Source organism: Pseudomonas sp. 5.2, from assembly GCF_059025405.1.
Genome location: NZ_JBYBHH010000017.1, coordinates 57,672 through 115,342 on the forward strand (window position 1 = coordinate 57,672; position 57,671 = coordinate 115,342).

The window sequence follows — 57,671 nt, forward strand, 5'->3', positions numbered from 1 at the left end:
GTTCGGCGCCCATCACGCGCTGCGCAAAAGCGCCTGAGGAGCGGCCATGAATGCACCGGTAAACACGGCACCACGCCCTGCCCTGGCCATCGCCCGCGAGTTGGCTGGGCAGTTCGCCCAGACCGCCGTCGAGCGTGACGAGCGCGGCGGTACGCCCAAGGCTGAGCGCGACGCGCTGCGTGGCAGCGGCCTGTTGTCGCTGACTATCCCACAGGCGTTCGGTGGCCAAGGCGCGAGCTGGTTCGATACTTTCGAAGTGGTGCGCGAGTTCGCCCGGGTCGACAGCTCCATTGCCCACGTCTTCGGTTTCCATCACCTGATGCTGGCCACCGTGCGCCTGTTTTCGCGCCCAGACCAATGGCAGCCGTGGTTCGAGCAGACTGCACGCAAGCAGTGGTTTTGGGGTAACGCCCTCAACCCGCTGGACACACGCACCGTGGTCAAGCACTTCGACGGTTGGTGCGAATTCTCTGGCAAGAAGAGCTTCTGCTCCGGTGCCAGCGACTCGGAAATGCTGATCGCCTCCGCCGTGGACGAACGCGCGGGCGGCAAACTGCTGATCGCCGCGATCCCCAGTGGCCGTACCGGTATCAGCCTGCACAGCGACTGGCACAACATCGGCCAGCGCCAGACCGACAGCGGCAGCGCCACGTTTGAACGGGTGCGGGTCGAGCACACTGAACTGCTGCTCGACCCAGGGCCGTTGAGCACGCCCTTCGCCGCCTTGCGCCCGCTGATCGCGCAGCTGCATTTCGCCAACCTGTTCCTGGGTATCGCCGAAGGCGCGTACGAAGAAGCCCGCCAGTACACCCTCAAGGAAAGCCGGCCGTGGTTCCGCTCAAACGCCACCACCACTGCCGAAGACCCTTATGTGCTGCGCCATTACGGCGAGTTCTGGGTCGGCCTGGAAAGCGTCCGTTTGCTGATCGAACGCGCTGCCCGCCAGCTCGATAGCGCCTGGGCCAAGGAGCATGCCTTAAGCGCAGAGGAGCGCGGCGACCTGGCCCTCGCCATCGGCACTGCCAAGGTTGCCGCCAGCCGCCATGGCCTGGACATCTGCAACCGGCTGTTCGAGGTCACCGGTGCCCGCGCTACCCACGCCTCGCTGCGCTTCGACCGCCACTGGCGCAACCTGAGGACACAGACCCTGCACGACCCCGTGGACTACCGCATCCATGAGTTGGGCGAGTGGGCCCTCAACGGCAAGCGCCCTGCCCCCTCCTTCTATTCCTGAGGATTGCCCATGCAACTGCTGACCCTCCCCCCGTCCCCGACACTGGCCACCTCAATCAGGGCGACCGCACAGGTTTTCGAAGACCCCAGGTCACAGGCGCTGCTCGCCCACCTGCAACAGGTCGCGCCGAGTGAGGCGAGCGTGCTGATCACCGGCGAAACCGGCACGGGCAAGGAGCTGGTCGCACGCCATATTCATAACCTCAGCGGCCGCCGTAACGGCCCATTCGTCGCGGTCAATTGCGGGGCGTTTTCCGAGTCGCTGGTGGAGGCCGAACTGTTTGGCCATGAAAAAGGCGCCTTCACCGGCGCCCTGGCGGCCAAGGCCGGCTGGTTCGAGGAGGCTGACGGCGGCACGCTGTTTCTCGATGAGATTGGCGACCTGCCCTTGCCGATCCAGGTCAAGCTGCTGCGGGTGTTGCAGGAGCGCGAAGTGGTGCGGCTGGGTTCACGCAAAAGCATCCCGATCAATGTGCGTGTACTGGCGGCGACCAACGTGCAGCTGGAGAAGGCCATCAATGCCGGGCATTTTCGCGAAGACTTGTATTACCGGCTGAACGTGGTGACCTTGCAGTTGCACCCGCTGCGTGACCGGCCAGGTGACATCCTGCCATTGGCGCGGCATTTCATTCGTAGCTACAGCGACCGGCTGGGCTACGGGCCGGTGGAACTGAGCCCGACGGCCCAGGCCAAGCTGGTTGACTATGCGTGGCCGGGCAATATCCGTGAGTTGGAAAACGTTATTCACCACAGCTTGTTGACCTGTGCTGACTGGGTGATCCAGGCGCAGGATTTGCGGCTGTCCAACCTGCGTATCGAACGGCAGGAGGAGCCTGCCAGCAATGCAGTGGAGGAACTGCTGCAGCGGGCGTTTAGCCAATTGTACGAGGAGCAGCCTGGGGGGCTGTACGAGAAGGTCGAAAATGCCCTGCTGCGCTCGGCGTACCGTTTTTGCCATTACAACCAGGTGCATACCGCGCAGTTGCTGGGGCTGTCGCGCAACATCACCCGGACCCGGCTGATCGCGATTGGCGAGTTGGTGGTGAACAAAAGGCGGGGGCAGGAGCAGCAGGTTATGGATAACCGGGTGGTGCGGTTGTCGATTTGAAATGTGCAGTGCCTGTACCGGCCTCTTCGCGGGCAAGCCCGCTCCTACAGGTATTCCACTGCTTTCAAGGCCAGTGAAGATCCTGTGGGAGCGGGTTTACCCGCGAAGAGGCCGGTACGGGCCACTCAAATGCTAGGTGCGGTCACCGCCATGATCATCGCCGACATCATGATCGGCCCCATCATCGGCGCCATGCCCTACACCGTGGGCCTCGCCAACACTGTGATTCGCGTCATGATTCGCTTCGTGGTTGGCCTCATGATTGGCCTCATGGTTGGCACCATCATCGGCGCCATTGCGTCCACTTTCACCACGGCCTGAGCTGGCATGCCCGCCGCCATCGCCGCTGTGTCCGCTCCCACTGCCGCCGTGGCCTCCACCGCCGCCACTGCCGCCACCATGACCACCTCCACCGCCGCCGCCACCGCCGCCGCTACCACCCCCACCGCCGCCATGACCACCGCCGCCACCGCCGCCACCATGGCCGCCGCCACCTCCACCACCGCCATCCTTCGCATACGCGCTGGACGCACCGCCAATGGAGTCAGGCACCAACACGGCCGACGCTGACAAAACCGCGCCGATTGCCAAAGCCAACAAGCATTTTTTGAGCATGTAGAGCCTCCGCTTGGAGTAGCACGGGGGTTGCACATGACACCCCGTGAGTTCCGGCCCCCCCATGGGGCGACCTGCAAACCAGTGCGGCCTTCCATCTGCAGCGGGTGAGCGAGATCCATCAGGGCCAACTGGCCAGTTGTTGCAGAATGTGTCTTACGTCCTGAGCGTAGTCATGCGCTAGCGCTTGTCACGACCAGTCATCCGAATGGCGCTTGAACAGGCGCTGTCCGCGGCATCAGGTCATAGGGGTGTTTCCAGCCTGGCGTGCCCTTGATCCGCGCTTTCCAGGCCTCGATATGAACGAATTCGTCCAGCGCGATACCCGTGTCTTCAGGCATGAACACATACCCCGCCAACGACAAGTCGGCGATGGTCAAGCGCCCGCCGACCATGAACGGCGTCTTCGCCAAATGTGCATCAACGATGCGATAGGCCGCCGTGGCGCGATCACGCAAGAACTTGGTCACATCGGTTTCGCCCATCTGTTTCAGGCAGTAGATAAACCGCAGCGCCGCGTAGTAGCTGGTGAACTTGTGGTTGTCGAACAGCATCCAGCGCCAGATCTCGCGCTTTTCGTCCTCATCGCGTGGGCCAAACTGGCCGGTCTGCTCAGCGAGGTATTCCAGGATCAAGGCCGATTGGGTGAACGACTTGCCCGCGTGTTCGAGCACCGGCACCTCGCCCTGCTCGTTCACTTCATCGCGCCAGGCCTGCTCGCGGGTCTGGCCGTTGAAAAAGTCGACGAACACCGGCTGCCAAGGCTGGCCGGTGAGTTCAAGCATGAGGGCGGCTTTGTAGGCATTGCCGGATTCGGCGAAGCAGTGGAGCGTGTATTCGGACATGGCAGACCTTCAGTTTCCTTTGAATGATCGTTAAGTGCCGGGGCTTTTGCACGGGCCAGTCACCGGCAAACCGAGCAAATCACGCAGGGCTTGCCGCGGTCAATTCAAAACCTCCCACGACCCGTCATTCCCGTTATATGCCCCCTGCCCGGGCCATGCGACAGTGAAGAAAACAACACGGATAAAACCCATGTACAGAAACACCTCTACCCCCGCGGATGACAACGGTTGCGGCTGGTTCCACCTCAGCTCCATGCGCCAGCCACGTGCCGCGCACCGGGGGCGGAGCGAAGCGCGCTGGGTGGTGCTCGGTGCTGGCTTCACCGGCCTTGCCGCCGCGCGGCAGCTGGCGCTGCATCACCCGGATGACGAGGTGATCCTGCTCGAAGCCCAGGAAGTCGGCTTTGGCGCCTCGGGCCGCAACTCGGGCTTTGCCATCGACCTGCCCCATGACATCGGCGCACCGGACTACATCGGTGAACTGGCCACGGCGCGGATGAACCTCAAGCTCAACCTGCGCGCGCAGTCGATACTGCACACGCTGATCCAGCAGCATGGCATCGACTGCCAGGTCCGCCCGGACGGCAAGTACCAGGCGGCGGTCGAAGACAAGGGGTTGGCGGTGCTCGAAGCGTACCGCAGCGGCCTGGAGAAACTCGGCCAGCCCTACCAGATGATCGATGCCCGTGATCTGCCCGAGCACTTCGGCACCGCGTTCTACCGCAAAGCGTTGTACACCCCAGGTACCCAGCTACTGCAGCCGGCCGCCTTGGCCAAAGGCCTGGCAGACAGCCTGCCCAGCAACGTGACGCTGTACGAACACACCACCATCACCCGCATCGAACAGGGCACGCGCATCACCCTCGCGCATGCCCATGGCGAGATCGTTGCCGAGCAGTTGCTGCTGACCAACAACGCCTTCGCCTCGTACTTCGGCTTCCTGCCGGGGCGGCTGCTGCCGATTTTCACCTACGCCAGCATGACCCGGCCCCTGAACGAAGACGAACAAGCACGCCTGGGTGGCAAGGCGACCTGGGGCATCATCCCCGCCGACCCGTTCGGCACCACCCTGCGACGCACCCCGGACCAGCGCCTGCTGGTGCGCAACAGCTTCAGTTTCAACGCCGATGGGCGCGCCAACCAGCGCCACCTGCAACGCGCCGGGCGACAGCACCGGGCGTCGTTCGAGCGGCGCTTCCCGATGCTCGCGGGTACGCCGTTCGAATTCACCTGGGGCGGTTCGATGTGCCTGTCGCGCAACCACCAATCGCACTTCGGCACGCTGGCACCCAATGTCCATGCGGCGCTGTGCTGCAACGGCCTGGGAATTACCCGGGGCACTGCCACCGGGACCCTGTTGGCCGACTGGCTGAGTGGCGAGCGTGACGAGCTGATCGACTTCCTGCTGGGCTCGGCCGGGCCCAACCGCAACCCGCCGGAGCCGCTGCTGAGCCTGGGCGTCAACCTGAACCTGCACTGGGGCCAGCGCCGCGCCGGCCTGGAAAGCTGACAAGGAGGCATCATGCATAGCCTGGGCATCCTCGGGGTCGGCGAGCTGACCGAAAAAGTCGTTATCGGCCTGCGCCGCGGTGGTTTCGACGGCGCGATCCTGCTGTCGCCACGCAACGCCCAGCGCGCCGAAACACTGGCCCACACACACGGTTGCCAGGTACTGCCGAACAATCAGGCGGTAGTCGACCAGGCCGAGGTGCTGATGCTGGGCGTGCGCCCGGAATCACTGGCACACCTGGCCGGCGAGGTACGCCTGCACCCCGGGCAACGCCTGCTGTCGTTGGCGGCAGGTGTGAACCTGCAACAGCTGCAAGCCGCCTTCCCCGCCGCTCACTGCGTGCGCGTGATGCTGTCTTATGCCGCGCAACACAACCAGTCCACGGTAGTCGTCTACCCCCCGGATGCCCCCACTGAGCAATGCCTCGCCGCGCTGGGCAACCTGGTGGTATTGCAAGATGAAGCCGCATTCGAGCTGGCCACGGTGGCCGCGTGCATGAATGGCTGGTTCTACTTCCTTTTGCACGACCTGCAGCAGTGGCTGGCTGACAAAGGCCTGCCCGCAACCGAAGCACGCGCCTTGGTGCTGGGCAACCTGCACGACTGTGTGAGCAGTGCCCAGCGCCAGCCCGAACACACGCTCAAGGCCCTGGGGCAAGCGATCGCCACGCCGGGCACCTTTACCGCCGATGGGCTGGCCGTGTTGATGCATCAACCGGTAAGTGCCAGCTGGGGCGCGGCCTGCGAAGTGGTGCTGGATGCGCTGTTGACTCGGTCGCGGTAGGCGCAGCCTTGTGCTGCGAAGAGGCCGGTAACAACGCCGTAAATCTTGGCTGATGTCGCCGGCCTCTTCGCAGCACAAGGCTGCGCCTACAGTGCCATTCACACTTCGCAATGCCATCCCACGACCCGTCCGAACCGTTATAGGGAACCCCTGCAACCCGGTGCCATAGTGCCGCCACGCAAGTGCGTCAAATAACAACAAGAGGTAAGTCCAATGTCTGTCCCCAAACGCTCCGTCGAAGATGCGCCACTCAATGCGTTCCATCGCAAACTGACGGTCTATTCCGCCGGTGGCCCGTTCCTCGACGGCTATGTGCTGAGCATCATCGGCGTGGCCATGCTGCAGATCACCCAGGCCCTGCAACTGTCGGCCTTCTGGGAGGGGCTGATTGCAGCTTCGGCGCTGATCGGGGTGTTCCTCGGCGGCTTCCTGGGTGGCTGGTTCACCGACAAATACGGGCGCAAGGTGCTGTACCTGGTCGACCTCATCGCCATTGTCGGTTTTTCGGTGGCGCAGTTCTGGGTCGAGTCGGCCTGGGCATTGTTCGCCTGGCGGTTGTTGATTGGTATCGCGGTCGGCGCCGACTACCCGATCGCTACCTCGCTGCTGGCCGAGTTCCTGCCACGCAAGCAACGCGGGCCGCTGCTGGCGGCAATGGTACTGATGTGGTTCGCCGGGGCCGCCGTGGCCTATGTGGTCGGTGAACTGTTGCTGCGCGTCGGCGGCGATGACGGCTGGCGCTGGGTATTGGCCAGTGCGTTGGTCCCGGGTGCGTTGTTCCTGATTGCCCGTAGCGGTACGCCAGAATCGCCACGTTGGCTGCTGAGCAAGGGCCGCACTGCCGAGGCGGATGCCGTGATCAAACGCGTCTATGGCCCGGATTACTCCATCGCCGACCTGCCCGAACACGTCAGCGGCAAACCGGTGTCGGTGTGGTCGCTGTTCCACTCCGGCTACGGCAAGCGCATGGCCTTCGTCACCCTGTTCTGGACCTGCGCCATCGTCCCGCTGTTCGCCATTTACGCGTTCGCCCCAAAGGTGCTGCAGGCGCTGAAGCTCACCGGCGACTGGGCCGCCTACGGCTCGATCGCCATCACCCTGCTGTTCACCCTGGGCTGCCTGCTGGCAACCAAGCTGATCAACCGCCTGGGGCGGCGCAAGATGCTGATCCACAGCTTCCTCTGGTCGGGCATGTCGCTGGTGCTGCTGGGCGTGTTCCCCGACGCATCGCCCACCACCGTGCTGGTGCTGTTTGGCGCCTACGCGGTGTTGATCGGCGGCGCTCAGGTGCTGGAATACGTCTACCCCAACGAGTTGTTCCCCACCGAGATCCGCGCGTCTGCCGTTGGCCTGGCCACTTCGCTGTCGCGTATCGGCGCGGCCGTGGGCACCTACCTGGTGCCTATTTCCCTGGCCACCTATGGCATTGCCAACACCATGTTCGCCGCCGCGTTGATCTCACTGTTCGGTGCACTGATCTCGTGGTGGCTGGCCCCAGAGACCAGCAAGCTCGACCTGCAGCAAGCCGCCGCGTTGGGCGGGGCCGCCCCTGCACCGTCACCGTCCTACAAAAACGTTGCCCGAAAAGCCTGAAGGAGCCACATCATGAGCCAAGTGCTTACCGTTGTCCGCAATGCCGCTGCCTCGCCCCTGGGTGTACCAGCCCCTGCCCGTCTGCCGATCGGCGAACCGATCGCCCACGCCGCCAGCGCCCAGGACCAGACCGATGAAGCGGTGGGCGCCAGCATCGGCATCTGGGAAAGCAGCCCCGGGGTGTTCCGCCGTTTCCTGAAAAACCGCGAGTTCAGCCATATCGTCAGCGGCAGCTGCACCTTTACCCCCGACGGTGGCGAGCCGGTCGAGCTGCGGGCGGGCGATGCGGTGCTGTTCCCGGAGAACTGCGAAGGCGTGTGGGAGATCCACGAGACCCTGCGCAAGACCTACGTACTGTTCTGAGGAGCGCGCTGATGATCGAACGTATCAACCCCGGCAAACGGGCCAGCCAGATGGTACTGGTAGATGGCCGCCTGGAAACCTCCGGGATCGTCGCCCTTGCACCGGGCGATATCGCTGCGCAGACGCGGTGCGTGCTGGCGCAGCTGGAGCAGTGGCTGGAGCAGGTTGGCGCAGGTAAGGGCAACCTCACCCGCGTGCAGATCTGGCTGGCTGACATGGAAGAGTTTGCGGCGATGAATGAGGTGTATGACGCCTGGGTCGGGCAGCAACCACCGGTGCGGGCGTGTGTGGGGGCTGCGCTGGCGGCGCCTGAGTATCGGATCGAAATTCAGGCTTTTGGTCAGCTTTGATAGCGCCGGGGCCGCTTTGCGGCCCATTCGCAGGCAAGCCAGCGCCTACACGGGTAGCGCTGGAGATGGCTACACAGCTACAGCTCCGGGTCCAAGCCTACTTTGTCCCCATGCCAGTCAAACCGCTCCACTTCATGCCGCCGTTTGCGGAAGCTGTAAGGCGTCTCGCCGTACTGCTTGCGGAACCACAAGATGAAGTGCGACGCATCGGAAAAGCCACACGCCAAGGCAATGGTGGTGATGTTCTGGCTGGTATTCACCAGCAAGCGCCGGGCGTGGTCCAGGCGCAGCTTGCGCCAGTAGTTGGCCGGTGGCTCTTGTGTGTTGGCGACGAATTCGCGGTGCAACTGCCGCGGGTGCGTGCCCACTGCCTCGGCCACGGCCTTGAGGGTCATCGAGGCATCCAGGTTGGCGCGCATGAAGGCAATGGCCCGTTGCACACGGTCGTTCTGGTAAACGCTTTCGCTGGCGGCCTTGTCCTCTTGCGCGTCGGCTCGCTCATCCACCAGCAGGTACTCCAAACCCTTCTGCGCCCGCACCGCACCGCAGTGCCGGCGAATCAGGTTGGCCGCCAGGTCGATGGCCGTGCCGCCCGGGCAGGTGATAATGCCGCGGTCATCCACATAGCTTTTGTCGATCACGGCGGTGGACAGCGGGAAGCGCTCCTTGAACTCATCGCGCAAGGTAAAATGCAACGCGCACCGCCGGCCATCGAGCAGGCCGGCCTTGCCCAGCACGAACGAACCTGAACACAGGGCGATGATCGGGATATTGGCGGCATACACCTCACGCAGCGCATCGAGTAGCCAGTCTGGTGGGTTACGCGTTTCGCCCAACAGCCCGCCCGCCAGCACGATGTAGTCGTACTGGGCAAACAGGTTGAGCGGTTTGGTCGGCGAAATGGGCATGCCGCAACTGGCGGTGATCGGCTGGTCGTCCAGGGTCATCCAGTCCCATTGGCAATACACTTGCTGGCTGCGGAACGACTTGTCGGCGGCGAAGCGCAGCGAGTCGACCAGGCCAGCGACCGGGACCAGGGTGAACTGGTTGAGGAGCACGAAGCCGACCCGCAGTTCAGGCTTGATCTGCGAGGCGGCTTCGGGGGGCTGTGGTTGTTGTTGATCTTGTAGGGCGACCATGGACGCTGCTCACATGACATCCGAAGTGGGTGTCATTCTAGGCGTCTTCAGGCGTCCGCCATATCATATTTAGCGCCAAGAATAGTAGATTTCCGACATGAAATAGCTCATCAGCTACAATATACGCAACTGCTGCCAGTCCCTTTTCTCTCGGTAATTGACGCCCTGCGCCTTAGGATTGGCACCCAACACACTGTTGTCATCTTTGAGCTGAACCGCGAGGAGGCGCTTGGTCCCTTTGAAATCGAACTCATAAATCGGTCGGCCGACTTTGCCTGGTTTGACACCTTGCATGCCGACGATGCTACCGTGGATCAAGGCCGTCATCACCACATTGACGATGGGTTTTCTTCCAACAAAGCCCATGCGCGCGAAGTCGGCTCTGTGCTCGGTGGTAATATGGCTTAAACCCTGTGTTGTTGTACCCTCGTCCAAGAAAACAACCTGTCGTTTACCTGTATCGGGGTTTATCCTTTGGCCTATTGCCGCAACGCTGCTCATATTCAATTGTCTATCCCGAGGAATCTCCGACTTCAGACGATCAAATAGTTCGCTGCCGTTAAGACCGAACTCACTCTCGAAATTGACTTCCTTTGCCGTACTCTCCTTCTTTTTTTCCGCCTTTTTTTCCTTTTTTTCCTTACGAGTAGGTACGGATTCCCATTCCTCCTTGGCCGGACTATCTGCAGTAGGTAGCTCTGGGCCGGAAGATAAGGCCACCGCGCCAGCACCGTCACGGCTCGGCCCTGCTGAAGATGAGGTTGACGCGACCGGTTCACTTACAGCTCCATCACTGCCGTTCGCAACCGGCGTGCCTTGTGCTCCGGAACTGTTCCCCCCGCCCTTTTTCTTGCCCCCTCGCAACCCCAGCTCATCAACCAATGTCATCGGGTTGTTACGCACCATCGCGTACAAGTTCAAACCATCCACCGTGCCTGCCGGGTCCGCGCTCAACCACCGCCCCAGCCAAGGCTGGTAATAGCGATACCCGTAGTAGTACAGCCCCGTCGCATCACGCTCCTTGCCCGAATAACGAACGAACTTGTAGCGCCCCTGCACTTCGCTGCGAGCGGCCCATACCGCAGTGCCGCCGTACGGGTAGTACTCCTCTCGGCTGATCACCGCACCACTGCCATCGACCTCCAGGCAACCGCTGCCCAGCTGGTCGGCGTAGCTGTAACGCAATTGCGCGTCGGCAAATTCTGGCGGTTTACCTGAAGCCCAGTGCAAGGCCCGCACCTGGGCGTGCCCAGCTTCGCCCACCAGCACCACCTGCAGCTGCTCGGTCAGCGTGCCGCCCTGAGTTGTACTGCGCAGCTCCAGGCCTGGCAGATACTGCGCACGTTGCGTGCGCATGTGGGTCGCGGTCTTTTGGGTACTGACCTTGAGCACCCGTTGGTTGCCGATGTCATAACGGTAACTTTCGCCATCGTCCTCCGCCCCTTCGCGCATGACCTGGGTAACGGCGTGCAACTCACCGCGCGGTGTCCAGCTCAGTTGCTGCCCCGGCAACAACGCCTTTTGCTGGCCACTGGCATTGAACAACGCCTCGACGGCGGCCGGGTCCTGGGTGAGCGTGCTGTCCACCGCCCGGTTGCTGCGGTCACTGACAGTGATATCGGTGGTGTAGCTATGGTTTGTGGCAGGCGCGCTGTGGCGGATGCGGGTCAGGTTGCCCGCCATGTCGTAGGTATAGGTACGGTTGTAACGGCTGTAGGTGACGTTATCGAGGGTCGCCATATCCGGCAGGTTGGCGCCCTGCTGGCCGGCATTGGCCATCTCGCGCCCGGTGGCGCTGGCCAGCTGGTACAGGCTGTCATAGACATAGGTGCTTAGCGGTTCGACTTTCTGATTGCGCCAGAAGCGGGTTTCTTCGGCGTCGTTGCGCACACTCAGCACATTGCCCACCGGGTCGTAGGCGTAGCGCAGGTCTTGCAGCACCTTGGCCCCTTGCGCGTGCCCTGTCGGGCGCTCGGTACGGACTTCGGCCAGCCGCTGGGTGCGCGGTTCGTAGCAGTAATGGGTGACCAAGCCGTTACCGTGCTCCTCGCGCAGCTTTTGCCCAGCCGCCGAATAGCTCAGGGCTTTGAGAATGACCTGCTCAGGGCCGCCCTTGAGCGTCAGCCAACGCTGCGTGAGCAGGCCCGCCACGTCGTAAGCCTGGCGACGCAGATGGCCTGCGGCATCACGCGTAGTCAAGGGTGCACCGGTCGCATCCACCGTGGTCAGCGTGGTGCTGGCTTCGCTTTCCGGCTGCAGTTGGGCCTCCCAATCAGCAGGCTGCTCACTTTGCCAATCCGCCCCTACCTGCGGGTTATCGGCATCCGCCAGCAAGCGTTGCGTGGTCTCTAGCGGGACGCCGGTCAAGCCAACGCCATGGGTCTGCAGCAAACCGGCGGTGTGGTAGTGCTGGCTTGCCTGGCCCGCCAAATTGTGGGCTTTTTCTGCGGCGCTGTTGCCGGCATAGACCAGCCGCTCCAGCCGACACGCCACGTCGCCGTTGACCTGTTCGCTGATCCCCAGTAGGCGCCCTGGCAGGTTGGCGTTCTCGTAATGCCAGATGCGGGTGACCGCCTCACTGCGCAGGTGCTCGCCGTGTTCATCGAGCGCGATTCGCGACACCGCCAGCAACGGGCGCCCTGCTGCATCGCTCAGGTTGATCGACACGCCGGCGTCGGCGCTTTGGGTGCAAACCGGGGTGCCGGCCAGGTCGGTCAGCCAGGCAAAGTTACCCCGGCCGCTGGCGTGCAGGCGCGGGTCGCTGCTGTGGGTCATGGAGCCCTTGGCGTCATGCTGCTGACGCGTAATCCGAGGTAGCGTCAGCGTCGGCGTGTCTGGGTGGCGGTGGTAGTGGATAGTCCGGGCCACCAGGCCGCGGTTGTCCACGACCGTGACGGTAGGGGTATTGCGGTGGACAGCGTTGTCCGAAAGAGCAGGCATCGCGTGCCTCCTGTTCTTGAAATCTGCATGGGGTTGAGTGGATGGCGCGCGCCAGGTAGCGCGCGCCATCAAGGTCGCGCTCAGGCCGTGTCGTTCTCGTCCTGCGCCACCGTGAACCAGGGGTAGTACTCGGTACGCCGCTCCCAGCCCGCGGCGGTGAGGACGCGGTAAACGCGCCCCATGGCGTCATACAGCTGGGTATCGGCATACAGCCCGGGGTGGCCGCTGTCATCGCTTACAGGGCGCCAGTCATCAAGGTAGTACGGCAACCAGGTGCGCACGGGCTGGCCTTTGTTGTCGTACTCGGTCTTGCCGGTTACCGCCCAGCGTCGCGCTGCCGGCTGCACGAGCGCAGCACCGTTGGCATCGCGCTCAAGGCTGCCTGCGGCGGTACGCACCCACGCATCGCCAGGCGCACTCAGCACAGCGGTCTGCAACAGGCGGCCGGCGCCATCGCTGTGCGCCACGTTTACGCGCAGCTGCTGCGCAGGGTCGCCGTCGTAGCGGTCGGTCTGCAGGCTGATGATGTGCGGTGGCTGGCGGCTTTCGCCGTCGTCCACAGCGGCCAGGCCATTGGCCTTGAGCAGGCGACGCAGCGCCAGCTCGCCCATACGGGTAGCCAGAGGGCGCCCTTGGCTGTCACGTGCCAAGGGCATCCAGCTGTTGTTCACTACCCGATGCGCCGTGGCCACGGGTACCTCGCCTCCTTCGAGTGCCAGGATGCCCTCGACCGTTGCCGGCAGCGTGAATGCCTTGCCGCTGCTATAGCCGGCCAACTGGCCCTGTTCCGTGCCGTGGAAGCGGGTTTGTGTCACTCGCCCCAAGGCATCGAGGCTGACCTGGTGCTGGTTGTCGTTGGCATCGGTCATGGTTACGGGTGTGAGGAAACGCCAGTCATGCTCGAAGCCGGTTTCCAGGCCAGCGGCGTCGGTTATCTTCAGCACTTGCAGGGCGTGTGGGCTCCAGTCAACACGCTGCTCGCCAAGCAGCTCGCTGGCACGCAGCGTGGCCAGTCGATAAAACAGAGGCGCCCCCTGGTGCTTGATCAGGTCGTGGCGGCTGACATACACCTGCTTGCCGTCCTCGGCCAAGGCGATGAGGTGATAGCCGCCGTTGGCCTGCCACTGTGCCAGCTCGTGCGGCAAAAGCGTTGTCTCGAGCGCAGCCAAGGTGGCGTGTTCGAGCATGGCGGTTTCGCGGTAGGCCACCAGCGCCTGGCGGATTGGCGCCGCGGTCAGTTGCCCCTGGGCATCGCACCATTGCTTGCGCTGGTAGCCCGACAGCGTGGCAGCGTCCAGGCCCTCCAACGGGCTGCCGGGTGCCAGCAGATTTTCCACGCTGAAGCCGCCCTGCGGCAGCGCGTGCGCTGGCAGCGCCAGCACATCGGTACGGGTCGCTTCAATCAGCCCGGACACGTAATCATGGCCGTCCTCCAGGTTGCGTACCCGATGGCGCGCGTGCTCAAGCCAGGCCATGTCCTGCTGAGGGTCGCGGGCATCGTCCAGCAAACCGGCTGGCAGCGAGGCTGGATAAGGCGATGGGGAGACTGCAACCCGGCGCGGGTAATGCACCTGCACCTGCTGCAGGACATGGCCGTACTTGTCTTGGCCAATCACCAGTGCCTGCGTGATAACCGGGTCTTGGACAATGCGCTCGGTGGTGAAGGCCAGGCTCTCTATTGCCGTTACCAAGGCCGCAGGCCGGTCGGCGTGCGCGGTCTCGTAAACCCGCACTTGCCAGCGCTGACGGGTGATGCTGTACGGCACCCCAGCGTGTTCAGTGCCGTCAAGGCCGTAGGTTTCACTGCGCACTTGCGCCCCTTTCAAGGCACAAAGCAGCCAACGCCGGGCTGCACCTTGCGGCGAGTAAGGCACATCGCAGTCACCTTCAAGGCGAGTGAAGCGCACCGGTTGCAAGGGAAAGTCCGCCTCTGCGCTGCGCTGCCCATCAAGGCCCTGTGGCGCGATGCTGTCCAGGTCTTCGATGCCACTGAGGAACCAATGGCGTATTTGCGCCGGCGGCGAACGCTCGGCGGCCGTGCCCTGGGCGTCGCTCAGGGTGTCGGTCTGGATCAACTGCCTGAAACCGCGAAACTCGCGCTCGACTGGGTCCCAGACCGGGCTCTGATAGCGCATGCCACTGACAGTACGCAGGCCACTGATGTCGTCCACAAGGGTCACCTGGGCCAAGGTGTGAACCGGGAACGGCAAGCGACTGATCGCCGCCTTGCCCTCCCCTTGCAGGGCACGCTTTTCATCCAGCCAGCTCTGCGCCGAACTGCGGTAATCGAAAAGCGTACGACCACCGGTGTTGCTGCACACCTCGGCCAGCAACCAGGGGCGTCGGTCGTTGAAGCGGTACGCCCAACTGCGTGGAGAGAGGTGCGGCACAGTCAGCACCAGCTCTGCACAACCCTGCCCGCGCAAATCGACCAGTTGCAGCTTGCAGCTGGCATCGAGCACAACCTCCTCCGGCGCTGGCACGCAATGGCTTTCGACGAAGCGATTACCGTTATGGCTGACGAATACCCGGATGCGGTCGGCGTCCACATAAAGGATATCGGTAGTACCACTGCCGTCGGTATCGCCAAGCAATACCCGCGAGGCGTTGAAATGTTCGATGGCAAAACCCGGCATCTGCACAGGGTTGGCAAAATGACCGTGGCCAAGCATCGGCCAGTAGGTGACGCCCTCGGCCGTGACCTCGATCAATTGCTGCAAACCTGTGCCCGCAAGATCGGCAAATGCCACCAGCCGGTGCTCACCGCCAGGCAATGGCAGCGTGGGGCCTGCCACGATGTCGCTGGCGGGCTGCCAGCCGGCACCACGTACCCTGGCAGACAGACGCACGCTACGTGGCCCGATCATCACCAGGTCCTGCTGCCCGCCACCGCTGAAGTCGACCAGTTGCGCATCCCCATGGGCCAGCTCGCTGGGCATGGCGTCGGCGGCAATGAAGTCACCCCATTGCCCATCCGGCGTCAGGGTGAAGCTGCCGCGAACACCCGGCAGGTTGACCAGCCATTGTGGCTGGCCGTCACCCTCGAGGTCGGCCAGCATTCCTGTGCCTGGGCGTGGCGCTCCCGGTAATACCTGTGACTCGCCCCACGTGATGGCATCGCCACCCAGGTCACTGTTGCGTTCTGGCGCGCGATACCACCAGGCACCGGCATCCTGGAACAGCAAACCCGGCACCCCCTCGCCGTGAAGATCTACCATCTGCCAGTGCGGCGCACTGAAGCCATCGAGGTCGGGCAATGCCTCCCAGCCTGAGTGCTGACGCCCTGGGCGACTCGGCTCGAATTCCACCGGCGGCAGCAACAACGGCGTGCCATCCGTTTCGTAAGCGACCTGTTGCGCGGCGACCAGCACTGAGGCAACACCCGATGCGTCATACCCCAGGTGCAAGCGCGAAACCAGTTGCGGGCTTGGGTCAGCGTCCCCGGCCATCATGCGCGTACGGTGCCACAGCAGCACCTCGTGGCAAAGCCGCCGCACCCGTTTATCGAAGCCCAAGCGCCAGTACGAAAAGCAGTCCTCGCGCACCGGCCAGGGTGCCTTCACCTCGAACGCTGGTGGGGTGTTCACATCCACGCCGCGTTCGCCGTAATCCAGCTGCATCACGGTCATGAAATCATCCGGGCGAAAGGCCTGCTGCGGTATCAGCAGCGCTGCGCTTGGGGTTGCATTCATGGCGTGGACGGCAACCAGGTGGTGTTGGCAACCTGCGGGTGCATGGCCTGTTCGTGCGCATCGCAGCCCGCCTGGTCTTCGCTGCGGTAGGTGTAGACCACGTGCTCCCCCGTGGCACTGACGGTCTCTTCGGCAAACCAGCACGCGACCTCTGCCGGTTTGCCGGGCTTGGCTAGGCGAGCTGAGGCCGACCAGCCAAACAGCGTAATGCTGCCGTCGGCATGGTATTGCAGCCAGAAGCCCGGCGAGTCGGGGCTTGCTTGCGCTTGCCAATGCTCCAGGCGCTGGTCGCGGCCGCCACTGCGCTGCACCCAGGCGGTTACCGTGTGAGCAGCGGGGGTATCGGAAAACGGCAAACTGGCGACAGTGCGCGGCGCCCCGCGGTCGAGCAGGATTTCCTCGCCGTCGGGGCCCTGCCAACGGTCACTGCGGGTGTATCGGGGGACACCCAGGCGGTCCAGGCGGCAGACAGTGGGCGGGCTACACTGCCAGCCAGCACCGAAGGCATCATTACCTGCCGAAGAACGGTAGGCCAGGCTCAACGGTGGCGACAACGCGCGGCCGACCGGCAATGGTAATGGCAGCGACCAACCTGCGGCGCCGTCGGCGCTGCCGACTGACAGCATGCCTCCGCCCGCCGAAACCGTACCGCCGCCCTTGGGCAGCGAGGGGGGGCTGAACACAGGTTCACCGCCGGCACCCGAAGGGGTGACAGACATATCATTCATGATGTTGCTCCTTGACGACCCCCGCGCCTTGGCGCAAGGGTCAGGAAATAGGAAATCGGCCTCAGCGGGAGGGCACCGGGGTGCCCTCCCCTGTTCCTTAGCGAACGGTGAACTGCACGTGCAGAATGATGTCGTTCAGGCGTTCCAGCAGTGCCCGCTGATCGCCTTGGGCCTGGTCGAAGTTCAACGACATCTGGGTCTGGTCTTCGCGATCATCCGCCTTGGCGATGTGCAGCCCTTCGAACGGCAGCAACTGGTTACCTGGGCGGAATGCCGGGTAACCATTGAGCTGGCTGAACTGGCCGTTGTCCTGCATGGCATGGGAGATGTTCATCTGCTCACAGCCCGCAGGCAGGCCTTGGGCATTGGTCAACAGCCGTGCATGCACATCCTGGTAGGGGCCCAGCAAGGCCGGCAGCGAGACGGCAATGCTGCGGATGCGTCGCGAAGCTGCAGTTTCGAAGCCTGCTGCCAGGTTCAACGTTTTAAGGCCGAACTGGATCGATAGCATGCCGTTCGCAGCCAGTGCAAAGCTGCTGTTTTCAAGCGTGTCATCGACCTCAACTGTTTTACCGTCAAGCAGCGCCTTGACCGCCTCACCCAGGGTTACGGCTTGGTCTTGCGAGCTGAGCTTGCCGTCGAAAAGCCTGGCCAGTGACACCGTGCGCGTCACCTCAAGCTCGCGCTTCTGCCATTTGACCCAGGCCGTTTCCATCTGCCCCAGTGCCAGCATCAGCCCCTCACCACACAGCAAACCCGCCCAGGCGCTGTTCCAGGTGCCGGTGCGCAGGTACATATCCGTGTCGCCTTTTTCCCATTGCAGGGCCTTTTGTGCCATCAGGCAGCGCGACACGGTGAGATCGTAATAGGTGTAGAAAATGCTCGCCAGGCGTGCGCGCAGCCAGCTGTACATGGCCTTGCCAGTGTACTTGCCTTGGAACAAGGCAAGCTGGGCCTGTGAATGGGCAGCTTGGGTGTTCAAGTGGGCAATGTGCATCTGGGCGGAGGTTTCACGTACTGCCAGGGCATCGAGTTGAGCCTGCACGGTCGCCATCTGTTTTTCTGCCGATTCATACTGGAACTTCCAGTCAGCACGACGACGCGCGAAGGCCTCCTCTTGGCTAAGGCGCGACGCCTTGATGCCATACACTTTCGAGCGCGCGCCAAAGCCGTAGGCAACGGCCTTCAAGGCGTCTTCCGGTTTACCGCCACCGTTGGAGAAACCAAAGATCTTGGGGAAGGCGGCAATGATCGCAGCCCCGGCCATGAGGGCAGATTCAGCCGCACCTGCCTGTTCAGACTCGGTTCGCAACTTCAGCGCAAGGTGCTCGCGATCAGAGATGTTCCTTTGGTAGAGGTTCAAGTAGTGATTCCGACTGGCCGTGGCCGCCACCAGCGAGCTTTGCAAGGTCACGCGGTCGGCTGCCAGCTCCTTGAGGGTGTGCTTGAACAGCGCCACATTGCTCTCGGCAAGCTCCGCACCCTGGCTGGCCAGCATGCCTGCCAACGCCTCGGCATCCTGGCGCTCGAGAATCCATTGCATCTCGCTGCCAAAATGAATCAGCTGGGCGGCCATGCTACGGGCACCGTCGAGCAACACGGTGAAGCGCAGCGCCGGCACGTCGTTGACTTCCGTCAGGCCACGTTCGCCACTGGCCTCTGCTGCCACTGCCGCGGCCAGCAACGCCTTGGGATCGGCCGGTGTGGCGTAGAGCGGCAAGCTTAGCGGCTGGCCATCGAGGGTCAGGTTGTGGCGCAGGTTGTACTGTCGAATGCGCAGCGCCTCCCAGTAACCGAGCATAGTCCGGTTAACCTCTGGCAGAAACGGGCTTTCGCCGGGCGCTGCGGCCTGCCCCAGCACGGGTTCGTTCCAGCCCGTTGCCGGCGGTGCCCAGGGGGCGTCGCCCAGCAGGCTCACCGCGCGCTGATACCAGACGCTGGCTTCGCTGAGGGTGTCGCGCTGCAGCCTGCGGTAGGCGGCATCGCCGCGGCCGATGCAAATGTCCAGCAGGCGCATGAAGACGTTGTACTTGTAGTGCATCGGGTCGTTCTGCGCCACGGCATCCGGGTCGAGCGACTTCAGGGGGTCGTCGTTCCAGCTGGTGTCTTCTTCCAGCGGCCGTACATTCCACATCCGCTGTGTGCCTACGCCGGATACTGAGTAGCCAGCCGGGTTGAACACGTACTTCAGCCACTGTTCGGCAAGGTCAAAGCGTTCTTCCTGAAGAAAGCGCTGCATGACCAACATGGGGGTGTAGTAGAACAACTCCCAGAAATACAGGGCATTGGCGCCGGTGAAGTCCATGCTTTCAGTGTCGTTCCTGCCAAATACCTGCACACTGTCCACATTGTCCTTGAGCAGCACTTGGCCGGTAGATGCCGCATCAGAGTCACGCTGAATTGCCAGGGTCTCGCTTGAGATCATGATGCTAAGGCCTGATATGGCCTTGTTGTGTTTAGCGCTGTATTTCGTCTCCAAGTGGTAGGACTGTTGCCCGACATACCGCTGATCCGACTCGAACATCATGCTGGCGAGCACCTTGGCGTTGCTGAGCTGGCCCCTCCAAAGCAAGGTGCGCTCCTCTTTGTCGGTAGCAAGCCAGACCTCGGCCCAGCGCTCTGGGCCGTGATACGTTTCCTTGTACACCGGAAGTGTCAGACGCACGACGACGCCCAGTTTCGGCTCGGGCATGAGCTGGGTGTCGTAGTTCAGGATTGAGTCGATCCCTGAGACCGCCTTTACCGTCAGCTCCCGGGCGAACAGGGTGTTGAGGCGGGTTACCTGCCCTCTGTGCGCCAGATACTGAGCGCCTTGATCAGTGGCACCGATGATGGCGGTCTTAAGCACATCGGCATCTTTGTAAACCTTGAGGGTGTAGTTGCGGGTGTTGCCGTTGCCGAACATGTACTCGACCCGGTGCAGGGCTTCGCTCGCCCCCTCCCACTCGCTGATATCGCCCATGGGTGCGGTGGTGTTCAACCGTATCTGTGCCGGCCCTTGTGCCAGATCGTACTCCTGGCTGGCCTGTGCGGTTTTAAAGCGCTTGCCATCGACGCTGTAGACGCGGCATAACACTTCATTAGCGGGAACTCTGCCAAGCAGGTTCAGGTAATCCCGAGGGTAGAGGGTGTCGTCAAAATGGCGCTGTGTGTAGCCCAAAACCCCAGGTACATCATTTGGTGGAGGAGGATTTGAGCCTATGCCCTCACTAAAGTAGAGACTCGCGTGCCTTAAGTCACCCTGTTGCGGAAAATTGACTTGTGCGACCACTGCGTTCCCGGCAACGGTCTCAACCCTCCTCAACACAGTCCAATTAGAAGTGCCCAGTACGTTAGCGACCCATACAATAGAGCCACTGTTGTGCCCGAAGTAGGAGCTCATTTGTGACTCACTGATGACCAGATACCCATAACTGACTGAGTTTACTCGACGCACCAGCAATGCACCCTCCTCACTGCGTATCAGGCCGCGTACTTGTCCTGTTACTAAGGCCAATGCAGGGTATTGCTCAAGGAGGACCTCAACCCATTTATTTTCAATGGGTGGCCGCTTTTGCGCTACCGATAACTGGCTGCGAAAATACAGGCTGTAGCTGTTCCCAGCCTCCCCTGCATCACCGACAACCTTGGCTTCATCGAGCCTTGCCTCAAATTGCGTAAAACCGCTGGGCGTACCATTCCCGGCAGTGACCGGCATGTGATTTTCCGCAGTTGGCAGCTCCTGCCATTCGAAAACCGCGCACATGCCGGTATCAAGGGTGGTATCCAGCCAGTGCTGCACCGGCCCCAGCAACAGTTCGACCCTGTCCAGCGTGCGGCTGCTGAAGTTCTCGGAAATCTCCAAGCCGGCAACAATAGAAGCTTCGCTAACTTTCTCTGCAGCCCGATCATAGATGGCTGCCAGCAGCCCATCACGTTGCGGCCAGGCGGCAAGAAACAACGAGAGGTCTTCCAGAACTGTATCTTTGCCAATATCGACCACGAGCGGGTACTCGATGGGCACGCTCCACTTGCCGTCATAACGCAGCCAGGCCACCTTGAACGTCCAGTTCCACTCACGCAGTTCTGGCTGCCCTTTGTCATCACGAGTGATGATGTGCTCCTGGCGCTCCACCCAGCCCAGGTGCAAGCGCCCGCGGAACACCACAGGCCGAATCAGGCGCCCTTGCACTTGCGGAGCCAGTTCGATTTTTGTCCATGCGGTCCAGGCATTGGCTGGCAGCACGCCCTCTGGGGCACGCTTGGCTTCGTCTACCGTGCGCCACCAGTACTGGTGAGGCTGGCTGCGGCTACGCCCGATAAACCAGGATTTGCCCGTGTCGGCTTCGCGGCTGTCGTGATAGCCACTAATAGTCTCCAGGTTGGCCACTTCCTCGAACGCACTCAGATAGCCCTGGAAGGCATCGCCCACCGTATCGTCATTGACCTGCGCCTGCCCCAGCGTTTGCAGCATGTCGTCCATTGCCGGGGTTTGCCCCAGGCGTACCGTCGGGTCGATGTAGTTTTCTGGGTAGTACATCAGCATTTGCCCTGCAGCCCAGTTGGCATAACTGGCGTTCCAACGCGTCCAGTCCTTGAAAAACTGGCGACCCAGCACAGCATGGCACACGTTGGCCGGGTCTTCTGGGGTCGACAGGGTGCAGTGGATGAACTGCTGCAGGGCCGACATCGCTTCGGCGATACGGCTGCTTATCACCTGTTCGGCGTTCAGCACGTCGATCAACAGGTGCTTGTTCAGCGCTTCGACAGTGAAGTGCTCTTTCGCGCCCAGCACGCCAGTCAGCGCCAGGCTGAGCGGCCGCTCCGTGGCGGCATGGGCCGCAGTGACCTGCGACGGTTTCAGGCCTGCCTGAAAAGCGTCTGCCATTTGCCGCCATGCGGCCCAGTCGTCGTCCTGGGCCAGCAATTTTGCCAGCGTGTCCGGCATCACGGCATAGGCCTCGGCCAGTTTCGCCCATTGCATCAGCAGTTCGATTTCCTGCCAGCTGTGGACCTTTGTCGGCTCTGTCAGCTCGTCTTGGTCATGTGCATGCACAGCCGCCTGCGCCAATGTCGCTTGAGCAACACCGGTAGTCATGGAAAGCTGGGGCAACGATACGCCTGCACCTTCAGCAAGTTCCGCCAGCAGTGCGCCGCCTGCGCCTGATTGGTCCGCTAGCTTACTCAGCCAGTCACTGAAGTTGCCGAGCGCCATGACGGTCTGGACATCCCGCAGCAAGCCAGCGCTGCCACTGTGCCCGGCGTTGGCTGCCAGCAACTGCGGCTTTTCCACCAGCAGGAGCAGCGCATCGCCTGTGACGCCGCATCCATGTGCGATGAGTGCCATTTGCGCGAGGGTGTAGGCAAAGTCGACCAAGGCACGTTCATGCGGGGCCGATGGGTCGGCCTTGCGCAGGCGTTCGCAGGCCTGCTGCAGCGTGAGCCCACTCGGCTCGGCAAGGTTTACCCAGTTCAACAATGCTTGCGCCAACGCATCACCACTGAGGTTGAACGTGGAGGCGGTCAAGGGCGACAGCACGCCTAGCAGATCCTGCACGGTCGGTGCTTCGGGGAGTTGCGCGGCGCTCAAGGCGGCCCGCATGTCGTTGAGCAGATTGCCGACTTCGGTACTGGCTGGGATGGCCTCGACAGCGCGGGTCATCAGTTGCAGATCGTGAACGGTCCAGCCACGGGCAGCCATCCAGTCGGTGGTACTGCGCACCTCCTGCAACAACAGCTGCCATCCGCTGTTGTCCAGCGAATGCATCGGATGCGGCGCGCCCATCATCTGCAGCAGTTGGCGCAGCTCAGTAAGCGTCAGACCGTGATGCCGAGCCCACAGGCTCAAGGTGTACAGCGCGGACAAATGGGACATGATGACATTCATGCCGACGTCGGCATCCGCAAGGCCACTGATAAGCCGGCCCAGCTCGAGCAGCCCTTCGTCATCGGTTTGGTAGGCACGCTTGAGGGTTGCCTTGATGTCGGCATGCTCGCTGGCATGGTCCGGGTGCAGGCGCAGCCGCGTATTGTCTCTGATCAAACCGCCTGCAACCAGTGGCGGGTCATTGAACAGGCGGTCGAACTGGCTTTTTTCAGTGCCGTCGGACGCTTCGGAGATAAACCCCCTGGCCATGAGCAGCGCGTCCTGGTGATCGATGCCGTAACGCTTTACTGAATGGGCGGTGCGGAAAACAATGGCCAGCGTCTGGTCAGTGATCTGGCTTGGCTCGACGCTATTAATGATGTCTTGCAGTGCCCGTGGGGACAGCTGGGTCACTTTGTACAGGCGAACGATCTTGTTCAACTGAAGCAGGTATGCAGCGGTCGACAACCGCGTGCAGGTAACATTTAACGTGCTTTCACGGCTCTCATGGTCAGCGCTAGTGGACCGCGTCCATTTAGCGGTAAGCGCGGCCTCGGCCGGCACGTCGGCCCATTCGAAACTGTGGCGATACTCTACATCGGGCAAGAACAAGTCGTACCCATAATCTGAAGCTCTCAGTTCAAGCGCAAAAGGGCCGCTGAGTTCAAATTTAACAACGCGATTGATCTGGAACTTGAACGACAACTGCCAGGTGCCGTCATGCAATGGATACAGTCGAACATAACGCATGTTGGGAGGCGTATCACTCAACGTCAACTGGATAATTTCGTCATCGGCACGTGCCGTTAGCGTGCGCCCAATGTATTCAGCTTTATCCATTTCCCCCATGAAGCCTTGCAGCTCAGCGTCTGTCAGGCCAAACCAACTGCGCAAGCGCGCGGGCTGCATCATGGAGGTTGGCGTCATGCCAGGGAAGTACTTGACAAACTGCGCTTCAGCATTCTCCTCGTTGATGTCGTCCGTCAATAAACAGCGCAAGGCGGGCGAGATATCATAGTGAAGGCACGCCAGTGCAGCGTCATTCAGATGTTTGGCGAAACGGGAGGCCGCCAGCAAGTGCGACAAATCCGCATCGTTCTGGACAAACACCTGACGCAGGCGGTTGTAATGATGATGGTACGGCGTAGTGCTAGTACCGACATCAGCCGACAGGGCTTCAAGGAGCTGGTCATTATTCAACGCTGGGCTGCCCGGCGGGGTAAGCACCGCAATCGCCCGGCTCAGCAATATCTCATTGGACAGGCTGAGGGCACTGATCGGCGTGTCCAGATTGTTCTGGCTGAGTACCAATTGCCGCAGGTCGGGGCGGCGTTCGTCGATATGCCAGGGGTTTTTCGCGGGGTATAACTCCTTCGCCTGTTTATACAGCTCTGCCAGATAAGCCGCCGGCGAAAACATCGAGGCCACATCCCCAGGGGCACAGTATCGTCCTGGGCGCTCGATCGGCCGATCGTTAACGTTCTGGAGACGCTTCGGCACAAGCGGAGAATGACGGATGATGATACTTTTCTCATCGAGCAGGGTTTGGTTGCGTGCCCGGCGTACGTGTTCGTGCAACTGGCGAGCTTCGTCAATATCAACCATATCGCCCAATTGCTCACGCAGTTCTTCAGCAGATAGATCGCCCATAGACGCCAGCGAATCGACCTTCAACTTGCTCATGAGAGACTTACTCTGTTCAGAAAAATCTTGAATCATTAGATAACCTTGCCGCAATAAACCACTAGACAAGCCCACCCCTAGGGTGAGCCACTTTTTAACTTGGCGAGCCAATTCAAACGCGGCAACACTAATGGATCACTCCTAAAAAAAGACCTCTCAGAACTGCTAGCTAGTAACTGTCACCCTCGAAAACATGCCGTCAGTTTTATTCCCTCATGTTGTAAGGGTTTTCAGAACGCACCCTCCAGGCACGCGCCCACGTCCTATCAATTGTCATGACTGTAATATCGCGCCCCGGCCGCACTGAGCATCATGTGTACACAAGACAAACATGCTCAGAGGCACCCCTCATGTACCGTGGATTCTGGTATGCCCAGGCGCTGGACCTGGACAGCGACCTCGCCCCTGCCCTGCAGGACTCGATTCAAGCCGACGTGTGCATTGTCGGCGGTGGCTTCCTTGGCCTGTGGTCGGCCATCCGCCTGAAACAGGCCCACCCGGAAAAAACCATCGTCATCGTCGAACGCGACCGTTGTGGCTCGGGTGCCAGTGGGCGCAACGGTGGCGTGGCCACCAACTGGTGGGGCAAGTACCTGTCGGTGCGGACCATTTGCGGCGACGTCGAGGCGCGGCGCATCTGCGAGGCTGCAGAGTCGGCCATCGACGAGATCGGCAGTTTCTGCCAGGAACACGGCATCGACGCGCAGTACCGCAAGGATGGCTGGTTGTGGACGGCCACCAACCAACGCCAGATGAACTCCTGGCGGGTGCTGACCGATGGCCTGCAAAAGCTAGACGTCAACCCGTTCCAAGAGCTTGACCGCCAGACCATTCGCGGGCGCGTCGGCTCACCGCTGGTACTGGGTGGCATCTATGACCCCAACGCCGCCACCGTGCAGCCCGCCATGCTCGCGCGGGGCCTGCGCCGGGTGGCGCTGAAGCTTGGTGTGCAGATCTTCGAGAAATCGCCATTCACCCACCTGCAACGTGGCGCCAACCCGGTGGTGCACACCGCCAAGGGCCATGTGAAGGCCAAGCACGTGGTGCTGGCACTCAACGCTTGGGGCGCGCAGTTCCCGGAGTTGCGCCGGATGATCGCGATCATGTCCAGCGACATGGTGGCGACAGCACCCGTCAAGGCCAAGCTCGATGCCATCGGTTTCAGCCGCGGCGAATGCATGACCGACTCGCGCACCGTGCTCAACTACTGGCGCAACACCCCTGATGGCCGCGTAGTCTTCGGCAAGCCGCTGGGCCAGTTCGCTTATGCCGGACGCATCGGCAACCTCTACGAGAAGCCTTCCCCTGCTGCCGACAAGGTGGCTGCCGAGCTGCGCCGGCTGTACCCGCAACTTGCCGATGTACCGGTGGTCAGCAGCTGGACCGGCCCCATCGACCGGGCCATGAAGGGCTTGCCGAACTTCGGCTACCTCGATCACCACCAGAACATCAGTTACGGCATCGGCTTCTCTGGCAATGGCGTGGCCACCACCGTGTTTGCCAGCCGCATCATCAAGTCGCTGGTCGAGCATGCCAATGACGAATGGGCCAACTGCGGCCTGGTCAACCAGAAGATGAAAATGCTGCCGCCAGAGCCGTTCCGCTTCTTTGGCGCGCACATGGTGCGTGACGCCCTGGTCCGCAAGGAATCCCTCGAAGACCATGATCAGGACGCCGGTTTCCTCACCCGTCGCCTGGTGGCCATGGCCCCGGCCGGCTACGTGCCGGCCCAGAAAAAATAAGGAAACGGACCGTGAGCGAACATATCGTACTGCTCGACGACGAGGGCCTGGCGCCCTCCACCCGCCTCAAGCACCCGGCCTGCGAGCACACCTGGCAGCAGTTTGCCTACACCCACCCCGAGCAGGTGCTCGAACACCTCAAGGACGCAACCATCGCCTTTACCTGCAGCGTGCCGCTGCGTGAGGAACACCTGCGCCAGTTGCCGAAACTGAAGATGATTTCGCTGGCCCTCACCGGCCGCGATATCGTCGATGTCGATTACTGCGATGCCCATGGCATCGAAGTGGCCAGTGTGCCGGGCTATGCCGCCAATACCGTGGCCGAGCACAGCCTGGCGATGATCCTCGAACTGTTCCGCCGCCCGGCCGCGTTCACGCGTTTGATGCGCCAGGTGCATGCGGGCGAGAAGCCACAGCAGAACATCTACTTCAACCACCGCATCCGTGACGTGCGCGACAAGCAATTGGCAATCATCGGCAGCGGCCCGATCGCCTTGCGCCTGGCGCACCTGGCGCGGGCCTTCGGCATGCAGGTGCTGTTTGAAGACCGTGGCGGCAAGCGCCAGGGGCCGGACTGCCGACCGCTGGCCGAACTGCTGCGCAGTTGCGACGTGCTGTCGATCAACTGCCCGCTGACGCCCGACACCTACAACCTCATTGGTGCCGAACAACTGGCCCTGATGAAGCCCGACGCCCTGGTGGTCAACACCGGCCGTGGCGGCGTGGTCAACGAAGCTGCGCTGATCCAGGCGCTACGGGACGGCCGACTGGGCGGTGTGGCGCTGGATGTGGTCGAGCACGAGCCGCTGCACCCGAGCAACCCGCTGTTCCAGCTGATCGAGCGCGATGATTTCTTGCTCAACCCGCACATCGCCTGGAGCAGTGAAGATGCCATGCAGCAATTGATGGACAGCGCCGTGGACAACATCAGCGACTTCGTCGCCCGCCAAGCCAACGTAAAAAGGAGCCGAACCGCATGACCCTGGTCACCAAGAGCAGCTATGTCGATGGCGCCTTCGTCGCCCCAGGCGGCAGCGATGTGCTGGAAAACCGCAACCCGTCCAACCCGAGCGAGGTGATCGAGCGCTTCGCCCGCGCCGATCAGGCACTGACCGAACAGGCCCTGCTTGCTGCCCGCCGCGCCGCTCCCGCCTGGGCGCGCAGCAACCCGCAGCAACGCGCCGATGCGCTGGACTTTATCGGCAGCGAGATCCTCGCACGCCGAGAAGAACTGGCCACGCTGCTGGCCCGCGAAGAAGGCAAGGTGGTACGTGAGGCACTGGGCGAAGTCGACCGTGCCGGCCGCTCGTTCAAGTTCTACGCCCAGGAAGCCCTGCGCGCCGAAGGCGAAAAATACCCGTCGGTACGCCAGGACGTAGGCATCGACGTGTTCACTCAGCCGCTGGGCGTGGTCGCCATCATCGCGCCGTGGAACTTCCCGATCGCCATCCCAGCCTGGAAGATTGCCCCAGCCCTGTGTTTCGGCAACTGTGTAGTGTTCAAGCCGGCCGAATTGGTGCCCTCGTCAGCCTGGGCGCTGGCCGAAATCATCTCGCGGGCCGGTTTGCCCGCCGGTGTGTTCAACCTGGTGATCGGGCCGGGCCGCAGCGTGGGTGACACCCTGATCCGCTCGCCGCTGGTCGATGGCATCAGCTTCACCGGCTCCGAGCACACCGGCCGGCAGATCGCCAGGCTGGCGGCCGATGGCATGAAGAAAGTGCAACTGGAGATGGGGGGCAAAAATCCATTGATCGTGCTGGACGATGCGAACCTGGAGCAGGCCGTGGAGGTGGCATTGAACGGCTCGTTCTACAGCACCGGCCAACGCTGCACGGCTAGCTCCCGGGTGATCGTCACCGCGGGTATTCATGACGCGTTCGTGGCGCGCCTGGCCGAGCGTACCCGGGCGCTGAAGGTGGGCGATGCATTGCAGCCCACCACCGACATAGGCCCCGTGGTCGATAGCCGGCAGTTGGAGCAGAACCTGTCGTACGTGGCCTCAGGCCTTGAGCAAGGCGCGAAGCTGGTGTGTGGCGGGGAGCGCATCGACAACGAGGCTGGGGCATACCTGTTCACGCCCGCGCTGTTCACCGACGTGACGCCGCAGATGCGCATCTACCGCGAAGAAATCTTCGGCCCGGTACTGAGTGTGCTGAAGGTGCGTGACTACGACGAGGCGTTTGCGGCTGCCGAGGACACCGTGTTTGGTTTGTCGGCCGGGATCGTCACCACGTCGCTGCGCCATGCCGAGCATTTCAAGCGCAACAGTTCGGCGGGCATGGTCATGGTCAACCTGCCCACGGCAGGGGTGGATTACCACGTGCCATTTGGTGGCAATGGTGCATCGAGCCTGGGCTCACGAGAGCAAGGCACTCACGCACGGCAGTTCTTCACACGGGTAAAAACCACGTACCAGTTGGCCTGACCTTACGCACTGTGTAGGAGCAGCCTTGTGCTGCGGAGAGGCCGGTGACAGCAGCGAAGATTTACTGTGCTGTCACCGGCCTCTTCGCAGCACAAGGCTGCTCCTACAGGGAAATGCATAACGGCCGATGGTCTGGCCGGGCCCCATTCTGTTTTATCAGCTCGGCGATTCGACAACCGTAGTTTCGGCAGCCTCTGCCAGCTTCAACCGGTCAGCTTTGCTGATGTACTTGGGCTTGCTTTTCGGTGCCAGCTTGGCACTGGCTTTCTTGGCATGCGCCTGCATCAACTGTTTGATCTTCTTACGACGGTTCATGGTTCCACTGGGCCTGTAGGTCTGGTTACGCTGTAGGCATCATACCTGTACGCCTGAGAAATCAAACCCGCGAATATCCGCTACGAAAACTGCCCGGCGTCAGCCCCACCACCTTTTTGAATGCCCGGTTCAAATGGCTCTGGTCGAAGAACCCGCACGCGATGGCGGCATCGGCGATGCTCAGGCCTGCACGCAACAGGCGCTGGGCGTGGGCGACCCGCACCTGGATCTGGTAGCTGTGGGGCGAGATGCCCACGCTCTTCTTGAATACCCGGATCAAGTACAACGGCTCAAGGCCTACCAGGCTGGCCAGGTGCTCCAGCGAGACGTGCTGGTCGTATTCGTCTTCGAGCTTGTGCCGCACCTGCTGCACGGCCTGCGTTTCGATGGCCTCGGTGGCTGCATCGCACAGGCCGCTGGGCGCGAACAGCAAGGGCAGCAACTCCAGCAACAGGCTTTCTCGCTCCAGGCTACAGTGCGACGCCTCGAGCGCTTGATGGTGATGCAAAAACGTGCGGGCCAGTGCCGGGCGCTCGGCGAACGCAGCCCGGAACAGGTGGATGAAGTCGCTGGCCTGCTTCGGCATCAAGGTGCCATTGAGCCAGTGCGGGTCCACATACAGCATGCGGTACATCCAGCCCTGCTCATGGGCGGGCACGCCATCGTGTATCTCCCCGGGGCTGATGGTAACCACACTCCCCGGCCCGCCCAGGTCATGGCGACCGCGGTAGTACATGCGCTCCATGCCGGCGCTGATAACGCCCACGGCATAGCGATCATGCGAGTGGCGGCCGAACGCCTGGTGGCTGTATCGCGCGGTCAGCAGTTCACACCCCCCTTCAGGTATGCGCCTGAACGCAGCGAAGTCCTTGTTCACCCTGTCCCCCACTCCCAAGCTCAACCACCGCGTGTGCAGTTTTTTACAATACGTTCCGACGGTAGCTGGCTACGTTATCACGCCTTAAACAGGCACAGATCAACGGGTACCCTCATGTCGACCAACAACAACCGCGCAATCCTCGAACTGACGTTCGGCGGGTTGATGCTCAGCCTTTCCGCCTTGACTGTCGCATTCGCCCAGATAGGCGCCGGCGGCGCGGGCTTCTACCGGATGTTGTTTGCCTCCATCCTGTTCTTCCTGCTGCTCAAGGCGCGCCGTACGCCGGTCATGCTCAAGGGCTTCAAGGCGCAGCTGTACACCGGGCTTGCCGGCGTGTTTCTGGCCATCGACCTGGCACTCTGGCACCAGAGCATCTACATCGTCGGCCCTGGCATCGGTTCGATCCTGACCAATTGCCAGGTGTTTTTCATGACCTTCCTGGGTTTTTACCTGCTCAAGGAACGGCCCTCGGCCAACTTCCTCGTCTCGATCACCTTGGCCTTTATCGGGCTGTACCTGTTGCTGATGCCAGAAATGAGCAGTGCGCTGGGCATGAAGGGCGTCATCTATGGGGTACTGTCGGGGCTGGCCTATGCCGTCTGTGTGTACTTCCTCAAGGTCAACACCCAGTTGCCCGACGGCGGTGGCGACAAGATCGCGCAGATGCTCAACCTGAGCCTGTGGGCTGCGCTGGTCTTGCTTGGCTACGCCCTGGCCAACGGTGAGAGCCTGGTGATCAACGATGGGCAGACCTGGCTGATGCTGGTGATCTATGGCGTGCTGGTGCAGTTCGTCGGCTGGCTGTTGGTCAACCGTTCGATTGGCGCGATCAGCCTGGGCTTGGCGGGCTTGATCCTGCTGCTGGAGCCGGTGATCACCTACTTCATCGACATCGCCTTCCTCGGCAAGGCCAACTCGACGCTCCAGGTGTGCGGTGCGTTACTGACCATTGTGGCGGTGTACATCGGCTCGATCCGCCCCCCGAAAAAAGCCAACGCGACCCTGCCCGAGGCCACCTGAAACGCCCCGGGCGGGCGTGCATCCCGTCTCATTGCGCTGCGCCTTGACGTTATTTTCACAACCTTCAGATTAGCGTCACGCCCTTTCCGGCCACGCGCACATTGGGTGGCTGCCAAGGTTCTACGAGGCATACGTGTCAGCTATTAAAAAAATCCCCACGCGCAAAGGCGTGGACTGGGCCGGCCTGGGCTGGCTCCTGCTGTTCTTCTGGTATTTCTCCGGCGTTACCCAGGCGCTGCTGCTGTTCAGTGGCACCACCGGCTTTGCCGGCTTTCGCGATGCGCTGTTTCTCAGCAGCCTGTGGCTGGCCCCTGTACTGCTGCTACCGCGCTTTACCCGCGCCACCGCGGCAGTCATCGGCCTGGTGCTGTGGGCCGCCTCGCTGGTCGGCCTGAGCTACTTCGGCATCTATCGCCAGGAGTTCTCGCAAAGCGTCATCTTCGTGATGTTCGAATCCAATACCGCGGAGGCTGGCGAGTATTTCAGCCAATACTTCAGCCTCTGGCTGGGCCTGGCGCTGCTGCTGTATACCGTGGTGGCCGTGCTGCTGTACAAGCGCGTGCGCCCGGTCACGCTGCCCTTGCGCAGCCGCATTCCGGTGGTTGTCCTGCTGCTGGTGGCCAACCTGGTGTACCCCTTCTACAAACAGATGGTCACCCAGGAACGCAACTTTGCCGACGCTGCCGAAAAGGTTCAGCAGCGCATGGAACCTGCCGTGCCGTGGCAGTTGCTGGTCGGCTACAAGCAATACCGCCAACAGCTGAACAACATGCAGGAACTGTTGGCGCAGAACGCTGCGCTGCCGCCCTTGCAGAACCTGCGCAACAGCAGCGGTGACGCGCCGCGCACGTTGGTCCTGGTGCTGGGCGAATCGACCACCCGCGAGCACATGCACCTGTACGGCTACCCGCGCGATACCACCCCCAACCTCGATGCGCTGGCCGCCAGCGACAAGGGCCTGACGGTGTTCAGCAACGTGGTGTCGCCACGCCCCTACACCATCGAAGTGATGCAGCAGATCCTGACCTTTGGTGACGAACAGCACCCGGACCGCTTCCTCACCGACCCGTCGCTGATCAACTTGATGAAACAGGCAGGCTACAAGACCTTCTGGATCACCAACCAGCAGACCATGACCAAGCGCAACACCATGCTGACCACCTTCTCCCAGCAAACGGACGTGCCGGTCTACCTGAACAACCAGCGCAACCAAAACGCCAGCCAGTACGACGAAGTGGTGCTGGACCCGTTCGAGAAAGCCCTGCAAGACCCAGCGCCAAACAAGTTCATCATCATCCATCTGCTGGGCACGCACATGGATTACCGCTACCGCTACCCGAATGCCTTCCAGCATTTCAGCGATCGCCAGGGCGTGCCGGCCAAGCTTTCGCCCAGCGAGGTGGAAACCTACAACTTCTATGACAACGCAGTGCGCTACAACGACCACGTGGTGTCGAGCCTGATCAAGCGCTACTCGGCCACCACCCCCAACGGCTTTTTGCTGTACCTCTCCGACCACGGTGAGGATGTTTACAGCTCGGGCGATCACGACCGCCTGGGGCGCAACGAAGGCGCCCCAACCCGGCCGATGTACACCATCCCGTTCCTGCTGTGGACCTCGCCGAGCTGGCAAGCGGCCCACCCGCGCGACCTGCAGGCCACGGCCAACCGTGCTTACAGCAGTTCGCACCTGATTCACACGCTGTCCGATCTGGCCGGGCTCAGCTATGACCTGTACGAGCCTGCCAAAAGCATCGTCAACCCGCAGTTCGAGGTTGTGCCGCGCTGGATCGGTGACCCCTACCGCAACAACGGCCTGCGCGAGTTCGACCACCTGCCACAGGACAAGGCCGAGCATGTGCAGGAGACGGCCAGCAACGTGAAATAACCCCTCACAACCACCGGGAGCGGCCTTGCGCCGCGCCCGGTCGGCGCTTAAATTAAATTTAAATTGATTTTAGACTAAGCCTGTTACAAGCTCTGCCTACTCCCCACAGCGCAGAGCCCGCCATGCCCGCAGCCCCCCGAGAACCCCGCAAGGACGGTGCCGTCACCCGTACTCGGATCCTGGAATCCGCCGGTGAACTGTTCGCCGCGCTCGGTTATGCCGAAACCAGCAACAAGGCTGTGGCCGCCAAGGCAGAGGTCGACCTGGCGTCGATCAACTACCACTTTGGCAGCCGCAATGGCCTGTACCTGGCCGTGCTCGACGAGGCGCGCCAGCGCTTTCTGGATATCAGCGACTTGCAGCGGATCACCCAGGGCACACAGCCGGCGGCAGAAAAACTGCGGGTATTGGTAGAGCTGGTGGTTCGCAAGGCCTCCCAGGCCCAGGACAATTGGCACCTGCGTGTGCTGGCCGCCGAAATCCTCGCCCCCAGCCCCCACGGCCAGGCTCACCTGCAGGCCGCAGCGCCGCTGAAGCTGGCGCTGTTGAAGGGGCTGTTCAGCGAAATCACCGCCATCCCCGTGGAGGCCCCTGCCCTCACCCGCTGCATCCTCTGCGTCACCGCGCCCTGGGCCATGCTGCTGATCGGCCCGCGCGGCGGCTCCGGGGCGCTGCACGAGATTCTTCAAATGCCCGGCGATGCAGTGGCTGCCCAGCTATACAGCTTCGCCCTCGCAGGCCTGCAGGAAGTTGGCCGCCAGTATGCCCAGGCGGGCGTCAACTGATCACGCACGGATCGCGGCCCCCACGAACGCCTCACTCAGTTCAGGTCAGCCCCATGCACTCGACTGCCGATAACACCTCCCCTACCGCGCAGGCCGCAGCGGATACGCATACGTCTATCCCGCTGCTGCTGGCCGCACTGATGCTGGTGATGTTCCTCGCGGCCCTCGACCAGACCATCGTCTCGACCGCGCTGCCGACCATCGTCAGCGACCTTGGCGGGCTGCGTTGGCTGTCCTGGGTCGTCACTGCCTACCTGCTGGCCTCCACGGTGGTAGTGCCGTTGTACGGCAAGTTCGGTGACCTGTATGGCCGCAAGCGGGTATTGCAGATTGCCATCGTGCTGTTTCTGCTGGGTTCGGCGCTGTGCGGCGCGGCGCAAGACATGGCCCAGCTGATCGCCTTCCGGGCCCTGCAAGGCTTGGGCGGCGGCGGCCTGATGGTGGTGGCGATGGCCGCGATCGGCGATGTCATCGCGCCGGCCGAACGCGGCCGTTACCAAGGCTTGTTCGGCGGTGTGTTCGGCCTGGCGACGGTGGTAGGCCCGCTGATCGGCGGTTTTCTGGTGGAGCACCTGTCCTGGCACTGGATCTTCTACATCAACCTGCCGCTGGGCCTGCTCGCGCTGCTGGTGATCGGCGGCGTGTTCCGCACACACGTGGCCCCGGTCAAACACGTGGTCGACTACATCGGTGCGTTCTTTCTGACCGTGGCCCTGGCGGCCGTGGTGCTCATCACCAGCCTGGGCGGCAGCCTGTTGCCGTGGGCCTCGCTGGATGTGCTGTGCCTGGCGTTGTTCGCCCTGATCGGCCTGGTCGGCTTCGTTTTCGAACAACGCCGCGCCGCCGAACCGATCATGCCACTGCACCTGTTTCGCCATCGCACCTTCGTGCTCGCCGGCCTGATCGGCTTTATCGTGGGGGTGTCGCTGTTCGGCGCGGTGACCTTCCTGCCGCTGTACATGCAGGTGGTGAAAAACGCCACGCCGACCAGTGCCGGCTTGCAGATGCTGCCGTTGATGGGCGGCCTGCTGGTGGTGTCGGCGATTACCGGGCGGCTGATCAGTCGCTGGGGCCGCTACCGGATCTTCCCAATCGTCGGCACCCTGCTGCAGGTGATTGCCCTGGGCCTGCTCAGCCGGCTCGACCTGCACACCCCCATGGCGTTGATGAACGTCTACATGGGCCTGCTGGGTGCCGGGCTGGGCATGGTCATGCAGGTGCTGATCCTGGCCGTGCAGAACAGTGTCGAGCCCCGCCACATGGGCGTGGCGACGTCTGGCGCCACGCTGTTCCGCTCGATTGGCGGCTCCATCGGCGTGTCGCTGTTCGGCGCATTGTTTTCCCATGCGTTGCTGGGGCAACTGAGCGGTGACTTCGCCAGCCAGGCTGGGGCAGCGGCCAGCCTGTCACCCACCGCGGTGCATGCATTGCCGGCCGCCTTGCAACAGACTTACCTGGAAGCGTTTTCTGCCGCCATGCACGAGGTGTTCCTGATGGCCTGCCTGATTACCAGTGTGGCATTCGCCTTGTCGTGGCTGCTGCGCGAGGTGCCACTGCGCCGGGCTCAAGCGCCTGACAAGGCTGCACCCGTCGCTGTGCCCAGCCGTCGATAGCTGTAAAGCGCCACCAACGCGACCGCCACCCCCGCGACCACCGCGACTTGATAACCCGCCTTGGCGCCCACCAAGTCGACCACCTGCCCGGACGCCACCGCCCCCAGCGCGACACCGACATTCAACCCCGCCAGCAGCCAGGTCATGCCCTCGGTGAGCTGCTGTGCGGGCACACGGCGCTCCACCAGCGACATCGCCACGATCAGCGTCGGCGCAAAGAACAGGCCCGCCAGCAAGACGGCGGCAGCTAGCCCGAAGACGCTGTCAGCCAGCAGCAACGGCAAGGTCGTCACTGCTGTCGCCAGGCCGCCCAGCAACAGCAGCCGGTGCAAAGGCGTTGGCAATTTCAAGGCCCCGAATACCAGGCCTGCAGCGCAGGAGCCGACGGCGTAGCACGCCAATACCACGCTGGCCAGTGCCGGCATGCCGGCCTGTTCGGCGAAAGCCACGCTGACGATGTCGACGCTGCCCACGATCACGCCCATGGCCACCATCAGCAACGCCAGCAGCCGAACATCCCAGTGCTGCAACACCGAGCCCTGGCCTTTCGATGCACCCGCGTCTGCATCCACGGGCGGTTCGCTGCCGGTTTGAGCGACCAAGGCGAACACCCCGATCGCCAACAGCAGCGCCGCGACCAATGGCCCGGCCTGGGGCAGCACGCCCACGCAGAGCCCCACCGACACCGGCGGGCCAGCAATAAAGGTGACCTCGTCGAGCACCGTCTCCAGGGAATACGCCACCTGCAACTGCGGCGTGCCCCGGTACAGCGCCGTCCAGCGCGCACGCACCATCGCCGACATGCTGGGCATGAAGCCCGCCAACGCGGCCCCGACGAACAGCCCCCAATCGGGCGCTTGCCACCAGGTACAGGCCAGCAGCACCAACAGGCCCACCACACACAAGCCTGCAGCGGCGGGCAGCACACGGCGCTGCCCGTGCCGGTCGACCAAGCGGGACACCTGCGGCGACATCAGCGCATAGGTCAACACGAACGTCGCTGCCACGGCCCCCGCCAAGGCATAGCTACCGCGTAGCTGCGAGAGCAGGGTGATGATGCCGATGCCCGTCATTGGCAAAGGCAAACGTGCCACCAGGCCTGCCAAGGCGAAGCCGGCCGTGCCTTTTGCCTGGAACAGCTGGCGGTAAGGGTTGAGCATGATCGACTCTCCGTATCGAAAAAAGCGGCTTACATACAAACCGTATGATTAAAACCCTATTATCATACGCACTGAATGTAAAGCCGCATTTCCAGGAGCCCCAATGGTCAGACGTACCCGCGCCGACATGGAACAGACCCGCGCCACCCTGCTGGAGACCGCTCGCCAGGTTTTCAGCGAACGTGGTTATGGTGAGACATCGATGGACGACCTGACGGCCCAGGCCAACCTCACCCGTGGTGCCCTTTATCATCATTTCGGCGACAAGAAGGGCCTTTTGGCCGCCGTTATCGCGCAAATCGACGCAGAAATGGACGCGCGGCTGCACGCGATTTCCGACACGGCCAGCGACCCCTGGGAGGGCTTTCGCAACCGCTGCCGCGCCTACCTGGAAATGGCCCGCGAGCCGGAGATTCAGCGCATCGTGTTGCGTGATGGGCGTGCCGTATTGGGTGCCCCTACCCCGCAAGCGCAGCTGCACTGCGTCGCGTCGCTGCGCAGCATGCTGGAGCAGTTGATGGCGCAGGGCGTGGTCGCCCAGGCCAATCCACAGGCGTTGGCGTCGCTAATCTGCGGGGGCCTCGCAGAAACGGCATTCTGGATTGCCGAAGAAGAGGGCCAAGGCCAAAGGCTGGAGCAGGCCCTGGACGCCATGGAACTGATGCTCAAAGGGCTGCGCAACCCCTGCTGAAAAACCGCGCAGGCGGACTATCCTGTGAGAGGGGGTTCACGCCCACAGGAGGTGTGCCATGCGTTCGCTCACATGGAGTTACCTGCTGGTGCTACTGTGCACAGCACCTGCCGCCCAGGCGCAGTCAGTGGTACCGCTGAAAGGCCAGAGCAGCCAGCAGATGCAATTGGACATCAATGATTGCAATACCGTCGCCACCAATGCCGCAAACAGCGCCTCGACATCCAGCGATGCCCACGTTGGTGGCCGGGTACGCGGCGCGGCAGCTGGCGCAGCAGCAGGTGCCGTGGGTGCACAGGTCCGCGGCAATCAGCATGAAGAGCTATACGACCGGGCCAGCGACGATGCCAAGCAGCAATACCGGCAAAACCGCGCCGGTGAAACCGCCGCTGCCGGTGCGGCAGTGGGTGGCATGCGCCAGCGCCAGGATCGCCGCCAGGACCGGCGTACCCAGGGCGAAGCACAGAGCTCGGCCCATGCCAGCGCGTACAGCGGTTGCCTGCAAGGGCGTGGGTACCAGGTCAACCCTTGAACGTTTGATGCACCAAGGTCAGGCCGACGGCAGGCATTAGAACTTGGCCAGTTCTTCCCGGCAAAACTCGACGAACAGTTGTGCCGGCTTGGTCAACTGAACCCGCTTCAAGCGGGCTGCCGCCAGCCCCGACAGCGCCACAGGTTCGGCGATATCGACCATCGCCAGGCGCTGCCCATCGTAGGTGCATTCCGAATGTGGGCGGGTGACCAACAGCGAAAAGCCGAACCCCTGCCCCACCATCCCGCGCACCATCTCGATCGACGGCGAGCTGAAGACGATGTTCGGGGTCAGGCCCATTTCGTTGAACAGGCTGACGAAGTAGGTCCGGCTGGGCGCCACGTCCAGCAGAATCATCGGCTCGGGGCAGAGATCGCGCAGCGAGACCTGGCTTTGCCCGGCAAAGCGGTGCTTTTCGGGCAACAGCACATAGGGTTTTTGCGGCGGCATCAGCGGCTCGGCCTCGATGGTGCCGTCCAGGTCGTGGTCGTAGAGAAACGCCAGGTCGAAGGTGCCGGCGGTCAGGCCCTGAATCAGGTCCTGCTGCTCGCCATCGCGCAGGCGGATGTCAACGCCAGGGTAGCGTTCGCGAAAGCCGGCGATCAGGCGCGGCAGGTACAGCGGCGCCACCGTCTCGAAACAGCCGATATCGATTTGCCCGGCAACGGTGTCGTTATCGGCTAGGGCGTTCTGCTCGAACTCGTGGGCCATCTGCAGCAGCGATTTGGTCTTGGCGTAGAAACGCTTGCCGCTGGGTGTCAGCGACACACCTTGGGCGTGGTGGCGGATGAACAGTTGTACGCCGAAGCTTTCTTCCAGGCTTTTGATGGCCGTGGAGATCGAAGGCTGGGCGATGTAGAGCTGGCGCGAGGCCTCGGCGACACTGCCAGCCTCCACGGTGGTGACGAAATACTTGAGTTGTCGCAAGGTATAGGAAGCCACAGGCACCTCTCCGGCGCCGCCTGGGCGCGCTGGTATTTTGCCTGTCACTTTAACGTGGCGCCTGGCTGGCGGGGGATTGGGTGATGAAGGATTTACCTATGGCTTGAGCATGTTTTTTAGTGAGGGGCGCCATGCGCCCCCCGTTACGCGGCTCACTCAAAGGGAATGTTCGCTAACACGCACTCGTCACCGACGCGCTTGTAGCCTGGCGCACAAGGCATGCCGACTACAGGGGCTGCACCTCGGGTACGCCACGATACGGTTTTCTGAGTTACCACTTCCTCCACGTGCTCGAGGTGATCAAGGGATGGCGATTCGTTCTTCGGTTCATCTTGCATGGTCATTTCTCCGGTTTATGTGAATTGCCCATTCAAGCTACAACCTGCTCGCGCCCATACCCACCGGGAAATGCCCCAGCCCCTGCACACTGAAATGAACCCCGGCGCTGCCCAAAAGGTCTTTACTGAAAGTGGACAAGTCCCAAAAAACGGTGTGCGCCTATGAAGATCGTTGTCACCAGTATTCTTGTCGACGACCAGGCCAAGGCCTTGGCTTTCTATCACTACGTGCTCGGCTTCATGCCCAAACATGACATCCCCCTGGGCCGGCACCGCTGGCTTACCCTGACCTCACCCCACGAGCCAAACGGCGTCGAGCTGCTACTAGAGCCTGATGCCCACCCTGCCGCCAAGGTGTACAAGGCTGCGCTCAAGCAGGACGGCATCCCTGTAACCTCGTTCGGTGTGCGCGACATCCAGGCTGAATACACCCGTCTGTGCGCGGCCGGCGTGCAGTTCACCCAACCGCCAACGGCCGCAGGCCCGGTCACCGTGGCTGTGTTCGACGACACCTGTGGCAACTTGATCCAGATCGCCCAGAAACACTAACGGCCACCCCCGCCTGGCGGGCACCCGTGGCCCGCCGTCCGCTATAGTTGCCTTTGCTTACTTGCGCAGCCAACAAGGAAAACAAATGCGCCACGAATTCAGTGAGGTCCTCAACGACCTGATCGATTACTTCCTGGTCGGCGACATTCAGTTGCTTGAGCGGTTTAAGCAAGACAACGACTTGGCGGACGACTTGGCCCACGCATTCACCCATGACGACAGCGGTGACAAGGCGGTGCGCGAAGGTGTGGTGCTGCCCATTGCCGGCATCGATAACCTGCCCTATCGGATCATCTTCACCCTCGATGGTCACACCCCTGCCCTGCGTGAGCCGGGTAGCCGCCTGAAGCATCAGCGTGCCGGCTACGTACTGCGCGTTGAGCACCGCGCGTTGATGCTGTACACCTGGCGCATCCTGCAGCACTTCACCAACAAGGCCCTCGGCGATCTGCTGGCACGCTACCAGGCACCTGGGCGGCCGATCATCGAGCTGGACAATGGCTGGTATGACGTGGAGGTGCTCGGTGGTGCAGTAGTGCGGGACGGGTTGTACGAGCCGGCGTTCGAGTTCGTATTGAACAAGCGCTGGAGCCGCGGGGAAGCCACCGGGGTGGATACCGGGTACGTCTTTACCCTGCGAGGGTATTTTGACTGAGGCGGGCCATTCACGCTTCGGTAGGAGCAGCCTTGTGCTGCGAAGAGGCCGGGGATAACAACGTAGATCTTCGCTGCTATCACCGGCCTCTTCGCAGCACAAGGCTGCTCCTACACGGGTCCCATAGCCTGACTCAGGTGTGGCTAATATCGCGGCAAGATCCCCAGCACTTCGGGGAAGCCACCGGGGTGGATACCGGGTACATCTTTACCCTGCGAGGGTATTTTGACTGAGGCGGGCCATTCACGCTTCGGTAGGAGCAGCCTTGTGCTGCGAAGAGGCCGAGGATAGCAACGGAGATCTTCGCTGCTGTCACCGGCCTCTTCGCAGCACAAGGCTGCTCCTACACGGGTTCCTTAGCCTGATTCAGGTGTGGCTGATATCGCGGTCCTTGGTCTCTGGCATGAAGAAGATCCCCAGCACCGCCGTCATCAGCGCAATCACGATCGGGTACCACAAGCCGTAGTAGATATCCCCGGTCGCCGCCACCATGGCAAACGCCACGGTCGGCAGGAAGCCGCCGAACCAGCCGTTGCCGATGTGGTACGGCAACGACATCGAGGTATAGCGGATGCGCGCCGGGAACAGCTCGACCAGCCAGGCCGCAATCGGCCCGTAGACCATGGTCACGTAGATCACCAGGATGGTCAGCAGCAACAGCACCATCGGGTAGTGAATCTTCGCAGGGTCGGCCTTCTCGGGGTAGCCCGCCTCCTTCAGCGCCCCGACGAGGGTGGCGGTAAAGGCATCGCTCTGCGTCTTGAGGTCGGCGGCGGCCAGGCTGCGGCCATCAAAGCTTGGGATCACCCGCTCGCCAATCCGGATCTGCGCCACGCTACCAGGCTCGGCCTTCTCGTTCGAATACGGGATCGCCCGCTTGGCCAGCAGGCTCTTGGCGATGTCGCAGGAGCTGGTGAATTTGGCCTTGCCCACCGGGTCGAACTGGAACGCGCACTGGCCAGGGTCAGCTACCACCACGACCGGGTTCTGCTCCTGGGCGACGAACACGTCCGGGTTGCCGTACTCGGTCAGCGCCTTGAAGATCGGGAAGTAGGTCAGCGCAGCGATGATGCAACCGGCCATGATGATCTTCTTGCGGCCGATGCGGTCCGACAGGCTGCCAAAGATGATGAAGAACGGCGTGCCGATCAGCAGCGAACCTGCGATGAGCAAGTTGGCAGTCTGCGGGTCGATCTTGAGCGTCTGCAACAGGAAGAACAGCGCATAGAACTGCCCGGTGTACCACACCACCGCCTGGCCGGCGGTGCCGCCAAGCAGCGACATGATCACCACCTTGAGGTTTTCCCAACGGGCGAACGACTCGGTCAACGGCGCCTTGGACGCCTTGCCCTCGGCCTTCATCTTCAAGAACACCGGCGACTCGTTGAGCTGCATGCGGATGTACACCGAAATGGCCAACAGCAGGATCGACAGCAAGAACGGAATGCGCCAGCCCCATGCCTCGAACGCCTCGGTGCCCATGGCCGTGCGGCAGGCCATGATCACCAGCAGCGACAGGAACAGCCCCAGCGTCGCGGTGGTCTGGATCCAGGCAGTAAAGAAGCCACGCCGGCCCTTGGGTGCATGTTCGGCCACGTAGGTCGCCGCGCCGCCGTATTCACCGCCCAGTGCCAGGCCCTGCAACAGGCGCAGGCTGATCAGGATGACCGGCGCCGCCACGCCAATCGACGCATAGCTGGGCAACAACCCGACCAGCGCCGTGGACAGGCCCATGATGACGATGGTGATCAGGAAGGTGTGCTTGCGCCCGATCAAGTCACCGAGGCGGCCGAACACAATGGCCCCGAACGGCCGCACGGCAAAGCCTGCGGCAAACGCTAAGAGGGCGAAGATGAACGAGGTGGTTTCATTGACGCCGGCAAAGAAGTGCTTGGCGATGATCGCGGCCAGTGAGCCGTACAGGTAAAAGTCGTACCATTCGAACACTGTGCCCAGGGATGATGCGAAGATGACCTTGCGCTCCTCCCGGGTGATACCGCGTTGGGGCGCGCTACTGCCCGTGGATGCGCTGTCGAGAACCGCCATGGGTTGCCTCCGTCTTGTCGTTATCGCAGGCCGGAGTACCTCACACCCATTTCACCGTCGCACCCAGGCCCTAGGGCTTGCATTGGTTGCGCGAAGCACGACGAGGCAGGCCGCCTCGAATCGCAGCAAGGTATCTGAAGCATAATCGGCTTTGCGGGGATATCCACTCGCCTTGATGGCGAGCGGCCACAGGGTGGACTGCCCCCGAAACTCGAACAAGACAGTTAACCCCACAGGTGAAGTGAATTCTCAAGACATACGCTATCCCTGTGGAAGCTGGCTTGTCGGGGCGCTGAACCGCTGCGATGGGCCGCGCAGCGACCCCATTGGGGCCTGCAACCTCTGACCTGGAATTTACCGCAGAAAACGCCCAACCTCCGCCAACACCCCATCGGCCTGTTCCCGGTGCGGCACATGCCCACAGCCCGGTATCAGCCGCAACACGCCGGGGCCCGAGGTAAGCGCGACAAGGCGCTCGGGGTGAGCCTGGGAGCCGAACTCATCGTTATCACCGTGCAGGCTCAGCAAGGGGCAATGTACCTGCGGCAACAGCGCATCCAGGCTCCACTCGGCGAAGTCTTCACTCAACCAGTTACCCACCCACGCACGCAATACCCATTCGGCCTTGTCGCCATGATAACGGCGCAGCCGCTGCAACTGCCCGGGCTCTGCAAACTGCAGATCCGCCGCACGAATACCCTCCAGCGTCCGTGCTTCGACAAAGGCCTGGGCGGACTCCGTGATCAGCCCCTGGCAATGGTCCGCGAACGCTGCCGCACACCCCACCGCCATGCCCCCGCCCACGCTGTGGCCGAAGACAATGAAGGCGTCGATATGCAAGTGTTCGCGCACCGCCGCAAAGCCCTGGCGCGCTTCGGCCTCGACAAACCCCAGACGCAACCGGTCGGGATGCGCGTCGGAGCGACCGAAACCGAGGCGGTCATAGGCGATTACCGGGTGCCCGGTGCTGCGCGCCAGTTGCGCAGGGAAGTCTCGCCACAAGGCCACACACCCCAGCGAATCGTGCAACAGAATGATGGGAGCACCCTGCGCCTGCGACGGCGACCACTCTTGGGCGAACAGCGTGCCTTGGGCCGTGGCGATCCAGTGCTCGTGCGTCTGCAAACCCGTCATGACGCCTCCGGCACCGGCCCTTTGAGCTCGACCTGGTTGCCATCGGGGTCGAAGCAGTACAACGACGGCCCTTCGCCCTCAGCGCCGTAGCGTTTCTCGGCAGGCTCCACCGTTACACCCGCAGCGCGCAGGTAAGCGGTCAATGCCGCCTCATCGAAGGGCTCGATACGCAGGCACAAATGATGCAGGTTACGCCCCTCTGCGCCAGGCGCGGCGCCACCCGGCTGCCCCAGCACACCGTCCAGCGTGACCAGATCGATCATGGCAGTGCCCGTCGCCAGGTGGACCATGCCCAGGTCTTTACGCACCTTGCTGACCGTGCAGCCCAGCACGTCCACATAGAAGGCGAGGCTGCGCGGCAGGTCGCTGACCCGCAGGACAAGGTGGTCGATGTGCTTGATGGCGAACGGTCGCATGCCGGGGACTCCTTGTGGCGTGTGCGCGAGGGTCAGACGCCACCATAGCCCACTATTCGGCGTGCTCGCTACTCATTGACCAAGCGCTGTAACTGGCCACCTTCATGACGTGCCAGCAGCCGCAGCAACTGATCGACTAAAGCCCGGTCCGGTGCCTCAAGGTGGAAGTGATGCCCGCCAGGGTGCCACGAAACCCGCGCATGGCCAGGCAAGGCCGTTTCACGCTGGGCGTACGCGTTGCCGCTAAAGGCCCCTTGTCGGCCGAACATCAGGTACAGCGGGCATTGGATCTGGCTGAGCAGGTCACAGGCTTCTCGCTCGGTCAACGGCATGGGTTCGGGCAGCACCAAGCGTGGATCGTGGCGCCAACAATAGCCGTCGCCAACCTGCAGCAGGTCACGACGGGCCAGCAACCGCGCAGCCTCCTCCGACAGCTCGCCGTCCAAGCGCTGGCGGCGCTGCTGCAAGGCCGCTTCAATCGTGTCGAAGCGGCTCGCGTCGGGTTCGCCGAACCCTTGTAGCTGGCTGCGCTGGACCATCCGCTTAAGCCGGTAGGAGCGCGCCAGATGCTGCACGCGGTCATCCTCCGCGACCGTGAACGGCGCGCCCATGCCATCGAGGAAGGTCATGCTGGAAATGCCGCTGGACAGGGCGGCGAGCAACGAGGCGATGCCGCTGCCCATGCCGTGGGCCAGCACATGGAAGGGCGCCAGGCCCAGGCTGTCGACCACCGCCAGCATGTCCTCGGCATGCTCCCAGAGGTAATAGCCGCTGTCGTGGCGGCGATGGCTGGAGCGGCCGTGGCCGACCAGGTCCGGCGCGACCACGAAACAGCCGTCGAGCAACGGCCCGAGCCGATCGAACGAGGCGGCGTTATCCAGCCACCCATGCAAGGCCAGCACCGGGATACCGTCTTCCGGCCCCCAGGTACGTACCGCTATTTCAATACCGTCGAGGTCAAGCAAATGATCCTTGGGACCGCACAGCGAACGCATAGAAGCTCCCCTTGGCTGCAAACCGGCCGCCATGGCCTACCCCACCCTCTCGCAGATGCACCTGCACTGTTGGCCCCTCACCGACCCGTACATGCGCGAGACCGACTGCTGCCGGCAATTATCTACCGCCACTCGGCACCCGGATGAGTGTCGACTACCGCCTCCCTGCTCAAGAGGTCGGTACCATGACAAGCACCCCACCCTTACATCACGCGCAGATCACGCGCACGCTGCCGCTATGGAGCAAAGCCCTGCATCCCGGCCATGCCGAACGCGTCGTGCAGCGGGTACGCAAGGATTACCTGGCGGCCGATGGCACGCCTTACAGCTGGTACGCCAGCGCCGAACCCGAGCAGCGTCTGCAACTGCGCCTGCTGGTCGAGACCCGTGACACCTGCCTCGCCCAGCTCCGCCAGGCACTGCCCGGTTTCAAAGGCATCATCGAATTCTGCCGACCGCTGCTGACTGATCGCCTAGGCCTGAACATGGCCGTGGACCAGGCCCAGTACGTGTTCCAGCCCTTCGAGCCCATCATCAACCCATGGGTCGGCGTACCCGACCCCCAATACCCGTTGGTGCCGGAGCAGCCGGTAGACGTGCTCGCAACCCGCCCCGTCGGCGCGCCGCAACCGCGCAGCTTGCTGGAAGCCGCCCTGCACAACTTCGAAGGCCTCACGGAAGTCGGTGCCTATAGCCGGCTGACCCGCGCCGCAGGCGATGATTCACCCTTGCGGGGCCTGAACATGGCCAGTTTCGTTGAGCAGTGCCGGGCGCTGGACCTGGGCCAACAGTATCAGGGCCACCTGCAGGCTACCCATGAAGGCGCGAACCGGCTGGAGGTCGAGCGCCTGTCGATTCAGGCGAGCCGCGAGTCCTTGCGGGTGCAGGCGCAGGTTGCCTGGCTCAAGGGCTTGCTGAGCGAACGCGGGCGAACCGCACTGATGCAACTGTGCAGCAATGTCAGCGCCCCGGCCTATGGTGAACACAATCTGCAGTGCTGGCGTTTCAGCCTGTTCGATATCCCTCTGCACGAAATCCTGCTTATCGGGCCTGATGCGCCGCACCAGAGCAACCCTTGCATCCTCTACATCCCGGACGACAGTGAGCACCCGGTGCGCGAGTTCGTCTCGGTTCAGGCGGTCGGGCAGCACCTGCGGCACCGGCTGCAGCGCAGCGAATTCCGTCGTGCATTGCTGCAGTTCGCCTACAAAGATCGCCAAGTGGAACTGTCGGCAAAACTGGAGCACGCGCTGTTCGAGGTGGATGCGAACGGCAACCGCACGCTGCGCAGCAATCCGCTTTTGCACGTTACCCCTTCGCCTGTGGGCAATGCGCCCTGGCCGACGTTGTACAGAGCGCACCTGGCACGCATGAAGGCCGACGCCAAAACCATCGCTGTGCCCACCGCCGAGGTAGACGCCAAAGCGCGTAACGCGCGCCTGCAACACTGGTTTGAAATGGGCATGAACGTACTCAATGTCGCCGCGTTCTTCGTGCCGGGCCTGAACACCGCTATGCTCGGGGTATTTGCCTATGACCTGATGAGTTCGGTGTTCACCGGATTCGAAGCCTGGGAGGAAGGCGACACCGCGCAGGCGCTGCAGCAGGTGCAATCGTTGGCCATCAATGCCGCAGTGATCGCCGGGTTCGCCGCTGGCGCCAAGGTTATCCAGGCATCCGGTTTCGTCGATGCGTTGAAGGCGGTGTGGCAGGAAGACCGTGAACTGCTGTGGCACCCGGACATGGCGCCGTATGCCAGCAATGTGGCGCTTGCTGAAGGTGCAAAGCCCGATGCGCTCGGGCTTCATCAACACCAGGGCAAGGCTTACATGGCGCTGGAAGGCAACCTGTACGAAGTGTTCCAGGACCCTGAACAGCACTGGCGCGTGCGTCACCCCGACTCCCCTCAGGCTTATGCGCCGCACGTGCGGCCAATCGGTGACGGCCGCTGGCAGCTGGCCCATGAACATGCTCACGAGTGGGACGACATACAGCTGCTACGCCGTCTCGGCCATCGCAGCCAGGGGCTGGACGATGCGCAATTGCTCACAGCCCTGCGCAGCACCGGCACCGACACGGCCAGCCTGCGCCGTGCCCATGCTGCTGGCTTACGCCCCCCGGCATTGCTGGCCGACACGCTGCTGCGCCTGCAACTGGACAACGAAGTGGGCACCCTCATTGAGCACGTACGGCACGGCCTGCCGCTCGCGGCCCACAAAAACTATGCCCTGCCCGAACTGCTCAACTTGCCGAAGTGGCCGCAGGATCACGTACTCAAAGTCTTCGAAGGCCCAGAGCCGTGGGGCAAGGCAGTGCGCTATGGTCCGCCCGCCGTACCAGGGCAGACAGAGATCGAGATCACCCGCGCCGACCTTGACAGTGGCGCACTGAGCCAGACCGTGTTGGCGCAGATGGATGAGCCCACGGTGCAATTGATGCTAGGTGATACCCCACACGCACAACGTGCCTCGGTACTGAACGACACGCTCGCTGAGCATCTGACCAACCGCCGCAAGGCGATATTTGACAGTTTGCAGCAAGGCCATCGTGAACCGCAGCGCCCCGCAGCGCAGGCCCTTGCCCGCCAGTTCCCAGGGCTGCCGGACAGCGCCCTCGACGAAATTCTCGACCATGCCAACAGCACTGAACGTCAGCGCCTGGCCGCAGGCCGATTGCCCCTGCGCATCGGCGAAGAGGCGCGCCTATTGCAAGCCCGCGCCAGGCTGGACCGGGCCGTCATCGGCCTGTTTCGGCACAGCCTGGCCAATACTGACACTGAACGATTGCAGCAGGCCTTGCAGGCCGAACACCCAGAGGCCACAGCCGCCGAACTGCTCGAGATCGCGCTTGCCGATCGGCAGCACTGTGCCGTCCTGTTGGGCCAGCAACCGATCAAGCCGGGGTTCCGCTCGCCTCTACGCCTGGCAAGTGGCAGGCTCGGTTACCCGCTCAGTGGCCGTGGTCAGACGGGGGCGGCAGCGCGCCGTTTGCGAGCGCTCTACCCAGAGCTCGACAATGCGCAAATCAGCGCGTTGCAAACCGAACTGGAAGAAGTAAGTGACCTGGGCACAGCGATCAACCGCCTGGAAGCCGAGCAGCGTACCCTAGACCGTGATCTGGGTCGCTGGATCGATACCGCGCAGGACCTGGAAGACCGTCGAAGCCGCCAGCAGTGTGCTGAGCGCCTGATGAGCGCCTGCCGCCGCGAAGGCGGCGAACAACGCAACCTGTTATGGCTGGAGCGTATTCACTTGCGCGAGTTGCCAACCATCACTGCCACCATGCCGCATATCCATGAATTACGGCTCGACGGCTTGCAACTGGAGCGCCTGGAAGGCGCTTTCCTGGCCAACTTCCCTCACTTGCACGCATTGGACGTGAACCGCAATCCGAACATGAATGTCGAGGCACTGTTCGAGGCGCTGAGGGCTGCCCCCAGGCTGCGCGATCTGAACCTGACCGGCAATGCTCTAAGGGCCCTCACCCCTGCGGGTCGGCAAGCCATTGGCGCGATGCCGGGCCTGCGCATACTCAATTTGCGCAGTAATTTTCTGGAACTGGATGACGCCAGTTTGCAGTTTCTGACCCGCCTGCGCTTGGGTGCGCTGGGCCTGGGGGACAATCACATCACTTTGGATGAAAGGCTTGCCGCACGCTTCCAGGACATGGTCCACCCAATCGTCTTGCACCTGGATTCCAACCCGCTTCAAGTGGCCCCCGACCTGCGCTTCATGGCCCGCCTCAGCCACCTCAACCTGCACCGCTGCGACTTGCAGCAATGGCCCGAAGGCCTGACCATACTGATGAGCCAGCCACAGTACCGGCTGCGCCACCTTAACCTGTCTTACAATCGCATCCGCAACGTGCCCGACCTGCCTGGGGTACTACGTACACCGTTTGCCCGTGATGTCTCGGCGCGCTTGCCCGAGCGCCACTGGCTGTTCAACTACAACGACCTGGAGGCCGAAACACGTACACGCCTGGGCGACAGTGGCGTCAACGTCTTTGAGCGCGCAGGGGCGATGGCCGAGTGGCAAGCGCTCTGGCGCAACCCGGCGAGCGATGCCGAGGAGAAGCTGTGGCGCGACCTGTTCGAGCCGGGGGAGAACAACGCCCTGCAAGGGGTCTTGGAACGCCTGAGCCAATCCGCTGAAGCACAGCGCGATGCGCAGAGCCTGCGCAACCGTGTTTGGGCCTTGCTGGAAAAAGCGGCTGGGGACAGTGCGCTGCGCAAACGCCTGAACACGGTGGCCCAAGACTTCCCGCCCACTTGCGGGGATGCCGGGGCCGACGCCTTCAGTGCCCTGGAGATCGAAGTGCTGGCTTACGAGGCGGCGGGCGGCGCCGGTACTCGCCCTGGCGAGTTGCTGGCGCTGTATCGCAAGCTGTACCGGCGCGATCAGGTCAATCAAATGGCCGACCGCATCAGTGTCCAAAGGTTGATGCGCAAGCGAGCCCTGCAGAACGGCGTGCTCGACGAAGCCCTACCACCTCACGATGAACTCGATGACCCCGCTGCTTATCCCGATGTCGAACTGATCGGCGGCGCAGTGGACGATATCGAGCTTCGCCTGGCCTTGCGCCAATCCCTGGCTGAGCCGCTGGGCTTCCCAGAGCCCAGTCACGGCATGCACTACCGCGCTACTGCCAATGTTAACCAGGTCATCATCGACAGGGTCGAGGCCGCCGTGCTCGCCCTCGACGCCGACCCCGATGCCCGGCTGCAATGGCTTCTCGAGCAGCCGGGGTGGGTAAGCTACCTGGAACGCGAGTATGCCGCGCAGTTCACGCTGCTCACCGACTTCTGGCGACAGGGCCACGACTATCTCTTCTACTGCGTGAATGAAACACACGAAGCCGTTACCCGCCTGGACAGATCGGTAGTACGTGCGTTGATCGATGTCCTGCCAGCGTCGCCCGTGGACGAGCAAGGCAACCTTCACCGGGTGCCACTCAACGAGGGGCAGTTCAACAACGCCATGGATGCATTGACCGTCGAACAGCAAGCGGTGCAAGCGGGGTTGCTAGCCAGCCTCACCCGCCAGGCGCAAACCCTGGGCGGTTAAACCGCCCTCACTGCCCGCGCAGGTCTTCGAAGAAGGCCTGCCGGCCATCAACCTGGCTCGACGCACGCGGCGCCGCCGGCGCTTCACTGTTGGCCGCTTCCACGTGCCAGTAGCAGTGCCTGACCGCACGCGTGACCGCAACGTAGGCCAAGCGCTGTACTTCTTCCTTCTGCGCGGTATCGAATGCCTGGGCATCACCGGCCTTACCCAGGCCGGCCAGGCGATAGACCTGGTTCTTGTACGGCGAGCTGGTCAGGTACTGGCAGTCACCAAGCATGAACACCGCATCGGCCTGCAAACCTTTGGCGCTGTGGTAGGTCAACTGCCGCAGCCGGCGTTGCTCTGCCGGCAGCGCTGCCTCAGCGTGCAGCACGGCCTGCAGGTGGTCGTTCATCAGGGCTTTGTCGCTGCCCTTGCGGTACAGCATCATCACCGACTCGCCGCGTTGATAATGCTCGATCAGGGTCTCGCCCAGCGCGGCCTCGTCGCGGTCGAATACCTTGACCGGCGAGCCCGGCAACTCGGCTGCCGGGCCACTGGCGCGGGCCTTCTTGCCAGTAATCGCGGGCGTGCCCTTGACCAGGAATTCCGCCGCATCGATGACCTGCTGTTGGCACCGGTAGTTCTCGACCATCATCACCCGCGTGTTGGCCGGTGACACAAAGGCCTTGGTGAACTCCATGAAGTACTTCGGCGAACTGCCGCGCCAGCCATAGATCGATTGCCAGTCGTCACCCACGCACAACAGCGACGAATGCTGGGCATTACGGCCGGTGTGCATCGACGGCCCACGTCGGCGGATCTCGGCAAGGCAGGCACGCAGCCAACTGACGATTTGCGGCGAAACGTCCTGGAACTCATCGATCATCAAATGCGCCAGGGGCCTGAGCAAGGGGTCGGGCAGCAGTTGCAGGTTTTCCGGGTTGTTCTCGCCAAACAGGGCAAACATGCGGTTGTAGCTCATCACCGGCGGCGACTGGTCCAGCAGGTGCGCCTCCAGGGCCTTCCAGTACAGCGCCAGGGCTTCGAAGAACAGGCCGTCGCTGTCGCCTGCCGGGAAGCTCATCGCCGCCACGGCGCCGTTCACGTCAAGCCCCAGGTTCTCGATGAAGTTGGCGGCACCGACAAAGGCGTCGAGCAGCGGTGCCGGGGCCAGTTCGCCCTTGACCTTGTACTCGAAGCCGGGGCCAGCCACCGCATCACCGGCCAGGGAGGCAGCCAAGCGCCGCGCGGCCGCGTAGTTGTCCAGCCAGATCAGCGGTTTGTCGCAGAAGGCCTGCAGCAGGGTGCGCTTGACCGCCCATTCGGCACGCACCGCCAGCTTGGCGCCGGGGCGCTGATACTGGGCACTTTCCGCGGGGTCGAAACCCAACACCACCCAGGCCCCCTGCCCCTCAAGGCGGCCATGCACATGGAAACGGCTGCCACGGATTTCGACCGTGTCGCGGCACGGCTCGATGCCTTTGATCGGCCAGGCGCCTGCGGCGAACCACAGGTCTTCGATGACATCGCACAGCTCTTCGTCGCGCTGGGCGGCCAACTGGGTCACCTGCGCACGCTTTTGCACCTCCGGGTGGTTAGGGTCCACCGGCTTGAGCTGCAACGCTTCGCTGCGCAGCAGGCCAATGAGTTCAGCAAAGCGGGGGTTATCGCCCAGCAAGGTGCTGTAGCAGAGGTTCAGTTGTTGGCGCTGCGCATCGTTCAGGCGCAGGTCGAATGGGTTGCTCTCGGCTTCGGCCTCGCGGCCCGCCGGCATCTCGTTGCCCAGTGTCTCGAACGCGCGCACCTGGCCAAAACCTGGCAGGCTGCGCACCAGCGGCAAGATGCGCGAATGGAAGGTGCGCACCAGCTCGCGGGCCAGCGCGGGCTGCAGGTCGATCTGCCACAGGGCGAACACCTGCAGCAGGCGTTTGATGAAGTCTTTGCGCGATTCGCGGGTGAAGGTGACCACGGTCATCGCGTCCAGCTCGTAGCCCAGGTAATGGCGCAGCAGCAGAATGCGCAACACCAGCGAGGTGGACTTGCCCGCCCCTGCCCCCGCCACCACACAGGTGGACGGCGTGTCGCTGAAAATCAGCTTCCACTGGGCCGCGCTGGGTTGCGCCTCGGCGGGCAGGCGCTGGGCCACATCGGCCTTGAAGCGCTTCTTCAATTCGGCGGTCAATGGCAGGCGCCAATCGTCGAAGAGGTTGTCGTCCTGGCCGGGTACGGCGGCGGTGTCAGGGCGGGTATCGCGGATAACCAGCACCTGGCGCCCCGCCTCGTACCCTTCCACACGCCCGCGCTCGAAGCCTTCGCGCACCCCGTCGGCATGGCCACTGCGCTGGCCTGTGGCGTGGCCGAGGAACCAGGAGTCGCGATGCTGGGCTTGCAAGCGGGTCAGGCCCCGCCCCAAAAGGCGGGCGGCCAGGCGGCGAAACCACGGTAACTGGGCAGGTGGGGTCAGGTCGGCAGGCGCCTGGGGATGCTCGTGGGCCACGGTCACTCCGATGGAATACAAAATCAGCGTGCCATGTTCGCCGCATCCACCAAAAATCACCAGCGAATGCTTGCAGATCAGTGGATTAGGCGATGAAACGGATAAAAAGCCGCAGCCTTAATGATCTACCAATTCGATCATTATTAGCCGATATTTACGCTTATTTTCGATCTTTCTTTGTCGCATCATGGCGTCATTCCACTGATTCAAGGAGCACGACCATGCTGCAACTGCGACCGTTCGAAAGCCTCGGCCACGCCAACCACGGCTGGCTCGATGCCCACCACCATTTCTCATTTGCCGAGTACTACGACCCTGCTCGCATGCACTGGGGCAACCTGCGGGTCTGGAACGATGACCTGATCGCCGCTGGCAGCGGTTTCCCGCCGCACCCGCACCGTGACATGGAGATCATCACCTACGTCCGTGAAGGCGCGATCACCCACCAGGACAGCCTGGGCAACAAAGGCCGTACCGAAGCGGGTGACGTGCAGGTGATGAGTGCAGGCTCCGGCATCGTGCACAGCGAGTACAACCTGGAGGACGTCGATACGCGGATCTTCCAGATTTGGGTAGTGCCTGAGCGAGTGGGTGATGCGCCGACCTGGGGTACCCGCCCTTTCCCCACCGGTGAGCGTGGCGAAGGCTTCGTGACCCTGGCCAGCGGGCGTGAAGGTGACGAAGACAGTTTGCAGATTCGCACCGATGCCCGGCTGGTGGCCGCGACCCTGCGTGCAGGGGAAAGCGCCGAGTACCGCTTCGATGCCGGGCGCCGTGGCTACCTGGTGCCGGCAAAGGGATTGATAGAGGTCAACGGCCTGCAGGCCAAAGCGCGCGATGGGGTGGCGATCGAGCAAGAGGACGTGTTGCGGGTGACGGCTATCGAGGACAGCGAGATCGTGCTGGTGGATGTTGCCTGAATCGATTGCCTGCTCCCATTGAGCAAAACTTAACGCATTGAGCTAGCAGCGACTCTGTTGGAGCAACTGTCTTGCTCATTGATTTAGCGGCGACTCTGTGGGAGCGGGCTTGCCCCGCGAACACCGGCGAAGCCGGTGCCATGCACCGCGTAGCTTCATTCGCGGGACAAGCCCGCAACAATGTGAACTGCCCCCAAGAGGCTGGGCAGTTTCCCTGAAAGTCAAAACGGCAACGTCAGCTTCACCCAATACGCGTCCCCTTGGGCGCGGTTACGCACTTCGGTCTCCTTCGACCATTTCGCCGTCACAAACCACCCTCCCTCGCCGCTGTATTTGATCGACGGCCCGATGGCAAAGCTGCGCCCTTTGTTATCTTCAATACGTTCGCCGTCCTGGCGGTCGTCAGTCGTCTGGCGGTAGTAATAACCACCTACCCCCAACACCCACCCGTTGCCCAGCCCCCACCCCACCGCATAGTCGACATGAAACTCCTGCCCAGACCGGTAATCGGTATCCGGGTTGCTACGGTTGAAGTCGTACATCACCTTGGCATCCAGGTTGAGCCCTACGGGGTCGACGTAGCTCATCGCGTACACCGGCTCGAACACCCAGTAGTTGCGCCCAGGGTTGGCCAGGTCGTGTTTGTCGTAACGGCCAGTGGGCGCAATCATGTCGAAGGCCAGGATGCTGTGGAACTTGTCGCTGTGGTGAAAACCCAGCGCCGGGCCAAAAATCACGTCCCCCAGGCCACGGTTGTGCTGCGACTGGCCATCGACCGAAACCTTCAGGTCCACCAGCGGCACAATCGTGTGCAGCGCAAGGCTGCCGCCCAATACCGTGTAATCACTCACCCAGATCAGGCGTGGCACGATCGCATTGGCGCGCACGCGAAAGTCTACCGGCAGCTTGCTGCCGTCGTTACCACGCAGGTTGTCGGCCTCATAGTGGTTGACGAACAATTGGCCATAGACACCCGGCGGCGGCATGGCGCCGGACATGTAGTTTTCGGCACCGAGCGGGTACGACGTGCCGCCCCCTTCGGTGGCCTGTGAAAGGTTGGCTGCACCGAACAGCGTGGCGCAGGCGGCAAGGCGTAGCAGGTTGGCAAGCTTCGGGTTCATCGGGTCAACCTTTGTTGTTGTTATCGGTCGTGCAATAAGCCGGTCAGATGCGCTTGAACAGCGCCGAACGCTGGCCTTCACCTGCGGCATCAGCAGCGCTGTAGAAGCGCTCCATAAAGATGTCGCGCTCGAACAGGCGGCCCTGCATCAGGCAACTGATGGCGGCGTCGATCATCGGTGGCGGGCCGCACAGGTAGGCCTTGTGGCCGTTGAAGCGGCCGTCGAAATGCTGCTTGGCAGCGTCGTGCACATAGCCGCGTACCCCCTGCCACTGCTCATCCTCGGCTGCCTGGCTAAGGGCTGGCACATAGCTGAAGTTGGCATGGCGGGCCGCCAGCGCTTCGAACAGCTCGCGGTTGTACAGTTCGGCGCGGGTACGTGCGCCCTGGAACAAGGTGATGTGTCGCGTGTCGCCCCGCGCCAGCAAGTCGAGGATCATCGACTGCGGGCTCGACAGCCCTGAGCCACCGGCGATGAAGATCAGGTCGCCCGGTTGAGCGCTGCGCACGAAAAACTGCCCGTAAGGGCCGGACAGGCCCAGCGCGTCACCCACCTTGAGCTGCCGGTGAATGTGCCCGGTCGCCACGCCGCCTTCCACCAGGCGCACGTGCAGCTCCACCTCATCGGGCCGGTCAGGCGGGTTGGCCAGGGAGAACGCGCGGGTGCCCTCGATGCCAGGCAGCTGCAGGTTGACGTATTGCCCGGCCTGAAACGCCATCGGCCGGTCGAGCTTGAGGTGCACGCCGCGAATGGTCGGCGACAGCTCAACCAGTTGGGTGACCACGGCGCGGTAGTCCTGTACCGGCAAGCCGGCAAAGTCAGGGTCGACGTCGATGTCGGCCTCGATCACCAGGTCGCTTTGTGGAATGGCACAGCAGGCCAGCACCTTGCCCTCGTCGCGTTCCATGTCCATCAGGGCAAAGGAGGACGCCGCCCCCAGGTCGACCTCACCTTCCAGCACCTGGCACTTGCAGGTCGCGCAGGTGCCGTGGCCGCAGGCAAACGGCAGCCACACGCCCTGACGCAAGGCAGCCTCGAGAATGGTTTGGCCTTCCTCCACCTCGATCTGTTCACCGGTGGGTTCGATGGTGACTTGATAGCTCATGGCAGCGCTCCTCAGTTATGGCTGCCGCCCAGGCCTTCAAGGCCGGGGGTATGCAGGTGCAGCAGGCTCTTGTGGACGACACCGTTGGCAGCCAGCCCACGGGACAGGTCAGGCGTGAATGGCTGTTCGTCCAGGCGCCAGCGCACGGCGGTGAAATCCACCTGCGCAGCATCGGGGTGCAGGGCAATGGCCGGCTTGACCACGTGCTCGATGAAGGCCGCGAACGGCTGCGCCGGGTCCACGGGCAGGGTGAACGGCGCGCAAAACAGCAAGTGGTTTTCCCAGCACAGGTACACCAGCTGGGCGCCGTGGAAGTTGGCCTGAAGGTCCAGGGGCTGGGCGGTGTAGGCGCCGATGGCGGTCACGGGCATGGCAAGGTTCCTCTTGTTCTTGTATGGGCCCGGGCGCAGCAAGGCGCCCAGGCAGTTGCGGTGTTTTGGCGGTTCAGCCGGCCTTGCGCCCGGCACGTTGCAAGGCCTCCCAGCGCAGCTGCTCGGGCGAGCCCTGGTACTCGAAGTTGTCCTGCCCGGGGGCGATGTTGTAGTAGTCGCGCACCACCGCCTCGACATCCCCACCGCCACAGTTGCCCTGCAGGATCTGGTGCACCGGCAGCCAGGCCTGCACGTATTTGTCGGGCTCGTAGGCGAAGATGTCGCAGCAGCCATCGGAGCAGAAGTGGTAACGCTCGCCTTCGTGCAGCAGGCTGCGGTGGCTCAGTTGCGTGGGCGCGTCCGGCTCGGTGAAGGCCAGCGGGATCTGGCAGATCTGGCAGAGCATCGGCAGGGTCGGGTTGTAGAAGCGCTCGCCGCGCGCCTGCAAGTCACGCCAATGCTCGTAACGCGGCCGGTAGTAGCGGTCGAACGTGTCTGGGTACTTGGCCGAGAGCCAGTCCAGCTCCTCGTCGGTGGGGATCCAAGTATGGAAGTTGGTGGCCTGGCTGTACTGGTAGAAGATCGACCAGGCCTGGTGGCTGATGTGTTCTTTGCCGATGGTGGTCTGCTCGACGTATTTCGGCGGGCGGATGCCATAGCGTTCCAGGTCCTTGAACAACGCGCCGCCAGCCTGTTCGAAGTACACCTCCCAGGCCTCGGCCCACGACATCACTTTGTTCGGCAGCATGTAGTCCATCATCATCCCGACCAGGGTCAGCAGCCGGTAGCCACGCCAGAACCATTTGTCGATCCAGCGCTGGACGATCGGCACGTTGTCCTCGTGCTGCTCGAGCAAAAACTTGATCACCTCAAGGCCCAGGGTCATGTGCCGGGCTTCGTCCGACTGCGCCGAGAAGCCGAAGGTGACGGTGGCCATGTCGCCGTTGAACGCGGCGCCGGACATGAACGGCACGAACAGCAGGTTGGTCAGCACGTACTCGAAGGAGAACGAGATGGCCGTGAGGAACTCGAACGGGCCAGCCGTGCGGGCGTCCTCGAAAAACGACTTGGGCACCGAGAGGAACCACACCCGGTCGTGCATGTGGGCAAAGTCATGCAGGCCGTTGAAGTGCTTGTTGTAGTGGCTCATCGCGTGCACTTGGGTCTGCACGTGGCGCAGTTCGTCTATCGCCTGCATCTGGCAGGCCACCCGCGCACCGGCACCGCCAAAATGCCGGCCGACGCGGGCGAAGCCTTGGTAGGCCTGGTATTCCAGGGGCGTGACACCACTCAAAAACAGCTTCAACGCGTTGACGTAACGGGCATCGGAGATGTTCTGGTGGCCATTGTTCTGGGCGAAGGCGTCGAAGATCGCGTACAGCTTTTTCTCTTTTTCGGCCTGGTATTTCCAGTAGGCGTCCATGGTCAGGCGGAAGGGGTCTTCCCACTTGTCCCAGTCGGTGATCTTGATGCCCTCGAAGCGTTCGTAGGGGTAGATCGCGTCCTTGCTCTGGTAGCTCGGTTCCCAGCCCAGGTCACGGGTCAGGCAACGGTATTTGTCTTTCTGGTTGAGGCGCTTGGCGGCCATGGTGGCTCTCCGAATGCTGGTCGTTGGGTGGGTCAGTTCCAGTGCAGGGCGAAGCAGTCTTCGTCTTCCTCGACGTTGCCGCCGAGGGTGATGACGTCGATCAGCATTTCCTGCACGTCCCATTCACGGCCGGTCTTTTCCTCCACTGTGGCGCGGTGAATCTCCAGGCGCCCTTCGGCCTGCACGCGGATCATCGCGGGCTGATGCTGGACGACTGCGTGCGGGTTGTCCTGGGTGATGGCCTCGACGATGTAGCGGGCGCTGTCGTTGTCCTGGAAGGCGATGTAGACGAGGGAAGTCATGCGGCGTCTCCACTGAGGCCGAGTTTTTTCAGGCGTGCGCCAAAGGCGCTGTCGATGGCATCGAGGGCTTCGCGCCCAGGGCCGACCTCGGCCAGCGGCAGCAGCGCCTCCCGTGCGCGCACGCGCCACTGGGCCACCCAGCCGTCGACCAGCTGGCGGTTGTGTG

Annotated in this window: 44 protein-coding genes (2 of these 44 cut by a window edge); 23 read left to right on the plus strand and 21 right to left on the minus strand. The window is 62.7% G+C overall.

The genetic code is table 11. The features are described from left to right. From msuE to AC5PZ0_RS22675, 5 genes are all read left to right on the plus strand, one after another. Nucleotides 1-37 carry the 3' end of an FMN reductase gene (gene msuE / locus AC5PZ0_RS22655; protein WP_099428959.1) on the plus strand. Its footprint begins 524 nt before the window's first position, so only the last 37 of its 561 coding nucleotides appear in the window; its start codon lies off the left edge, out of view; the stop codon is at nucleotides 35-37. Nucleotides 38-46: 9 nt separating this feature from the next. Continuing rightward, nucleotides 47-1,234, plus strand: coding sequence for an acyl-CoA dehydrogenase family protein (locus tag AC5PZ0_RS22660; RefSeq protein WP_493855779.1), 1,188 nt, complete (start codon nucleotides 47-49; stop codon nucleotides 1,232-1,234). 9 nt (nucleotides 1,235-1,243) lie between these two features. Then, entirely contained in the window at nucleotides 1,244-2,341 is a 1,098-nt protein-coding gene (gene sfnR / locus AC5PZ0_RS22665; RefSeq protein ID WP_493855780.1) for a sigma54-dependent transcriptional activator SfnR, read from the plus strand. Between the two features lie 150 nt (nucleotides 2,342-2,491). Continuing rightward, nucleotides 2,492-2,662: a hypothetical protein gene (locus AC5PZ0_RS22670; RefSeq protein ID WP_493855781.1), complete on the plus strand. Its 171-nt coding sequence runs from the start codon at nucleotides 2,492-2,494 to the stop codon at nucleotides 2,660-2,662. Nucleotides 2,663-2,689: 27 nt separating this feature from the next. Continuing rightward, nucleotides 2,690-2,911, plus strand: a complete 222-nt coding sequence (locus AC5PZ0_RS22675) for a hypothetical protein (protein WP_493855782.1) — start codon at nucleotides 2,690-2,692, stop codon at nucleotides 2,909-2,911. A 245-nt stretch (nucleotides 2,912-3,156) separates the two neighbouring features. On the opposite strand, the gene AC5PZ0_RS22680 is transcribed toward AC5PZ0_RS22675, so the two are convergent. Next, nucleotides 3,157-3,801 carry a glutathione S-transferase family protein gene (locus tag AC5PZ0_RS22680; protein WP_099428956.1) on the minus strand — a complete coding sequence of 215 codons (645 nt, stop codon included), beginning with the start codon at nucleotides 3,799-3,801 and terminating at the stop codon, nucleotides 3,157-3,159. 190 nt (nucleotides 3,802-3,991) lie between these two features. On the opposite strand from AC5PZ0_RS22680, the gene AC5PZ0_RS22685 reads away from it, so the two are divergent. The 5 genes from AC5PZ0_RS22685 to AC5PZ0_RS22705 all read left to right on the plus strand — a co-directional run bounded on the left by AC5PZ0_RS22685 (nucleotide 3,992) and on the right by AC5PZ0_RS22705 (nucleotide 8,400). Next, the gene (locus tag AC5PZ0_RS22685; RefSeq protein ID WP_493855783.1) at nucleotides 3,992-5,311 is read left to right on the plus strand and encodes an NAD(P)/FAD-dependent oxidoreductase; all 1,320 of its coding nucleotides are present in this window, start codon (nucleotides 3,992-3,994) and stop codon (nucleotides 5,309-5,311) included. Between the two features lie 12 nt (nucleotides 5,312-5,323). Continuing rightward, nucleotides 5,324-6,094: an NAD(P)-binding domain-containing protein gene (locus AC5PZ0_RS22690; protein ID WP_493855784.1), complete on the plus strand. Its 771-nt coding sequence runs from the start codon at nucleotides 5,324-5,326 to the stop codon at nucleotides 6,092-6,094. Between the two features lie 213 nt (nucleotides 6,095-6,307). Further along, entirely contained in the window at nucleotides 6,308-7,687 is a 1,380-nt protein-coding gene (locus AC5PZ0_RS22695) for an MFS transporter (RefSeq protein ID WP_099453710.1), read from the plus strand. A 12-nt stretch (nucleotides 7,688-7,699) separates the two neighbouring features. After that, nucleotides 7,700-8,050 carry a cupin domain-containing protein gene (locus tag AC5PZ0_RS22700; RefSeq protein WP_454243987.1) on the plus strand — a complete coding sequence of 117 codons (351 nt, stop codon included), beginning with the start codon at nucleotides 7,700-7,702 and terminating at the stop codon, nucleotides 8,048-8,050. Nucleotides 8,051-8,061: 11 nt separating this feature from the next. Next, the gene (locus tag AC5PZ0_RS22705; protein WP_493855785.1) at nucleotides 8,062-8,400 is read left to right on the plus strand and encodes a RidA family protein; all 339 of its coding nucleotides are present in this window, start codon (nucleotides 8,062-8,064) and stop codon (nucleotides 8,398-8,400) included. A 77-nt stretch (nucleotides 8,401-8,477) separates the two neighbouring features. Here the strand turns inward: AC5PZ0_RS22705 and AC5PZ0_RS22710 are convergent, their stop codons facing one another. The 5 genes from AC5PZ0_RS22710 to AC5PZ0_RS22730 all read right to left on the minus strand — a co-directional run bounded on the left by AC5PZ0_RS22710 (nucleotide 8,478) and on the right by AC5PZ0_RS22730 (nucleotide 24,427). After that, on the minus strand, nucleotides 8,478-9,539 hold the full coding sequence (locus tag AC5PZ0_RS22710) for a GlxA family transcriptional regulator (protein WP_099428952.1): 1,062 nt from the start codon (nucleotides 9,537-9,539) through the stop codon (nucleotides 8,478-8,480). 114 nt (nucleotides 9,540-9,653) lie between these two features. After that, entirely contained in the window at nucleotides 9,654-12,479 is a 2,826-nt protein-coding gene (locus tag AC5PZ0_RS22715) for an RHS repeat-associated core domain-containing protein (protein WP_493855786.1), read from the minus strand. A gap of 80 nt (nucleotides 12,480-12,559) precedes the next feature. Continuing rightward, nucleotides 12,560-16,171 carry a toxin TcdB middle/C-terminal domain-containing protein gene (locus AC5PZ0_RS22720; protein ID WP_493855787.1) on the minus strand — a complete coding sequence of 1,204 codons (3,612 nt, stop codon included), beginning with the start codon at nucleotides 16,169-16,171 and terminating at the stop codon, nucleotides 12,560-12,562. After that, complete coding sequence (locus AC5PZ0_RS22725) at nucleotides 16,168-16,899, minus strand: SpvB/TcaC N-terminal domain-containing protein (protein ID WP_493855788.1); 732 nt, start codon at nucleotides 16,897-16,899, stop codon at nucleotides 16,168-16,170. Before AC5PZ0_RS22725 ends, AC5PZ0_RS22720 begins: the two co-directional genes overlap by 4 nt. 97 nt (nucleotides 16,900-16,996) lie before the next feature. Next, a complete protein-coding gene (locus tag AC5PZ0_RS22730; protein ID WP_493855789.1) occupies nucleotides 16,997-24,427 on the minus strand; it encodes a Tc toxin subunit A-related protein in 7,431 nt (2,476 codons plus the stop codon). Nucleotides 24,428-24,777: 350 nt separating this feature from the next. Between AC5PZ0_RS22730 and AC5PZ0_RS22735 the strand changes: the two genes are divergently transcribed. From AC5PZ0_RS22735 to AC5PZ0_RS22745, 3 genes are read left to right on the plus strand one after another with little or no spacing between them, the layout of a single operon-like run. Further along, nucleotides 24,778-26,169, plus strand: coding sequence for an NAD(P)/FAD-dependent oxidoreductase (locus AC5PZ0_RS22735; protein ID WP_027593701.1), 1,392 nt, complete (start codon nucleotides 24,778-24,780; stop codon nucleotides 26,167-26,169). Nucleotides 26,170-26,180: 11 nt separating this feature from the next. Beyond that, nucleotides 26,181-27,149 carry an NAD(P)-dependent oxidoreductase gene (locus AC5PZ0_RS22740; protein ID WP_493855790.1) on the plus strand — a complete coding sequence of 323 codons (969 nt, stop codon included), beginning with the start codon at nucleotides 26,181-26,183 and terminating at the stop codon, nucleotides 27,147-27,149. After that, nucleotides 27,146-28,594: an aldehyde dehydrogenase family protein gene (locus AC5PZ0_RS22745; RefSeq protein ID WP_493855791.1), complete on the plus strand. Its 1,449-nt coding sequence runs from the start codon at nucleotides 27,146-27,148 to the stop codon at nucleotides 28,592-28,594. The genes AC5PZ0_RS22740 and AC5PZ0_RS22745 overlap by 4 nt, the downstream gene beginning before the upstream one ends. A 156-nt stretch (nucleotides 28,595-28,750) precedes the next feature. On the opposite strand, the gene AC5PZ0_RS22750 is transcribed toward AC5PZ0_RS22745, so the two are convergent. Continuing rightward, nucleotides 28,751-28,909, minus strand: coding sequence for a DUF2986 domain-containing protein (locus AC5PZ0_RS22750; protein WP_081717545.1), 159 nt, complete (start codon nucleotides 28,907-28,909; stop codon nucleotides 28,751-28,753). A gap of 61 nt (nucleotides 28,910-28,970) precedes the next feature. Then, a complete protein-coding gene (locus AC5PZ0_RS22755) occupies nucleotides 28,971-29,786 on the minus strand; it encodes a helix-turn-helix transcriptional regulator (protein ID WP_265969719.1) in 816 nt (271 codons plus the stop codon). A gap of 114 nt (nucleotides 29,787-29,900) precedes the next feature. Between AC5PZ0_RS22755 and AC5PZ0_RS22760 the strand changes: the two genes are divergently transcribed. The 4 genes from AC5PZ0_RS22760 to AC5PZ0_RS22775 all read left to right on the plus strand — a co-directional run bounded on the left by AC5PZ0_RS22760 (nucleotide 29,901) and on the right by AC5PZ0_RS22775 (nucleotide 35,095). Beyond that, nucleotides 29,901-30,809 carry a DMT family transporter gene (locus AC5PZ0_RS22760; protein WP_493855792.1) on the plus strand — a complete coding sequence of 303 codons (909 nt, stop codon included), beginning with the start codon at nucleotides 29,901-29,903 and terminating at the stop codon, nucleotides 30,807-30,809. 133 nt (nucleotides 30,810-30,942) lie between these two features. Continuing rightward, nucleotides 30,943-32,697 (plus strand): phosphoethanolamine transferase CptA, encoded by a 1,755-nt coding sequence (locus AC5PZ0_RS22765; protein ID WP_493855793.1) that lies wholly within the window; start codon nucleotides 30,943-30,945, stop codon nucleotides 32,695-32,697. Between the two features lie 122 nt (nucleotides 32,698-32,819). Beyond that, the gene (locus tag AC5PZ0_RS22770) at nucleotides 32,820-33,482 is read left to right on the plus strand and encodes a TetR/AcrR family transcriptional regulator (RefSeq protein ID WP_265969716.1); all 663 of its coding nucleotides are present in this window, start codon (nucleotides 32,820-32,822) and stop codon (nucleotides 33,480-33,482) included. A gap of 53 nt (nucleotides 33,483-33,535) precedes the next feature. Next, nucleotides 33,536-35,095, plus strand: a complete 1,560-nt coding sequence (locus tag AC5PZ0_RS22775; RefSeq protein WP_493855794.1) for an MDR family MFS transporter — start codon at nucleotides 33,536-33,538, stop codon at nucleotides 35,093-35,095. Here AC5PZ0_RS22775 and AC5PZ0_RS22780 read toward each other — a convergent pair. Then, nucleotides 35,047-36,255: an MFS transporter gene (locus AC5PZ0_RS22780; RefSeq protein ID WP_493855795.1), complete on the minus strand. Its 1,209-nt coding sequence runs from the start codon at nucleotides 36,253-36,255 to the stop codon at nucleotides 35,047-35,049. The genes AC5PZ0_RS22775 and AC5PZ0_RS22780 overlap by 49 nt on opposite strands. A gap of 103 nt (nucleotides 36,256-36,358) precedes the next feature. Here AC5PZ0_RS22780 and AC5PZ0_RS22785 point away from each other — a divergent pair, with 103 nt between their 5' ends. Beyond that, a complete protein-coding gene (locus tag AC5PZ0_RS22785; protein ID WP_027596221.1) occupies nucleotides 36,359-36,946 on the plus strand; it encodes a TetR/AcrR family transcriptional regulator in 588 nt (195 codons plus the stop codon). 58 nt (nucleotides 36,947-37,004) lie between these two features. After that, nucleotides 37,005-37,478, plus strand: coding sequence for a YMGG-like glycine zipper-containing protein (locus AC5PZ0_RS22790; protein WP_085273138.1), 474 nt, complete (start codon nucleotides 37,005-37,007; stop codon nucleotides 37,476-37,478). Nucleotides 37,479-37,514: 36 nt separating this feature from the next. On the opposite strand, the gene AC5PZ0_RS22795 is transcribed toward AC5PZ0_RS22790, so the two are convergent. Beyond that, nucleotides 37,515-38,420, minus strand: coding sequence for a LysR family transcriptional regulator (locus tag AC5PZ0_RS22795; RefSeq protein ID WP_027596219.1), 906 nt, complete (start codon nucleotides 38,418-38,420; stop codon nucleotides 37,515-37,517). Between the two features lie 500 nt (nucleotides 38,421-38,920). On the opposite strand from AC5PZ0_RS22795, the gene AC5PZ0_RS22800 reads away from it, so the two are divergent. Together AC5PZ0_RS22800 and AC5PZ0_RS22805 are read left to right on the plus strand one after the other, a co-directional pair. Beyond that, nucleotides 38,921-39,307: a VOC family protein gene (locus AC5PZ0_RS22800; protein WP_027596218.1), complete on the plus strand. Its 387-nt coding sequence runs from the start codon at nucleotides 38,921-38,923 to the stop codon at nucleotides 39,305-39,307. An 85-nt stretch (nucleotides 39,308-39,392) separates the two neighbouring features. After that, the gene (locus tag AC5PZ0_RS22805) at nucleotides 39,393-39,962 is read left to right on the plus strand and encodes a hypothetical protein (RefSeq protein WP_493855796.1); all 570 of its coding nucleotides are present in this window, start codon (nucleotides 39,393-39,395) and stop codon (nucleotides 39,960-39,962) included. A 366-nt stretch (nucleotides 39,963-40,328) separates the two neighbouring features. Here the strand turns inward: AC5PZ0_RS22805 and AC5PZ0_RS22810 are convergent, their stop codons facing one another. The 4 genes from AC5PZ0_RS22810 to AC5PZ0_RS22825 all read right to left on the minus strand — a co-directional run bounded on the left by AC5PZ0_RS22810 (nucleotide 40,329) and on the right by AC5PZ0_RS22825 (nucleotide 44,553). Beyond that, nucleotides 40,329-42,008, minus strand: coding sequence for an MFS transporter (locus tag AC5PZ0_RS22810; RefSeq protein WP_027596216.1), 1,680 nt, complete (start codon nucleotides 42,006-42,008; stop codon nucleotides 40,329-40,331). Nucleotides 42,009-42,362: 354 nt separating this feature from the next. Continuing rightward, nucleotides 42,363-43,142 (minus strand): alpha/beta fold hydrolase, encoded by a 780-nt coding sequence (locus AC5PZ0_RS22815; RefSeq protein ID WP_493855797.1) that lies wholly within the window; start codon nucleotides 43,140-43,142, stop codon nucleotides 42,363-42,365. After that, nucleotides 43,139-43,558: a VOC family protein gene (locus tag AC5PZ0_RS22820; RefSeq protein WP_265969709.1), complete on the minus strand. Its 420-nt coding sequence runs from the start codon at nucleotides 43,556-43,558 to the stop codon at nucleotides 43,139-43,141. Before AC5PZ0_RS22820 ends, AC5PZ0_RS22815 begins: the two co-directional genes overlap by 4 nt. Before the next feature lie 68 nt (nucleotides 43,559-43,626). Next, a complete protein-coding gene (locus AC5PZ0_RS22825; protein ID WP_493855798.1) occupies nucleotides 43,627-44,553 on the minus strand; it encodes an alpha/beta fold hydrolase in 927 nt (308 codons plus the stop codon). 185 nt (nucleotides 44,554-44,738) lie between these two features. Here AC5PZ0_RS22825 and AC5PZ0_RS22830 point away from each other — a divergent pair, with 185 nt between their 5' ends. Continuing rightward, entirely contained in the window at nucleotides 44,739-49,619 is a 4,881-nt protein-coding gene (locus AC5PZ0_RS22830) for an NEL-type E3 ubiquitin ligase domain-containing protein (protein ID WP_493855799.1), read from the plus strand. Between the two features lie 7 nt (nucleotides 49,620-49,626). Here the strand turns inward: AC5PZ0_RS22830 and AC5PZ0_RS22835 are convergent, their stop codons facing one another. Continuing rightward, entirely contained in the window at nucleotides 49,627-52,098 is a 2,472-nt protein-coding gene (locus AC5PZ0_RS22835; protein ID WP_493855800.1) for a UvrD-helicase domain-containing protein, read from the minus strand. Nucleotides 52,099-52,319: 221 nt separating this feature from the next. Here AC5PZ0_RS22835 and AC5PZ0_RS22840 point away from each other — a divergent pair, with 221 nt between their 5' ends. After that, complete coding sequence (locus AC5PZ0_RS22840; RefSeq protein WP_493855801.1) at nucleotides 52,320-53,018, plus strand: pirin family protein; 699 nt, start codon at nucleotides 52,320-52,322, stop codon at nucleotides 53,016-53,018. Nucleotides 53,019-53,239: 221 nt separating this feature from the next. Here AC5PZ0_RS22840 and AC5PZ0_RS22845 read toward each other — a convergent pair whose 3' ends face one another. From AC5PZ0_RS22845 to AC5PZ0_RS22870, 6 genes are all read right to left on the minus strand, one after another. Further along, nucleotides 53,240-54,139, minus strand: coding sequence for a SphA family protein (locus tag AC5PZ0_RS22845; protein WP_493855802.1), 900 nt, complete (start codon nucleotides 54,137-54,139; stop codon nucleotides 53,240-53,242). 43 nt (nucleotides 54,140-54,182) lie between these two features. Beyond that, nucleotides 54,183-55,244, minus strand: coding sequence for an NADH:ubiquinone reductase (Na(+)-transporting) subunit F (locus AC5PZ0_RS22850; RefSeq protein ID WP_265969705.1), 1,062 nt, complete (start codon nucleotides 55,242-55,244; stop codon nucleotides 54,183-54,185). Nucleotides 55,245-55,255: 11 nt separating this feature from the next. Further along, on the minus strand, nucleotides 55,256-55,615 hold the full coding sequence (locus AC5PZ0_RS22855; protein ID WP_099428934.1) for a phenol hydroxylase subunit P4: 360 nt from the start codon (nucleotides 55,613-55,615) through the stop codon (nucleotides 55,256-55,258). Nucleotides 55,616-55,688: 73 nt separating this feature from the next. Continuing rightward, a complete protein-coding gene (locus AC5PZ0_RS22860) occupies nucleotides 55,689-57,203 on the minus strand; it encodes an aromatic/alkene/methane monooxygenase hydroxylase/oxygenase subunit alpha (RefSeq protein ID WP_493855803.1) in 1,515 nt (504 codons plus the stop codon). A 32-nt stretch (nucleotides 57,204-57,235) separates the two neighbouring features. Then, the gene (locus AC5PZ0_RS22865) at nucleotides 57,236-57,505 is read right to left on the minus strand and encodes an MmoB/DmpM family protein (protein ID WP_099428932.1); all 270 of its coding nucleotides are present in this window, start codon (nucleotides 57,503-57,505) and stop codon (nucleotides 57,236-57,238) included. After that, a protein-coding gene (locus AC5PZ0_RS22870) for an aromatic/alkene monooxygenase hydroxylase subunit beta (protein WP_027596205.1) crosses the window boundary here: on the minus strand, nucleotides 57,502-57,671 show its 3' portion. 826 nt of this gene lie beyond the right edge of the window; only the last 170 of its 996 coding nucleotides appear in the window; the start codon falls outside the window, past its right edge; its stop codon occupies nucleotides 57,502-57,504. Before AC5PZ0_RS22870 ends, AC5PZ0_RS22865 begins: the two co-directional genes overlap by 4 nt.

Bases quoted from the DNA above. Each gene is read 5' to 3' on its own strand.
- AC5PZ0_RS22805 (WP_493855796.1), top strand. From the start codon at position 39,393: ATGCGCCACGAATTCAGTGAGGTCCTCAACGACCTGATCGATTACTTC.
- AC5PZ0_RS22680 (WP_099428956.1), bottom strand. From the start codon at position 3,801: ATGTCCGAATACACGCTCCACTGCTTCGCCGAATCCGGCAATGCCTAC.
- AC5PZ0_RS22725 (WP_493855788.1), bottom strand. From the start codon at position 16,899: ATGAATGATATGTCTGTCACCCCTTCGGGTGCCGGCGGTGAACCTGTG.
- AC5PZ0_RS22670 (WP_493855781.1), top strand. From the start codon at position 2,492: ATGATCATCGCCGACATCATGATCGGCCCCATCATCGGCGCCATGCCC.
- AC5PZ0_RS22780 (WP_493855795.1), bottom strand. From the start codon at position 36,255: ATGCTCAACCCTTACCGCCAGCTGTTCCAGGCAAAAGGCACGGCCGGC.
- AC5PZ0_RS22840 (WP_493855801.1), top strand. From the start codon at position 52,320: ATGCTGCAACTGCGACCGTTCGAAAGCCTCGGCCACGCCAACCACGGC.
- AC5PZ0_RS22660 (WP_493855779.1), top strand. From the start codon at position 47: ATGAATGCACCGGTAAACACGGCACCACGCCCTGCCCTGGCCATCGCC.
- AC5PZ0_RS22800 (WP_027596218.1), top strand. From the start codon at position 38,921: ATGAAGATCGTTGTCACCAGTATTCTTGTCGACGACCAGGCCAAGGCC.
- AC5PZ0_RS22865 (WP_099428932.1), bottom strand. From the start codon at position 57,505: ATGACTTCCCTCGTCTACATCGCCTTCCAGGACAACGACAGCGCCCGC.
- sfnR (WP_493855780.1), top strand. From the start codon at position 1,244: ATGCAACTGCTGACCCTCCCCCCGTCCCCGACACTGGCCACCTCAATC.
- AC5PZ0_RS22825 (WP_493855798.1), bottom strand. From the start codon at position 44,553: ATGCGTTCGCTGTGCGGTCCCAAGGATCATTTGCTTGACCTCGACGGT.
- AC5PZ0_RS22785 (WP_027596221.1), top strand. From the start codon at position 36,359: ATGGTCAGACGTACCCGCGCCGACATGGAACAGACCCGCGCCACCCTG.
- AC5PZ0_RS22855 (WP_099428934.1), bottom strand. From the start codon at position 55,615: ATGCCCGTGACCGCCATCGGCGCCTACACCGCCCAGCCCCTGGACCTT.
- AC5PZ0_RS22685 (WP_493855783.1), top strand. From the start codon at position 3,992: ATGTACAGAAACACCTCTACCCCCGCGGATGACAACGGTTGCGGCTGG.
- AC5PZ0_RS22710 (WP_099428952.1), bottom strand. From the start codon at position 9,539: ATGGTCGCCCTACAAGATCAACAACAACCACAGCCCCCCGAAGCCGCC.
- AC5PZ0_RS22760 (WP_493855792.1), top strand. From the start codon at position 29,901: ATGTCGACCAACAACAACCGCGCAATCCTCGAACTGACGTTCGGCGGG.
- AC5PZ0_RS22700 (WP_454243987.1), top strand. From the start codon at position 7,700: ATGAGCCAAGTGCTTACCGTTGTCCGCAATGCCGCTGCCTCGCCCCTG.
- AC5PZ0_RS22775 (WP_493855794.1), top strand. From the start codon at position 33,536: ATGCACTCGACTGCCGATAACACCTCCCCTACCGCGCAGGCCGCAGCG.
- AC5PZ0_RS22750 (WP_081717545.1), bottom strand. From the start codon at position 28,909: ATGAACCGTCGTAAGAAGATCAAACAGTTGATGCAGGCGCATGCCAAG.
- AC5PZ0_RS22860 (WP_493855803.1), bottom strand. From the start codon at position 57,203: ATGGCCGCCAAGCGCCTCAACCAGAAAGACAAATACCGTTGCCTGACC.
- AC5PZ0_RS22810 (WP_027596216.1), bottom strand. From the start codon at position 42,008: ATGGCGGTTCTCGACAGCGCATCCACGGGCAGTAGCGCGCCCCAACGC.
- AC5PZ0_RS22720 (WP_493855787.1), bottom strand. From the start codon at position 16,171: ATGAATGCAACCCCAAGCGCAGCGCTGCTGATACCGCAGCAGGCCTTT.
- AC5PZ0_RS22850 (WP_265969705.1), bottom strand. From the start codon at position 55,244: ATGAGCTATCAAGTCACCATCGAACCCACCGGTGAACAGATCGAGGTG.
- AC5PZ0_RS22830 (WP_493855799.1), top strand. From the start codon at position 44,739: ATGACAAGCACCCCACCCTTACATCACGCGCAGATCACGCGCACGCTG.
- AC5PZ0_RS22735 (WP_027593701.1), top strand. From the start codon at position 24,778: ATGTACCGTGGATTCTGGTATGCCCAGGCGCTGGACCTGGACAGCGAC.
- AC5PZ0_RS22745 (WP_493855791.1), top strand. From the start codon at position 27,146: ATGACCCTGGTCACCAAGAGCAGCTATGTCGATGGCGCCTTCGTCGCC.
- AC5PZ0_RS22730 (WP_493855789.1), bottom strand. From the start codon at position 24,427: ATGAGCAAGTTGAAGGTCGATTCGCTGGCGTCTATGGGCGATCTATCT.
- AC5PZ0_RS22815 (WP_493855797.1), bottom strand. From the start codon at position 43,142: ATGACGGGTTTGCAGACGCACGAGCACTGGATCGCCACGGCCCAAGGC.
- AC5PZ0_RS22715 (WP_493855786.1), bottom strand. From the start codon at position 12,479: ATGCCTGCTCTTTCGGACAACGCTGTCCACCGCAATACCCCTACCGTC.
- AC5PZ0_RS22695 (WP_099453710.1), top strand. From the start codon at position 6,308: ATGTCTGTCCCCAAACGCTCCGTCGAAGATGCGCCACTCAATGCGTTC.
- AC5PZ0_RS22705 (WP_493855785.1), top strand. From the start codon at position 8,062: ATGATCGAACGTATCAACCCCGGCAAACGGGCCAGCCAGATGGTACTG.
- AC5PZ0_RS22770 (WP_265969716.1), top strand. From the start codon at position 32,820: ATGCCCGCAGCCCCCCGAGAACCCCGCAAGGACGGTGCCGTCACCCGT.
- AC5PZ0_RS22690 (WP_493855784.1), top strand. From the start codon at position 5,324: ATGCATAGCCTGGGCATCCTCGGGGTCGGCGAGCTGACCGAAAAAGTC.
- AC5PZ0_RS22820 (WP_265969709.1), bottom strand. From the start codon at position 43,558: ATGCGACCGTTCGCCATCAAGCACATCGACCACCTTGTCCTGCGGGTC.
- AC5PZ0_RS22845 (WP_493855802.1), bottom strand. From the start codon at position 54,139: ATGAACCCGAAGCTTGCCAACCTGCTACGCCTTGCCGCCTGCGCCACG.
- AC5PZ0_RS22790 (WP_085273138.1), top strand. From the start codon at position 37,005: ATGCGTTCGCTCACATGGAGTTACCTGCTGGTGCTACTGTGCACAGCA.